Annotated in this window: 42 protein-coding genes (2 of these 42 cut by a window edge); 30 read left to right on the top strand and 12 right to left on the bottom strand. The window is 58.5% G+C overall.

Annotation, left to right across the window (positions count from 1 at the left end):
• The 4 genes from HMPREF9241_RS02365 to HMPREF9241_RS02350 form a co-directional block, all read right to left on the bottom strand.
• On the bottom strand, positions 1-843 hold the beginning of the coding sequence (locus tag HMPREF9241_RS02365) for a dipeptide ABC transporter ATP-binding protein (RefSeq protein ID WP_424133812.1). 1,101 nt of this gene lie to the left of the window's left edge; 843 of the gene's 1,944 nt are visible here — the first part of the coding sequence; it begins with the start codon at positions 841-843; its stop codon lies beyond the left edge, outside the window.
• Positions 840-1,808 carry an ABC transporter permease gene (locus HMPREF9241_RS02360; protein ID WP_006680683.1) on the bottom strand — a complete coding sequence of 323 codons (969 nt, stop codon included), beginning with the start codon at positions 1,806-1,808 and terminating at the stop codon, positions 840-842. Before HMPREF9241_RS02360 ends, HMPREF9241_RS02365 begins: the two co-directional genes overlap by 4 nt.
• Positions 1,801-2,727 carry an ABC transporter permease gene (locus HMPREF9241_RS02355; RefSeq protein ID WP_006680682.1) on the bottom strand — a complete coding sequence of 309 codons (927 nt, stop codon included), beginning with the start codon at positions 2,725-2,727 and terminating at the stop codon, positions 1,801-1,803. The genes HMPREF9241_RS02360 and HMPREF9241_RS02355 overlap by 8 nt, the downstream gene beginning before the upstream one ends.
• 345 nt (positions 2,728-3,072) lie before the next feature.
• A complete protein-coding gene (locus HMPREF9241_RS02350) occupies positions 3,073-4,689 on the bottom strand; it encodes a peptide ABC transporter substrate-binding protein (RefSeq protein ID WP_006680681.1) in 1,617 nt (538 codons plus the stop codon).
• 262 nt (positions 4,690-4,951) lie between these two features.
• Between HMPREF9241_RS02350 and HMPREF9241_RS02345 the strand changes: the two genes are divergently transcribed.
• Together HMPREF9241_RS02345 and betT are read left to right on the top strand one after the other, a co-directional pair.
• A complete protein-coding gene (locus tag HMPREF9241_RS02345) occupies positions 4,952-6,067 on the top strand; it encodes a carbohydrate kinase family protein (protein ID WP_006680680.1) in 1,116 nt (371 codons plus the stop codon).
• Positions 6,068-6,299: 232 nt separating this feature from the next.
• Positions 6,300-8,483, top strand: a complete 2,184-nt coding sequence (gene betT, locus HMPREF9241_RS02340; RefSeq protein ID WP_040318356.1) for a choline BCCT transporter BetT — start codon at positions 6,300-6,302, stop codon at positions 8,481-8,483.
• Between the two features lie 95 nt (positions 8,484-8,578).
• Here betT and HMPREF9241_RS02335 read toward each other — a convergent pair whose 3' ends face one another.
• The 4 genes from HMPREF9241_RS02335 to HMPREF9241_RS02320 form a co-directional block, all read right to left on the bottom strand.
• The gene (locus tag HMPREF9241_RS02335; RefSeq protein ID WP_006680678.1) at positions 8,579-10,120 is read right to left on the bottom strand and encodes an amino acid permease; all 1,542 of its coding nucleotides are present in this window, start codon (positions 10,118-10,120) and stop codon (positions 8,579-8,581) included.
• On the bottom strand, positions 10,117-10,929 hold the full coding sequence (locus HMPREF9241_RS02330; protein WP_006680677.1) for a trimeric intracellular cation channel family protein: 813 nt from the start codon (positions 10,927-10,929) through the stop codon (positions 10,117-10,119). Before HMPREF9241_RS02330 ends, HMPREF9241_RS02335 begins: the two co-directional genes overlap by 4 nt.
• A gap of 159 nt (positions 10,930-11,088) precedes the next feature.
• Positions 11,089-12,225 (bottom strand): VIT1/CCC1 transporter family protein, encoded by a 1,137-nt coding sequence (locus HMPREF9241_RS02325; protein WP_006680676.1) that lies wholly within the window; start codon positions 12,223-12,225, stop codon positions 11,089-11,091.
• 58 nt (positions 12,226-12,283) lie between these two features.
• The gene (locus tag HMPREF9241_RS02320) at positions 12,284-12,598 is read right to left on the bottom strand and encodes a hypothetical protein (protein WP_006680675.1); all 315 of its coding nucleotides are present in this window, start codon (positions 12,596-12,598) and stop codon (positions 12,284-12,286) included.
• A 167-nt stretch (positions 12,599-12,765) separates the two neighbouring features.
• Here HMPREF9241_RS02320 and HMPREF9241_RS02315 point away from each other — a divergent pair, with 167 nt between their 5' ends.
• Positions 12,766-13,539, top strand: a complete 774-nt coding sequence (locus HMPREF9241_RS02315) for an alpha/beta hydrolase (RefSeq protein WP_040318355.1) — start codon at positions 12,766-12,768, stop codon at positions 13,537-13,539.
• 167 nt (positions 13,540-13,706) lie between these two features.
• Here HMPREF9241_RS02315 and HMPREF9241_RS02310 read toward each other — a convergent pair whose 3' ends face one another.
• Entirely contained in the window at positions 13,707-14,753 is a 1,047-nt protein-coding gene (locus HMPREF9241_RS02310) for a PfkB family carbohydrate kinase (protein WP_006680673.1), read from the bottom strand.
• Positions 14,754-14,910: 157 nt separating this feature from the next.
• On the opposite strand from HMPREF9241_RS02310, the gene HMPREF9241_RS02305 reads away from it, so the two are divergent.
• The 6 genes from HMPREF9241_RS02305 to HMPREF9241_RS02280 all read left to right on the top strand — a co-directional run bounded on the left by HMPREF9241_RS02305 (position 14,911) and on the right by HMPREF9241_RS02280 (position 23,994).
• Complete coding sequence (locus HMPREF9241_RS02305; protein ID WP_006680672.1) at positions 14,911-15,156, top strand: hypothetical protein; 246 nt, start codon at positions 14,911-14,913, stop codon at positions 15,154-15,156.
• Positions 15,157-15,194: 38 nt separating this feature from the next.
• Positions 15,195-20,429 (top strand): DUF3418 domain-containing protein, encoded by a 5,235-nt coding sequence (locus HMPREF9241_RS02300; protein ID WP_006680671.1) that lies wholly within the window; start codon positions 15,195-15,197, stop codon positions 20,427-20,429.
• 1 nt (position 20,430) lies between these two features.
• On the top strand, positions 20,431-20,937 hold the full coding sequence (locus tag HMPREF9241_RS02295) for a SprT-like domain-containing protein (protein ID WP_040318354.1): 507 nt from the start codon (positions 20,431-20,433) through the stop codon (positions 20,935-20,937).
• Positions 20,938-21,179: 242 nt separating this feature from the next.
• Positions 21,180-21,737: a phosphoribosyltransferase gene (locus HMPREF9241_RS02290; protein WP_006680669.1), complete on the top strand. Its 558-nt coding sequence runs from the start codon at positions 21,180-21,182 to the stop codon at positions 21,735-21,737.
• Complete coding sequence (locus HMPREF9241_RS02285; protein WP_006680668.1) at positions 21,686-22,552, top strand: nucleoside/nucleotide kinase family protein; 867 nt, start codon at positions 21,686-21,688, stop codon at positions 22,550-22,552. The genes HMPREF9241_RS02290 and HMPREF9241_RS02285 overlap by 52 nt, the downstream gene beginning before the upstream one ends.
• 59 nt (positions 22,553-22,611) lie before the next feature.
• Complete coding sequence (locus HMPREF9241_RS02280; RefSeq protein ID WP_006680667.1) at positions 22,612-23,994, top strand: MFS transporter; 1,383 nt, start codon at positions 22,612-22,614, stop codon at positions 23,992-23,994.
• 8 nt (positions 23,995-24,002) lie between these two features.
• On the opposite strand, the gene HMPREF9241_RS02275 is transcribed toward HMPREF9241_RS02280, so the two are convergent.
• Entirely contained in the window at positions 24,003-24,491 is a 489-nt protein-coding gene (locus HMPREF9241_RS02275) for a low molecular weight protein-tyrosine-phosphatase (protein WP_040318353.1), read from the bottom strand.
• Positions 24,492-24,533: 42 nt separating this feature from the next.
• A complete protein-coding gene (gene mtnN, locus HMPREF9241_RS02270; protein ID WP_006680665.1) occupies positions 24,534-25,286 on the bottom strand; it encodes a 5'-methylthioadenosine/S-adenosylhomocysteine nucleosidase in 753 nt (250 codons plus the stop codon).
• Between the two features lie 53 nt (positions 25,287-25,339).
• On the opposite strand from mtnN, the gene HMPREF9241_RS02265 reads away from it, so the two are divergent.
• From HMPREF9241_RS02265 to HMPREF9241_RS02220, 10 genes are all read left to right on the top strand, one after another.
• The gene (locus tag HMPREF9241_RS02265; RefSeq protein ID WP_006680664.1) at positions 25,340-27,091 is read left to right on the top strand and encodes an L-serine ammonia-lyase, iron-sulfur-dependent, subunit alpha; all 1,752 of its coding nucleotides are present in this window, start codon (positions 25,340-25,342) and stop codon (positions 27,089-27,091) included.
• A 554-nt stretch (positions 27,092-27,645) separates the two neighbouring features.
• The gene (nrdH, locus tag HMPREF9241_RS02260) at positions 27,646-27,909 is read left to right on the top strand and encodes a glutaredoxin-like protein NrdH (RefSeq protein WP_006680663.1); all 264 of its coding nucleotides are present in this window, start codon (positions 27,646-27,648) and stop codon (positions 27,907-27,909) included.
• Positions 27,910-28,103: 194 nt separating this feature from the next.
• On the top strand, positions 28,104-28,520 hold the full coding sequence (nrdI, locus tag HMPREF9241_RS02255) for a class Ib ribonucleoside-diphosphate reductase assembly flavoprotein NrdI (RefSeq protein WP_006680662.1): 417 nt from the start codon (positions 28,104-28,106) through the stop codon (positions 28,518-28,520).
• Positions 28,490-30,646 (top strand): class 1b ribonucleoside-diphosphate reductase subunit alpha, encoded by a 2,157-nt coding sequence (gene nrdE, locus HMPREF9241_RS02250; RefSeq protein ID WP_006680661.1) that lies wholly within the window; start codon positions 28,490-28,492, stop codon positions 30,644-30,646. The genes nrdI and nrdE overlap by 31 nt, the downstream gene beginning before the upstream one ends.
• A gap of 269 nt (positions 30,647-30,915) precedes the next feature.
• Positions 30,916-31,779 (top strand): hypothetical protein, encoded by an 864-nt coding sequence (locus tag HMPREF9241_RS02245; protein ID WP_006680660.1) that lies wholly within the window; start codon positions 30,916-30,918, stop codon positions 31,777-31,779.
• A gap of 282 nt (positions 31,780-32,061) precedes the next feature.
• A complete protein-coding gene (putP, locus tag HMPREF9241_RS02240) occupies positions 32,062-33,558 on the top strand; it encodes a sodium/proline symporter PutP (RefSeq protein ID WP_006680659.1) in 1,497 nt (498 codons plus the stop codon).
• Between the two features lie 200 nt (positions 33,559-33,758).
• A complete protein-coding gene (locus tag HMPREF9241_RS02235) occupies positions 33,759-37,310 on the top strand; it encodes a proline dehydrogenase family protein (RefSeq protein WP_006680658.1) in 3,552 nt (1,183 codons plus the stop codon).
• A 155-nt stretch (positions 37,311-37,465) separates the two neighbouring features.
• On the top strand, positions 37,466-39,229 hold the full coding sequence (locus tag HMPREF9241_RS02230; RefSeq protein ID WP_040318352.1) for an ABC-ATPase domain-containing protein: 1,764 nt from the start codon (positions 37,466-37,468) through the stop codon (positions 39,227-39,229).
• A 108-nt stretch (positions 39,230-39,337) separates the two neighbouring features.
• The gene (locus HMPREF9241_RS02225; protein ID WP_006680656.1) at positions 39,338-40,099 is read left to right on the top strand and encodes an ABC transporter ATP-binding protein; all 762 of its coding nucleotides are present in this window, start codon (positions 39,338-39,340) and stop codon (positions 40,097-40,099) included.
• Positions 40,096-42,651, top strand: a complete 2,556-nt coding sequence (locus HMPREF9241_RS02220) for an FtsX-like permease family protein (RefSeq protein WP_006680655.1) — start codon at positions 40,096-40,098, stop codon at positions 42,649-42,651. The genes HMPREF9241_RS02225 and HMPREF9241_RS02220 overlap by 4 nt, the downstream gene beginning before the upstream one ends.
• A 317-nt stretch (positions 42,652-42,968) precedes the next feature.
• On the opposite strand, the gene HMPREF9241_RS09480 is transcribed toward HMPREF9241_RS02220, so the two are convergent.
• Positions 42,969-43,163 carry a hypothetical protein gene (locus tag HMPREF9241_RS09480; RefSeq protein WP_006680654.1) on the bottom strand — a complete coding sequence of 65 codons (195 nt, stop codon included), beginning with the start codon at positions 43,161-43,163 and terminating at the stop codon, positions 42,969-42,971.
• Between the two features lie 56 nt (positions 43,164-43,219).
• On the opposite strand from HMPREF9241_RS09480, the gene HMPREF9241_RS02210 reads away from it, so the two are divergent.
• The 11 genes from HMPREF9241_RS02210 to pknB all read left to right on the top strand — a co-directional run.
• Positions 43,220-45,598 (top strand): S9 family peptidase, encoded by a 2,379-nt coding sequence (locus HMPREF9241_RS02210; RefSeq protein ID WP_006680653.1) that lies wholly within the window; start codon positions 43,220-43,222, stop codon positions 45,596-45,598.
• Positions 45,595-46,539, top strand: a complete 945-nt coding sequence (locus HMPREF9241_RS02205; protein ID WP_006680652.1) for a ribonuclease H family protein — start codon at positions 45,595-45,597, stop codon at positions 46,537-46,539. The genes HMPREF9241_RS02210 and HMPREF9241_RS02205 overlap by 4 nt, the downstream gene beginning before the upstream one ends.
• Before the next feature lie 182 nt (positions 46,540-46,721).
• On the top strand, positions 46,722-48,080 hold the full coding sequence (locus HMPREF9241_RS02200; protein ID WP_006680651.1) for an alpha/beta fold hydrolase: 1,359 nt from the start codon (positions 46,722-46,724) through the stop codon (positions 48,078-48,080).
• A gap of 219 nt (positions 48,081-48,299) precedes the next feature.
• A complete protein-coding gene (gene nrdF / locus HMPREF9241_RS02195) occupies positions 48,300-49,262 on the top strand; it encodes a class 1b ribonucleoside-diphosphate reductase subunit beta (RefSeq protein WP_006680650.1) in 963 nt (320 codons plus the stop codon).
• A gap of 265 nt (positions 49,263-49,527) precedes the next feature.
• Positions 49,528-50,232: an FhaA domain-containing protein gene (locus HMPREF9241_RS02190; RefSeq protein WP_006680649.1), complete on the top strand. Its 705-nt coding sequence runs from the start codon at positions 49,528-49,530 to the stop codon at positions 50,230-50,232.
• Positions 50,229-50,723 carry an FHA domain-containing protein FhaB/FipA gene (locus HMPREF9241_RS02185; protein ID WP_006680648.1) on the top strand — a complete coding sequence of 165 codons (495 nt, stop codon included), beginning with the start codon at positions 50,229-50,231 and terminating at the stop codon, positions 50,721-50,723. The genes HMPREF9241_RS02190 and HMPREF9241_RS02185 overlap by 4 nt, the downstream gene beginning before the upstream one ends.
• The gene (locus tag HMPREF9241_RS02180; RefSeq protein ID WP_006680647.1) at positions 50,723-52,045 is read left to right on the top strand and encodes a PP2C family protein-serine/threonine phosphatase; all 1,323 of its coding nucleotides are present in this window, start codon (positions 50,723-50,725) and stop codon (positions 52,043-52,045) included. The genes HMPREF9241_RS02185 and HMPREF9241_RS02180 overlap by 1 nt, the downstream gene beginning before the upstream one ends.
• The gene (locus HMPREF9241_RS02175; RefSeq protein WP_006680646.1) at positions 52,045-53,436 is read left to right on the top strand and encodes an FtsW/RodA/SpoVE family cell cycle protein; all 1,392 of its coding nucleotides are present in this window, start codon (positions 52,045-52,047) and stop codon (positions 53,434-53,436) included. The genes HMPREF9241_RS02180 and HMPREF9241_RS02175 overlap by 1 nt, the downstream gene beginning before the upstream one ends.
• Positions 53,433-54,887, top strand: a complete 1,455-nt coding sequence (locus tag HMPREF9241_RS02170; RefSeq protein WP_006680645.1) for a peptidoglycan D,D-transpeptidase FtsI family protein — start codon at positions 53,433-53,435, stop codon at positions 54,885-54,887. Before HMPREF9241_RS02175 ends, HMPREF9241_RS02170 begins: the two co-directional genes overlap by 4 nt.
• Positions 54,884-56,548 (top strand): serine/threonine-protein kinase, encoded by a 1,665-nt coding sequence (locus tag HMPREF9241_RS02165; RefSeq protein ID WP_006680644.1) that lies wholly within the window; start codon positions 54,884-54,886, stop codon positions 56,546-56,548. Before HMPREF9241_RS02170 ends, HMPREF9241_RS02165 begins: the two co-directional genes overlap by 4 nt.
• Positions 56,521-57,671 carry the 5' portion of a Stk1 family PASTA domain-containing Ser/Thr kinase gene (pknB, locus tag HMPREF9241_RS02160; protein WP_006680643.1) on the top strand. Its footprint extends 856 nt past the window's final position, so the window shows 1,151 of its 2,007 coding nt (coding positions 1-1,151); its start codon is at positions 56,521-56,523; the stop codon falls past the right edge of the window. Before HMPREF9241_RS02165 ends, pknB begins: the two co-directional genes overlap by 28 nt.

Here is a 57,671-nt window from a genome sequence, read left to right as displayed (position 1 = left end):
AACGATGCGACCACGGTGCATAACCACCAGCTGTTCGGCACGCTCAGCAGCAAGGCCAAGGTCGTGCGTAATGAACAGAACAGCGGTGCCCAGTTCGCGGGTCAGCGAACCAAGGTGATCGAGGATGCGACGCTGAACGGTCACGTCCAGAGCGGACGTCGGTTCGTCAGCGATCAGCAACTTCGGACGAGCCGCCATTCCAATAGCGATCAGCACGCGCTGACGCATACCGCCGGAGAACTCGTGCGGGTACTGCTTGGCGCGACGCTCTGCGTCCGGCAAGCCGGCCTCTTCAAGAAGCTGAGCCACGCGCTCACCAGTCTGGGACTTCGGAACAACGTTATTGGCGACAAGAGCTTCCTTGACCTGCGTACCAACGCGCAGAACAGGGTTCAGGTTCGACATCGGATCCTGGGGAACCAGGCCGATACCGGAGCCTCGCAAACGAACCCATTCCTTCGTGGTGAGGTTCGTGATCTCTTCACCGTCGAATTCGATGGAACCGCCGGTGACCTTACCGGTGCCCGGGAGCAGGCCGATGACCGCAGCAGCAGTCGTCGACTTACCGGAACCGGACTCGCCCACGATAGCGACCGTCTGGCCGGGGTAGATGGTCAGGTTTGCGCCACGAACAGCCGGAACGATACCGGTCGACGTGGTGAAGGTGACCTCAAGGTCAGTGATCTTCAGAAGCGGGTTGGCGTCCTCAGGGTGAACCTCTTCGGGAGCAGCCGATTCGCTAACGGTCTGAGAAGCATCAGCCTTGCCTTCGCCGAGCACCATCGTGTTGATAGCCTCTTCGATGGCGTCCTCGTTCGGAGTAGTCATATTCTCTTCGCTCACTTGCGTGCCTTCGGGTCGAGGGCGTCACGGACCGCATCACCCATCATGATGAAGCTGAGGACGGTCATCGCGAGAGCCAAAGCCGGGTAGAAAAGAACCATTGGGTTCGTACGCAACGACGCCTGTGCGGCCGAAATATCGGCGCCCCACGAAACGACCGTTGACGGAAGACCGATACCCATGAAGGACAGGGACGCTTCGGAAACGATGAACGTACCCAGAGCAACCGTCGCGTACACAATGATCGGAGCCATCGAGTTCGGGATGATGTGGCTCATGAGAATGCGAGCCTTTGATGCGCCGGTGGCGCGGGCAGCGGTGACAAACTCTTCGTTCTTCGCCGACATCACGGCACCACGAGTAATACGCGCGATCTGAGTCCAGCCGAAAAGGGACAGAACCAAGATAACCATCCAGATGTTTCGGTTTTCCTTGAACATCTGCATGAAGACGATTGCTGCCAGGAGCAACGGGATTGCGAAAAAGATATCGGTAATACGCGAGAGCAGAGCATCGAACCAGCCACCGAAGTAGCCGGCAATCGCGCCGATCACCCCACCGATGATGACGACGAAGATGGTCGTCAGAACACCAACGGAAACGGATGCGCGGGCACCGAAGACGATGCGAGCGTAGATGTCACAACCCTGACGGTTAAAACCGAAGGGGTGGCCGTCGGACGGACCCTTCAGCGAGTTCGAAAGCTCGCAGAAACGCGGGTCCTGGCTGGTGAACACGTTCGGGAATGCTGCGATCGCGATCGCGATCACGATGATGGTCAGAGCCACCCAGAAGAGCGGGCGCTTGCGTAGGGACTTCCATGCCTCGCCCCAGAGCGATGAAGGCGCGCGATCGTCGGCAACGGCGTCAACTGCACCAAGACCGGTTTCGTCGATATCGGAAACGAAGTGGCGTTGACCGGTTCGGGTGCGTTCGATGTTTGCGGAGGGAATGTAATCACTCATAGCGGATCCTCGGGTCGAGCACGGCGTACAGCAAGTCAACAACAAGGTTGGCGAAGATGTACACGAGCACCAGAACGGTAGTCACGGAAACGACGGTGGCGGGTTCGCCCTTGACGATGGCCTGCCAGAGCGTGCCACCAACACCGGAGATATTGAAGATGCCTTCCGTGATGATCGCGCCCCCCATGAGGGCGCCAAGGTCGCCACCAAGGAACGTTGCAACCGGGATCAGCGAGTTGCGCAGGATGTGGCGGGTCATAACCGTGCCACCCTTCAGGCCCTTCGCGCGAGCGGTGCGGACGTAGTCAGCAGACACGTTCTCAGAAACAGACTGGCGAGTCAGGCGAATCACGTATGCCAGCGAGACGCCACCAAGCACGATTGCCGGCATGGTCAACGACTGAAGGCTGACGTGCGCACCGACTGTAGTCGGGAATACTCCTAGTTTCACACCGAGGACGAACTGCAGGACGAAGCCGAGGACGAAGGTCGGGACGGAAATCAGCAGAAGCGAGAAGACAAGAATGGTGGAGTCGAAGATGCCACCGCGGCGAACACCGGCAACGACGCCGGCAAGAATACCGAGGATTGCTTCAATCGCCATGGCGTACAGTGCAAGCTTCACCGTAATCGGGAAGGCACGCGCCATCACTGCGGTTACCGGCTGTCCGGAGAATGTCGTACCGAAATCAAGCGTGAACACGCCCTTGAGGTAAAGCAGGTACTGCATCCAGAACGGCTTATCGAGGTTGTACTTCGCAGCAATTTCAGCGTACGCAGCTTCAGAAAGCCCTCGGTCGCCGCCAAGGGCTGCGACGGGGTCACCAGGCATGAGGTACACCATCGCGAAGATCAGGAACGTGGCTCCGAAGAAAACCGGGATGGTCTGAAGGAGTCGACGTCCGATGTAACGCAACATGGACAGTCCTTTGAGATGTGGTTAGGAACTAGAGTCTTCGCCGCCTTGCTTATGAAAACTAGCAAGCAAGCGGGCACAGCCCACCTGTGGCAAAGACGCACTTACGCCATCATAGGGTAAAAACTCGGCAAACGGGAGTTTGATTAACTCGTCACCCACTAAATGGACAGTAAGAAAAAGAACAGAATTATTATCAATGATTCACCAGGCCCCGCCCAAACTCACGGTAAGAGAGCGCGGTGACGAGGCCTTGCAAACGCAATGGTGGCAGGTAGGAAAGCTCCCACCCGCCACCATTGGCACGTCCTCTAGGCGTAGTCAGTGATGACTAGCGCCTGGCCAGACTCACTCAGCCTTGGTGATCTCGTTGTAGATCGGCACGGACTTCCAGTTGAACACGACCTTGTCGACGTTCTCGGACCAGCCGCCCACGACGTTGGCGTACCACAGCGGGATGACCGGGAGGTCCTTGAAGAGGATCTCCTGCGCCTGGTCGAGGATCTTGTTGGATTCCTCGGTGGAGGTCGCGGAGGAGGCCTTCTTCAGGAGGGCGTCGAAGTCGGCCGAGGAGTACTCGGTGTCGTTCGAGCCGGCGCCGGTGCCGTAGAGCGGTGCAAGGAAGTTGTACTTGCCCGGGTAGTCAGCCTGCCAGCCGGTACGGAAGGCGGAGGTGATGGTGTGGTTGGTGACCTCAGTACGCAGGGACTTGAAGTCCGGGTACGGGGCGCCAACGGCGTCGATTCCGAGCGTGTTCTTGATGGAGTTGGTGACTGCGTCAACCCATGCCTGGTGGCCACCATCAGAGTTGTAAGCGATCGAGAAGGTGCCGGACCACGGGGAAATGGCGTCTGCCTTTGCCCAGAGTTCCTTGGCCTTGTCAGCGTTGTAGGTCAGGACCTCAGAGCCGGGGACCGAGTCGTTGTAGCCATCGACGACCGGGGAGGTGAAGTCCTTGGTCGGGGTACGGGTACCCGAGAAGATGGTGTCGGTGATGGTGTCGCGGTCGATCGCGTAGGAGATTGCCTGGCGACGCAGGTTGCCTTCTTCACCGGAGAAGTGTTCCAGGGCGAACGGAATTGCGAAGGACTGGAAGATTGCTGCCGGCTGATTCACGGCGCGACCGGAGAGGTCTGCTTCGTAGGTGGCGAATGCCGAGTCCGGAAGTGCGTCGAGGACGTCAAGGTTGCCGGAGAGCAGATCCTGGTATGCGGCATCGAGCGAGGAGTAGAAGATAACGTCCACGCCACCGTTCTTGGCAACGTTGTCACCCTTGTACTCAGGATTCGGGATCAGGTGGATCTGAGCGTTGTGCTCCCAGCCGCCTTCGGCGACCATGTAGGGGCCGTTACCAATGGGCTGCTCGCCACCGGTTTCCATGTCTTCCAGGGTCGAGTCCGGAAGCGGGAAGTATGCGGTGTAGCCGAGGCGCTGCGAGAAGTCAGCTGCCGGGGCCTTAAGGGTGATGGTGAAGGTGTAGTCGTCAACGACTTCGAGGCCGGTCAGATCGCCGGCACCTTCATCATCGGAGCCAGCGATCGGCTCGTAGAAGTAGGAGGAGAGCATCGCTTCGGATGCGCCCTTCTTCCATGCATCAACGAAGTTGTGCGCTTTGACCTCGGAGCCGTCGGAGAACTTCTGTCCTTCCTTCAGCTTGACGGTCCACACGGTCGAATCTTCGTTCGGCTCGATGGATTCGGCCATGTCCATATGGGTTGCGCCGGATGCATCGTAGTAAACGAGGCCCGCGAAGATGGCATCGAGGATCTTGCCGCCACCGGTTTCGTTGGTGTTTGCCGGGATCAGCGGGTTCTGCGGCTCGGAGCCGTTGGTCGAAATGATGCCGGTCGACGAGCCCGCAGCTACGCCGGAAGCGCTTGAGTTAGCGTCGCCACCGCCAGAGCAGGCCGCGAGACCGAGGGCAAAAACGGCCGGAACTGCCAGCCATGTCCTCTTGAGGTTCATGAAAGACTCCTCCAAATTGATGGGTTAGACCCGTAACGTCCAGTCGCGGGTTACGGTTGCGAGCCTAACCCGCCACGCCGTGAAAGTCTTTCCCAGACCATAAAGTGGACATTGCTATTTGGTCACAAATGGTCACGTTTTGGTAAAGACTTGTCTATATAGACATTACTTAAGGCTCTATTCACGGCCGAAAATACCGCTTCGGACTAGGATTACATCAGCATTGACCATCGTCTCTACATGCATGCAAGGACCACTCATTATGACGTCACCTTTAAATACTGCGCCACGCGTCTGCGTTGCCGGTCCTCTTGTTTTAGCGCTGGTCATGGGCCCTTTGGAGCACGAACCTCGCCTTGGTGAAGAACAGATCGCGCCGGCATCTTCCTTCTCCCCCGGCGGCTCAGCGAATCGCGCTGTTGCCCTTGCTCGCCTTGGTCTAAACACTCAGTTCTTGTGCTCAATCGGTATCGACGAGGCCGGGGCCATTGTTCGTTCGATGCTCACAACAAGCCGGGTTGATTTGAGCCATGCGCTCCGTGTGCCTCATCAGGCGATCACGGTTTCTCTTGGTTTTGACGGGGATCGCGCACTCACCACATCTGGAGATCTGACGGTTCCATCGCTTTCGACCCTTCGCCAAGCTCCTCACGCGCTTGTGGCAGAGCTCCATGTACTTGGAGCTAACAGTGAGACCGTGGAAAAGTGGCGCTCGAATCCGGTTCCCCCCATCACCATGCTTGAAGCTCCGCCCGCAGCACCGATTCCTCCAACGTGGGTTCTCTCGGAGTGCCGTTGGGATTCAACTGGTCAGTGGAAGAGCTCCGACCTTGACGCTTTGGATAACGTTGATGTCTTCACGCTGAACGAGCGCGAAGCAATGAATTACACGCATAAAGAAAATGCGCGTCAGGCCGCTCGCCAATTGGCATGGCATGTTCCGGGTGTCATCGTGACGCAGGGAGCACAGGGCGCAACAGCCATTATTGAAGGCGAAGAGTTCTCGCTTCCAGCAGCCCCGGCGAAGACGATTGATACGACGTCGGCGGGACACGCGTTCTCCGCGGCTCTTGTGTGGGCGCGAATGCAGGGACTTTCCCCCGAGGCGGCCGTGTCGATGGCTCTACTTGCATCTGCTCGATCAACGGAAACAATGGGGTCCTTCGCGGATGCACCGACGTTGGATGGTTTGAAGAAGTGGACCGAGTCCTGCGATGTGCCAGACGGATACGATCTTGCATTCATGGACTTTGACGACGTCACGCTTGAAGAAGAAACCACTCAGCGACCTGACCCCGCAGAACCTGACACGGATCTTCGTGACGATTCTGGTTTCGAGTTGGCAAAGGGAATCGCGGATATTCTCGCTCAGGAATGATGAATGGCCAAGGTTTGCCCCGTATCACCCCATCGCAACTAAAAGTGTGGGTTATTTAACATGAACAGGTTCCGACGCCCATGATCTAGCGGGAGAACTGCGCATATAAATGAGGGATTTCAGCCAAAAAAGTTGCAGGTATAGGGAATCGTTGAAACGCTGAACAAAAGCGCGCGCCTTTTTACGTGCATTTCACGGGCGCGTGTGTCCCATCGTCGACCGAAAGCACTCTATGAGTTCGCCTGACATATCAGCGAAAACAGAATCATCCTCATGTGACGCAGCGCCAATTGTGCCGCTTGAAACCTCGGATCTGACCGGAGACGTTCAGGGAGTGGAACCTTCGCTGAATGTCACGGTATTCGGCATTTCGGCCGTGGCCATTCTTGCTGTTTCTTTGGCGTCGATTTTTGCCCCCGACACGGTGCAGTCTCTTTTTGACGCGACGGTGACGTGGACCAGTGAGTGGTTCGGCTGGTTCTACATTCTCTTGATCACTGCGGCGATCGTTTTTGTCATCGTTCTTGCCCTCACCCGTTTCGGCAACATCAAGTTGGGTCCGGATAACTCGACGCCAGACTTTTCAACGTTCTCGTGGGCAGCGATGCTGTTCGCCGCGGGTATCGGCACGTCAATCATGTTCTACGCGATCGCCGAACCGGTTGGACAGTACATTGCTCCCCCAACAGGCGAAGGTGAAACGATTGAAGCTGCTCGACAGGCCGTGACGTGGACACTGTTCCACTACGGCATTTCCGGCTGGGCTCTCTATGGTCTTGTTGGCATTGCCCTTGGCTACTTCGCGTACCGCAAGCACGATCGTCTGACCGTTCGATCCACTCTCCGCCCGCTTCTAGGAGATAAGGTCGACGGTATTTTCGGTGACATCATCGATATGTTCGCCCTTGTTGGTGGCGTGTTCGGCATCGCAGCCAGCCTTGGTATTGGTGTTGTCCAGCTGAACGTTGGCCTGACGATCATCTTCGGGATCCCGCAGGGCCTTGTTGCGCAGATCGGCCTCGTTTCCCTTTCTGTCATCATGGCGACAGTCTCCGCTGTCAGCGGAGTCGACAAGGGCGTTCGAATGCTCTCGTCGATCAATGTCTTCCTGGCGATGTTCCTTGCCCTCTGGGTGTTGATCACCGGAAACACGACGCTCCTTCTGGATGCGCTGGTCGCGAACGTGGGTGACTTTGTCACGCAGTTCCCCGTCCTCACTTTGGAGACATTCCCCTACCAGCGCCCCGATGAGTGGATGAACGCGTGGACCCTGTTCTTCTGGGCATGGTGGATTACGTGGGCCGCATTCGTTGGCATGTTCTTGGCCCGCATTTCGCGCGGTCGCACGATCCGTCAGTTCGTTATCGGCACGCTGACCCTGCCCTTCACCTACGTTCTGGTGTGGGTGTCCATCTTCGGCAACAGCGCCATCGACCTGATTCGTTCGGGTAACGTAGCGTTCACGAAGATCGCGTACGCCACCCCCGAAGGTGGTCTCTACGCCCTGTTGGACGCGCTCCCGCTTGGCAAAATCCTGATTGCGATTGCTCTGTTCGTCGGCGTTCTTTTCTATGTGACCAGCTCCGACTCCGGCGCACTGGTCATGGCGAACCTGTCGATGCGGAACCTGCCTGACCGTCAGGATGGCGTCGCCTGGCTTCGAGTCTTCTGGGCGACGTTGACCGGCGCTCTGACGATCACCATGCTTTTGGCGGGTGGTATTTCAATCCTTCAGCAAGCAACGATCGTCATGGCTTTGCCATTCTCCTTCGTTCTTATCCTGATCGCAGCCGCCCTCTGGAAGGCGTTGCGTTCGGAGGCCTCGAAGGCAACTGCGCGCACCCGCACCATCACATCCGGCCTGATTTCGATGAGTGGCACGGCAGCCGGTCGCGTCCGACTGTCATGGCAGGACCGCTTGAGTCGCACGTTCGATGCCGTCAGCCCGACGCGCGCCAAGCGAGCACTCGACAACCGTGTTGTGCCTGCCCTTGAAGCGGTTGGCACGCGCCTGCAGGAAGAAGGGCTTGTTTCTGAAATCGTGATCGAAGGCCCCGAAGCTCACGATCCCGACGACGATCGTCGCTTCCTCGGTCGAGCTTCTCTTGTTGTGAGTGCGACGCCTGAGGTCATGGAACAGCTGATTGCGCGCCTGCTTGATGTCCCGATTTCGGGAGCAACGATCGACGCTGAGTCCTTTAGATACGTGGTGCGCATGGTTGTCATGCCGGTTCCTACGTTTGGTGTCACACTCTCGGATGAGGATGACACGACTGTCCGTCTTGAAGTTCGCCCGCACGGTGGCGGTCAAGGCTACGACATCATGGACTGGACGGCAGATCAGGTGGCTCACGACGTGCTCGACCATTTCGAGCGTTGGGTCGAATATCTGGGTGCCACGTCCACCATCGAGTAATCGGATTGTTGCGAGGTACGAGGCCCCCTCGACATATTGAGGCTCCACCACTTTTCAGTGGAGGAGCCTCAATCTCTCTGACCAGCGTGTATCGACTACTTCGCAGAACGCTGTGCCATAGCTTCACGAATGAAGTAGATCGCGATGATGATCAACGTCAGGACGCTCATTGCGATCAGCTGCTGGCGGGCCTCGGGGTTCCATGCCATCAGGCCGGCAACCAACACCAGCGACGCGATAACGAGGCGAGGTAGCCAGGGCCAGCCCGGTGAACGCAGGGCAATTGATCCTTCAGCTTCAAGCTTGGGGTGTAGGCGAATTTGAGCGACCAAGATGAAAACCCAGATCAGTAGCAGAACCATGCCGACAGAGTTCAGCAGAATTCCAAGGAGCGATGCGGGGAGCAACCAGTTCAACGCCACCGACACCAGGGCGAAGAAGATAGAGACCGAGACAGCTCGACGAGGAGTGCGTCCTTCAGCAATGTCACCGCTCGCCCCTTCGGTGGCTACGCGGTCCTGAAGCGACTCCGCTTCCTCATCGGCCACAAGGGTAGCCGAGGTGGTCGATGAAGCGTGGCCAGCCTCGTTCATCTTCGACGAAGACACACCGCGGCCAAGCAGCCACTTCATGCCCATGCCACGCGCGGACAGCGAGTAGGCGATGCGGCTCGAGGCGTAGAGATTCGCGGAGAAGGCGGACACGAGGGCGACGAAAACGACCGCTTCCATGATCACACCGACCGCGGGAATACCTGCCATGTTCAACACCGCGGCAAACGGGCTGGTCGACATTTCTTTCGAATCCCAGCGCAACAAGCAGATCAACAGGATAACCGAACCGACGTAGAAGATCAGGATTCGGCTGATCACCGAACGAATTGCGGCGGAGATTGCGGCCTTCGCGTTCTCGGCTTCGCCGGCAGCGATCGTCACGATCTCAATACCGCCGAACGACGTGATAATCGCAAGAAGCGCGACCGCGATACCCGCCAGACCCGTCGGCGCAAAACCGCCATGTCCCAGAATCGTCTGACCGATTGGCTCGGTGCGACCGGGAACGATTCCCGTCACCAAACCGATACCGATCAGCAGGAAGACAATGATTGCCAGGACTTTGATGCCGGCAAGCCACGCTTCAACTTCACCGAAGTCGCGCGCGGCCATCAGATTCACGCCACCCAGCACAACAACGATTGCCAGAGCCACAACCCACTGCGGAACCGATGGGAACCAGCTGACGAAAATCGCTGCCGCACCCGTAATTTCGAGACCCAGCACCATCACCAGCATCGCCCAGTACAACCAGCCGGACGTGAAACCTGCCCAGCGGCCGATACCTACCTCGGCATAGGTGGAGAAGGAACCGGTCGACGGCAGGGAGCTTGCCAACTCCGACAGCGCGAACATCACCGACACGGCAATCAATGCCGCAAGAACGTAAGACACCAGGACGGCCGGGCCCGCTTCCGAGACCGCGACGCCGGTGCCGAGGAAAAAACCGGCGCCGATCGCGCTGCCCAACGCCATCATCGACAGGTGGCGCGTTTTGAATGTCTTACGAGGCCCCGATACGGGCATCGTTGCTTCGCCGCCCGTGTTAGGGGCGGTCGTTGCCGGTGAGCTCATGGTTTTCATGCGCCTTTCGTTGAATCAGAGCTGGGAGTGTTCCCTGAAGAATCTGAAGATCCCGTCGACTGTTCGTGAGTTTCATTCGCCTTTTGAGCCTGTTCCTCAAGAACTGCCGTTGCTAGAGCTTTCTTTGCTGCCGGTGACATCAGGCGTCGCAACTGTGACGACGTGACCGTCAGCGTCCAGTCCCCCGCTTGGGGAAGCTGCCACTGACGCCAGTGGGATAAAACAGTGAAGCCCATGCCGACAATCGTTGCGGCGAGCATTCCGATGATCGGCAGATCGTACTTCCAGAAAATCACCGTAATCACAGCGGACGCGAACGCCGGCGTCGCGTACAGGTTGTTCCCGCCAAAAACTTGGGGGACGTTTCCGGCTGAAATATCACGGATTGCACCGCCACCAACTGCGGTGATGATGCCCAGCATGATCGCGGGAAGAACGTCAAACCCCGCGTCGAGAGTCTTCAACGCGCCGGTTGCTGCCCAACATCCAAGCACAGTTCCATCGGCGACCAGCAGGGCAGCACGCCACGGACGTGAGTCCAGCTTCCAGAGCATCGCGATCGCTGCACCCAGCAGTGCCGTCCCCAAATAAAAGGGGTCAGTTAAAGCAACCGGAGGCCCCACCTGGAGCAGAACGTCGCGGAGCATGCCACCCGCGAGCGCCGACATAATCGCGAGGACCGCAAAACCGACGGCATCAAAGCGCTTCATGCGCGCCAGTCGACCACCGATGATGCCATTCAGCAGCACGCCAATCAGGTCGATGGCGCGAAACAGGTCCGGTAACGCATGGTTGAGGGTTTCAAGCACACGGACATTGTGGACTATCTTGGCTTTCCGTGGCGCGCGTGTTCACCAGACGACGCATGCTGAGGCGCATTGTGAGACGCGGACGGATACGGATCTGTTGGTTGGGGGTCCGCTGCGGAAGGCGTCTGGTTTCCTGCGGGGCATCGTCTATTGCGCGTACTAGGCGATCGCGGTGCCGAATGCTAGGCCCAGCAGGTAGGTGATAATCGCAGCACCGTAGCCGATTGCCAGCTGGCGAATCGCGCGAGGGGCGGGCGATTGACCAGAGAGGATACCGACGACTCCGCCGGTGCAGAGCAGGGTGACACCGACGATCGCGGCGGCGATGGCGATTGCTGTCAGACCGGAGAGAGCGAAGAGGTAGGGAATCAGGGGGAAGAAAGCGCCGATCGCGAAGAAGAAGAAGGACGAGGCCGCTGCCTGCCACGGTGTACCAACCTGTTCGGTGGCGCCAGCGTGAGCTGGTAGCCCGCCTTCGAGTGCGGCACGCACCGCGATGACACCGGACTCTGAGCCGGCGGGGCGGGCGACCTGGGTGAATACCTTTATGGCGTGAGCACGCGCTTCTTCGGGACTTTCGCCACGAGCACGGAACACGAGTTCCAGTTCGTTCGCGTCAACGTCGAGGTCCGGGACAGCTTGGTGTGCTTCGGGATCGGGGATCGATGCATCGAGCAGTTCACGTTGGCTGGTGACGGAGACCCATTCACCGGCTGCCATGGAGAGCGCGCCGGCCAGCAGACCAGCAAGGCCGGTCGCGAGGACGAGGTGCGGTTCCATTCCGGTTGCGGCCACACCCAGCACCAGGGCAAGGTTCGAAACCAAGCCGTCGTTTGCTCCGAAGACTGCGGCGCGGAAAGTTCCGGCCAGAGTTTCACGGGAGCGAGCAGTGAGCCCACGGATCACTTCGCCGTGAATGTGCTCGTCAGCGGCCATTTGAGCCGTCGCATCATCGTCGGCGTCGTAAGTGGTGCGCTGTTCGGCACGCTGGGCCATAGCCAGAATAAAAATGGTGCCGAACATGTGCGCAAGCCACGCGCCAAGGCGAGTGCGAAGGCGCGGACGAGGCGCTGGAAGCGCTTTATCTCCTAGCAGGGACAGCCAGTATTCCTCGTGTCTGCGTTCAGCTTCGGCAAGCTTGAGAAGAACCTCGCGTTCAGAGCCGGTACGGCGTTCTGCGAGGGAGCGATAGGTGCGCGCTTCCATGCGTTCGTCAGCAAGGTGGCGACGCCAGCGCTTGATCTGTGCTTTCGAAACGTTCTTCGGAGGCTGCGGGGTGGGATACGCGTTAGTCATTCAATGACTCCGTAACGTTCTTTCACTATTCGTTCAAGAAGGGGAGAACGAATAAGAATCAGCCATTTTCGCGACCGACGACGTGAATTTCGATGTCATCGTCGACGACAGGAGCCGGCTGAGTTTGAGTTGCCGGAGCACCGAAGAGTCGCTCTTTCACAACGTCAGCAACCGTGTCGGTGACGCGCTCCCCCTGCTCGCGGACAATGTCCGACACCTTTTCGCCCGCTGCATCGAGGGGCTTTGCGACGACCGGGAATCGGCGGAGTTTCGATGCGCCACTGCGGATCTTCTCGTACTGTTCGCGACCAGCTTTCGTGCCCAGCACGTAGCCGGCTCCAAGACCAAGAAGCAATCCAAACCTGGTTCCCATGAAAACTCCTGTTTGTCGTGACGCTCGGCGAAAAACCGACGCGATCTGATTACTTCAACCCTACAGGCAGAACAATCCAATCAACGATCACAATTGAGAAGTTCACAAACGTACACCTAGCGGGATTGGGGTCGCTTGATTGCTCCATTCCCACTACGTTGGAGTGCGTGAGTGAGATCCGAATCATGACCCCTCGTGGCGTTTCGCTGGCGGGGACGTTCATTAACCCCGTTGACACTGGTGACGCAGCGGTTCTCTTCTCGCATTCGTTCCTTGCTGATCGTCACTCGGCTGAGCATTTCGATCGTCTTGCTCGTCTCTACCGCGCGGCAGGCTACGCCACGCTCGAGTTCGATTATTCGGGTCACGGTGAGTCCGGCGACGAAATTATTACCCTGGACGCTGAGGTTGAGGACCTGCGTGCAGCGTCCGGTTGGCTTGCCGACCAGGGGTTTGCTCGCCAACTCATTCATGCGCATTCATTCGGCGCGACGGTGGCGCTAGCAGCTCGGCCGGTCAATGTGCTCGCCTACGTTTTGTCCTCACCATCGCTTGGTCCCATGTCGGTCGATTGGACACAGATTTTCTCTGATGACCAGTTGCGTGACTTGGAAGAGATCGGCGCTACCACAATCGCTGACGACTCACCCTCGATTCGCCGACAGTTCACTATCTCGAAGCAGACGCTGATCGACTTGTCGCTGACCGATTCGGACAAGCTTCTGGCCGGCTTGGAACAGCCGACCTTGGTGATCCATGACAGCGTCGACGCCGAGTTCGGTCTGCTTGCCGCCACGCAGGATGTGTTCCACCTGCTACCCGACGGCTCGCGCGTTGAAATCGTCTCTGATGCATCATTTGGCATGGGTGAAAAGGTCGAGGCCCTAGATGCTCCATCGCTCGAATGGGCGACCCGGTGGGTGCCCGTAGTTCGTCGCTAGCGTGACTGCACGGAGCAAGGTCGGCGTGTCTGGACCCCGTTGAGTTAACACCGAAAAATCCGGCATCGACAGTTTAGCGCCCCACCCAAACAACACCGGCCTCAAATGGCGAACTACTGCGGTTTCCATATGGAAATACGTATCAGAGCGCGAGGATTTAGCCACACCTAACGCGAGGATTTGACCACACCTGAGGCAAACGAGCCGAGGAACTCCTCGACCGCGGTCACCACTTCCGGTGCCTCGCACCACGAACGTGTACCAAATTTCGTCGTCGAGAACCCGGCGATACGCGACGCAAAACGAATCAAGTCACTCGGGTCCTTGGGCATTGGCACATCAGCTACGTGCAATCTGCCCACCGCCCACGCGAACGCACCGTGGAAAACGTCGCCCGCACCCAGGGTTGAGATGGCATCCACCTGATCAACCTCGGTTTCACCTTCTCGCCCATCCCAATACCACTGCACCGATTCACATCCTCGCGTGCGGATCGTCCGCGTAATTCCGAAACCGGCGAGGAAGCTGGCAACCTCGGGTCCGGTCGGCTCATTCAGCAACGGAGGACAGAAGTCAGCAGACACCACCGCAATATCAACGAACCCCAGCAACGGGGCGAGCCACGGCTTCCACGACCCACCATCAAGGATCCGTTGGTGCAACGGCTTGGCTTCTAGGTGCGCGAAAGGATCCTCATCAGGATCGGGCTCCCCCAGTGTCCCCACCCGCAACACGCAGTCGGCAATCGCAGGATTGTGGCCGTCAATAAGGACAACGTCCGGAGCTCCGTCCTGGACCAGTACAGAGTCGAGCAGGTGGGTGGCCTCGTGCACGTCGATGTCGATCCGCGCATTGGTGGAAGCAACCATCCTGCCACCCGGGTGCTCAACTATGGAGGAAATCGCGGGCGTCTTCTGCGCTGAATCCACGCTGGTCGCGTCCAGCAGATGCACGCCGGCGCTGGCGAGGTCCGCGCTGATCACGCTGGCAATCATCCCCTCACCGATGGCGCTCAGCAGACTGATCGACGAGGCTGCCCCCCTCGCACACCCCGCGGCTTTCTCAAGGGCGGAAAGGGTAACCGCAGCATTCGTTGCCGGGCCTCCCGCTGCCATCACATGATCCGTGGAGGTTGTTTTGGTGGCAATATTTGGCTCGTGGTCGAGGGCATGGATGACGTCAAGCGTCGTCAGGCCAGCGAAAAGTGCGTGCATAACTCAATCTTGCCCACAACGCTTCACACTCGCATCTTTGCGGGAAGAATGACAGGGTCTTCGATGGCGCATCGACTAAGAATGATGCGTTCACTGCCCCTATATTTCCGACAGGCTGATATACGGGCTCCACAACGGTTGCTTCAACGTGTGTGGCATGCCGGCTCAGATCGCAGAACAAATCGAACAGAACACGGTTCGAACAAACCTGTGCCGCAAGGGAGCAAAACTCGCCGGCTGTTCAATGATCAGCACCATTGACGGATCTCTCATTTCGCTACGGATGGATCCGAACGGCATGACAGTCCTTGCTGTAGGGCGCGAATACGAGGCTACTTATCCACACGTAGCTATGGTCGTGGCACTTATCCACACGCGCACTGTTCTCGCTCCGCACGTGTGAACGTGCCTCGTTAGACTAGGCGGGTGCCAGAAAAACCAGTGCGTTCCAATGAATCGGGGTCGTCTCAACACGGCCGCCGTGGCGGTGGAGCGCGCCCGCAAAATTCTGGCACGTCCAAAAAGGACACTCCGCGCAAGGGGCAGCAGCGTAAAAGCCGCGTCGGGCAGGAGCCTCGTACTCCCATAGGTTCCCGCGAGCGCAACGGGCACTCTGCCACCCAGCCACACCACAAGCCTCGTCGTAGGCGCAGTCCTCAATACGAACACGCACACACGTTTAAGCCGTTCACTCCCGAACAGCTGGCCGCGCGCGCAGCCTCAATCCCCGTCGTGACTTTCCCTGACCTGCCGGTCAGTGCTCGCCGCGACGAAATCGCTCAGGCGATACGTGACCACCAGGTTGTTATCGTTTCTGGTGAAACGGGTTCGGGTAAGACCACGCAGCTCCCGAAAATCTGTATGCAACTGGGTCGTGGCGTCTCCGGAATGATCGGACACACTCAACCCAGGCGTATCGCAGCGCGTTCGGTCGCTGACCGCATCGCTGAGGAACTCGGGCAAAAAGTTGGACGCGAACCTGGCCAGGTTGTCGGCTATCAGGTGCGTTTCACGGACAAGGTCGGGCCCACCACCCTAGTCAAGCTGATGACCGACGGCATTCTGCTGGCGGAAATCCAGTCCGATCCGTTGCTTCGTCGCTACGACACACTGATTATTGACGAGGCCCACGAACGTAGCCTGAACATTGACTTCATCTTGGGCTATCTGGCTCGTCTGCTTCCGGCGCGCCCGGATCTGAAAGTCATCATCACCTCGGCGACGATCGACTCGAAGCGTTTCGCTGAGCACTTCGGTGTGTGGGATGGTCTGCCCGGTCGTGGGACGTTGAAGCAGCCGGCACCTGTTATTGAAGTCTCGGGTCGCACCTTCCCCGTCGAAGTCCGCTATCGCCCCCTCACCGCTGACGTGATAACGCACTACTCATCGTCCACTCCGGGCACTGATCAGGAACCGGGCGACGCCTTGTCAATCGAAGACGATAATCTGCACCTGGGCACAGAACAGCTGGTCTTGGAAGACCCTGACGATGATCTACCGTCGCTTGGGTACGGACTCGGCGAGGACACTGATGTTGAGACCGCGATCTGTCACGCCGTTGACGAACTTGCTGGTGAGGGCGAGGGGGACATCCTTGTTTTCCTGCCGGGCGAACGCGACATCCGCAATACCGAACAGGCATTACTCGACCATCTAGGTCCGCGCGGGGTAAAAGCGGGTGAGACTGCGAAGGCTCGCCCGACGGATATTGAAATCGTTCCGCTGTTCGCGCGCCTGAGTGCAGCCGAGCAGCATCGCGTGTTCGAGGACCACCGACTGCGTCGCGTTGTTCTGGCAACCAATGTTGCGGAAACTTCGCTGACTGTCCCGGGCATTCGCTATGTTATCGACCCTGGTTTTGCGCGTATTTCTCGCTATTCCAACCGGACGAAGGTGCAGCGACTGCCGATCGAAGCGGTGTCGCAGGCCAGTGCTAATCAGAGGGCTGGACGCTGTGGTCGCGTCGCTGACGGCATCGCAATCCGCCTCTTTTCGCAACGCGACTACGAGAATCGTCCTCGCTTCACCGAACCGGAAATCCTGCGCACCTCGCTCGCGTCGGTCATCCTACAGATGGCGGCGCTGGGCCTCGGTTCAATTGCCGACTTCCCCTTCCTTGACCCGCCCGAGCATCGCGCGGTTCGCGATGGCATCGCGACTCTGGTGGAGATTGGCGCTCTCGTAGAAGATGACGAGGCCACGCACATGTCTTCGCCCTCGAGCGCAAAGGACGCGGATTCAAACAGTGCTGGTGGCGCAGGTTCAAGGCGTTCCTTTGGACACCGCTTGACCGCAATTGGTCGGGATTTGGCGCGGTTGCCGATTGACCCCAGGCTGGGGCGAATCCTTCTGGAAGCCGACGCAAACGGCTGTGCTTCCGAAGTCCTTGTCATCGTGGCAGCACTTTCAATTCAGGATGTCCGCGAGCGCCCCGCTGAACATCAGGCGGCTGCCGATGCTGCTCATGCTCGCTTGGCGAATCCGAAGTCTGACTTCGTCACCTACTTGAATTTGTGGCGCTACTTGACAGTCCAGCAGAGGGATCTATCGGGTGCGGCGTTCCGTCGCATGTGTCGGGCCGAGTTCCTGCACTACCTGCGTTTTAACGAGTGGCGTGACGTTGTTGTTCAGTTGCAGCAGATGGCCCGTCCGCTCGGGTTGGATGTGCATCCGATTGATATTCCGTCGTCTAGCGATGTTGTTCATGCGGCGGAAGTGGGCGGTTTGACTGATGCGGCAGCGCGTGCGGTTGTGGCGTTCACGGATGGTTCGCACAGTGTGGATGCCGACCAGATTCACCGATCACTGCTTGTTGGTTTCCTGTCGAACTTGGGTTCGTGGGATCAGGCAAAACGTGATTATCAGGGTGCCCGCGGTACTCACTTCACGATTTGGCCGGGTTCAGGTTTAGCGCGCTCACATCCTGCGTGGGTGATGACCGCTGAATTGGTTGAGACCAGTCGCCTCTTTGCTCGCACTGTTGCGCGGATTGATCCGGCGTGGATTGAGCCGGTGGCTCGCCCACTGTTGAAGCGCGTATATTCCGAGCCCTTCTGGTCGAGCGCCAAGGGTGCGGCAATGGTGAAGGAAAAGGTCCTTCTCTACGGGCTGACTTTAGTTGCCGACCGTCCTGTCTTACTGGGTCGTTTGGGTGACCACGTGATTGACGCGGGTTCGGATTCGCGCTCGTCTCGCGTGGTCACGGCGGGTTCCTTGGCCGGAATCGCTCAGGGCCTGCTGGGTGTACCTACGTCGGATCGTCGTTCTCGTACCGAGATAGGCTCTATTGGTCGTGACTTCCTCGCGATGGCGTTGGCTGGTGCCCTCAATCTGCCGTCGACCAGCTTCGATACATCCAGCGATGGTGACGACTTAGCGAACTTGGCTCCCAGCAATGAAACACCCGAGCAGTCGAATGGGGCATCTTCGTCGGGCACCACCCCGCCGATCGATAAGGTCAAGATCTCGGCCTCGTCGACCATTGACACTGCGCTGACGGCGCGAATACTCGCCCGCGAAATGTTCATCCGCCACGCGCTGGTGAACGGCGAATGGCGCGAACGCCATCGCTTCCAAAAGACGAACGATGAGCTACTGGAGCAGGCGCGCGAAGTCGAACGACGTTCACGCACCCACGGTTTGGTTGCTGACCAGGACGCGCGTTTCGCATTCTTCGACGACCTGCTTCCCGACGATATTGTGTCCGCCGGGCACTTCAATCGCTGGTGGAAACACACGCGCCAAAAGCATCCTGACCTGCTGACATACACTTCTGCCCTGCTTCTTCCGCGAGGGATCGGCCAAGATGCTGACGGTTTCCCCGATACCTGGGAATCAAACGGCCTGAAGCTTGATCTGTCGTATGCGTTCACTCCCGGCAGTGCGCGCGACGGCGTCACGATGACAATCCCGATCGAAGTCCTGCAACGCGTCAATGATGTTGGCACGGACTGGTTGGTTCCCGGCATGCTGATCGAGCTCATTACTGAGTCGATTCGCGCTCTGCCGAAGGCTCAGCGTCGTCTACTTGCCCCCGCGCCCGAGGTCGCCGCTCAGGCCGGAGCATGGATGGAGCGCGCGCTCGCAGGAACCTTGACCGAAGCCGAGTCCGGCGTCGCTTCGCAGCATTCCGGCGCAGCCACGTCGTCCAAGAACGGTGACGAGGCTTCTACGGGGGTCGATCCGATGAGCCTGACGGCAGCGATGGATCGTCTTGCTCGCTGGGGTGCCACGACTGGGAATGCAAAGCAGAAGGATCGTGGAAAAAAGCCTGCGCCGATGCCAGAACCTCAGGCTGAAGAGACACCCGCGACCCCACCACAGTCGACGGTGATTGATTGGTCGAGAGAACGCCCTTCATTCAGCGAGGCTTTCCGCACCGCAGTGAGGATTCTGCGCGGAATCGATCTGAGCGATTCTCACCTTGCACACGCTCACGACAACCTACCCACGCATCTGCGGATGACATTCAGCGTTGTTGATTCGCACGGCGCTGAACTCGGTTCGAGCACCGACCTCACATACCTGCAACGCACGTTGGCATCGTCAGCAGACAATGCGATTCGTGACGCGGTGCGAGGCGCTGTCGCCGAGGCTCTTCTCGACGCCACACAGGATCGCTCCAATCGACGAAGCCACCCCAGTTCGCGCACAGATAGTTCGCGCGCGAGCTTCAGCGAAGCGAAGAACAACGCTGGTCATGCGCATTCAGATTCCGATGGTTCCCCCGAGGTTGCTACACACCTGCACGTTGATGGGCTGACAGATTTCCCAGCTGACCCGCTTCCCCGGTCGATTGACTCTCCCGGTCAAACATCCAGCTCGCAAGGTATCCAGGTGATAACACTGCGCGGCTTCCCCGCGCTTGTCGCTCAAGGTAGCGCCACAGATCCGAGCGCTGGCGTAAGACTCATGGCGAATTCGAGCGACGCTGACCGCCATCACCGCGAGGGCCTTGCACGCCTGTTGGTTCGCCGAGTTCGCTTGCAACAGACTCGAGTGACGACACGTTGGACGGGACGCCAAGCTCTGATGCTCGCCGCATCACCCTACCCGGATACCACTGCACTGATTGCGGACACTCAGTTGGCTTCCGCTCTCTCGCTAGTAGATGAATTGTCAGGCCAGGCCGGTCCCGGATCGATTCGAGACGCAGCCTCATTCGAAGACCTCGCCAATCGCGCACGAAACCTGCACGAGGACAGGGTCTACGAGATTCTCGGCTACGTTGTACGAGCCATGGAAGCCCACGGCGATATTGAGTCCGCGATCCGCTCTCACACGGAAGAATCCATGCGCGAAACAGTTGCTGACGTGCGAGATCACGTTGGTTCTCTGGTGTATCCGGGTTTTGTTCTTGATACGCCCCTATCGGCGATGCCTCACCTGGCGCGCTATCTGAAAGCCGGAGCGATGCGTATTGAACGCGCAGCCTCATCCCCCAGAGCACTCGATCGCGATCTGGAGAATAGGGACCGAATCCACGACATCCTCGACGCTTTGGGCGAAGCCGAAGAGAGTGCTCGCGCGCGCCCTTACAACGCGAAGTCGGCTACAACGATCTCGCACGTGCGGTGGTTGATTGAAGAACTGCGCGTCTCCTTCTTCGCCCAACAGCTGGGCACGCCCAACAAGGTGTCGGTGAAACGCGTCCTCGGCCTGATTGAGACGATCTGAAATGGATCGACGAATCGCACGAAAAGAAGCGCGCATGCTGATGGACGCCGCCGAACTGGGCGACTGGACATTCAAATTCGACACAGCAAAACGCCGCGCAGGATCCTGCGCCTACCGGACGAAGACGATCACTCTGTCCGGACCGCTCACCGATCTCTATGATCAGGACACCGTTCGTGGCGTCATCCTCCACGAAATCGCGCACGCCCTTGTCGGCCCAGACCATCACCACGATGCAACGTGGCGGAAGGTTGCTCGCGGTCTGGGCGCCCCCGATGACGCAAAGCTCCCCTCGCATCTGCCTTCCCCGGACGAACCCTGGGTCGGAACTTGTCCCAAATGCGGAGCACAACGCAAGCTCTACCGGCCACCGCGTCGCGTCACCGCCTGCGGACACTGCGCGCGACGCTTCGACGTCGAACGCATTCTGACCTGGACATATAAAGGACATCCACGTAACCCCGGCACCGCCTACCTCAAAGAACTGCGACGCATCGAACGCGCCTGAGGCCACCCAAAACCGCGCCGGTAGCACGCTGGCAGGCTGAGCAATCGAGCGTGGCCTCGCCCCCCACGCGCACGAAGTTGCGCAACTGAACACGAACAGTGACGAGACCATCACTTCCGCACCCAATTTCGGTATCACCCACCGCGCGCGGAGTACTACTCTTGTCCCTAAGTTCTTTATTTGGTTTATTGAGACGGCCCACCCATAGCCGACCACCATAAAGCCGCTACCCAGGGAGTGACATGACGGATCAGCCGAACACCACCACTGCTCAGTCCACGGACGTTCCCGACGTTGCAGATCGCGAAGTTCTCACGTGGGAAGGTTTCGGCGTTGCAAGCCGTGAACTCACTCAGCAGATCGTTGACTCCGGCTGGATCCCCGAACTGATCGTCGCCATCGCGCGCGGTGGCCTGATCCCTGCGGGCGCCATCTCCTACGCAATGGACGTCAAGGCATGCGGCACCATGAACGTCGAGTTCTACACCGGCGTTGGCGAAACCCTCGAAGCACCGATCCTACTTCCTCCGCTCATGGATATTTCCGCGATGGAAGGCAAGCGAGTCCTGGTCGTTGACGACGTCGCAGACTCCGGCAAGACCCTCAAGATGGTCATGGACATGATCGCCGAAGACGGCCTGTCCCTCGACGGTGAAAACCAAGTGAAGGTTGACGCGCGCAGCGTCTGCATCTACAAGAAATCACGCTCGATCATCACCCCCGACTACATCTGGGCAGAAACCGACAAGTGGATCAACTTCCCCTGGTCGACACTGCCGACGATCACAGCAAACGCCTGATTGTGTCGAGCCGGTTGCGCGCGTCGCAGCCGGCTCTTTCATTTACCGTTTCCGCTCCGCCCCAGAACGACGAGGTTTCGGCCATGAGCACACACACTGACACCGCAGACAATCAACCCGCTGGCTCCATCAGCGGATCCGCACCCTACGCCATCTACTCTGAACGTGCGTCCGCGTCGCTGTCCGTCGCTCAACAGGTCGTTGACCTTGTCCTTCACCGGCTGGCAAACGGAGAAAACATTCGTGTCCTCGGTCTGACCGGCCCTCCCGGAACCGGGAAGACCACCGTTGCAGCCCTCGTCGCAGAAATCCTTGAAACTGCCGATGTTGCGGTGGCTGGCATCGCGCCGATGGATGGCTTTCACATGTCGAATGCCGTGCTGGACGACTTGGAGCGCCACGACCGCAAGGGCGCTCCCGACACGTTTGACGTCTGGGGGTACCAGGCCCTGCTGGCACGCATTCAAGCGAGCGAGCACCCCGTTTTTGCTCCCGACTACAACCGTGGCCTGCACGAACCTGTCGCAGCGTCCATCCTGATTCCAACTGAGGGCATCGTCATCACCGAAGGCAACTACCTGGCATTCGACGAACCGGGGTGGCGCGAGGCTCGCGGGCACATTGACTTCCTCGTCCACATTGATACGCCGACAGACGCTGTCATGCGGCGCCTCGTCACCCGCCACGAAGCATTCGGAAAATGTCGCGCAGATGCCGCCCACTGGGTGCGCACCGTGGACGCCCCCAACATTGAATTGGTCGCCGAATGCGCATCGCGCGCCGATGCGATCATCTCGCCCCAAACAGGAGAGTAACTGTGACATCGTGCGCTCGGCGCACACAATAACCCCTGGTATTGCTAGCGTTTCATCACATGACTGACAGCTTCACCTCACCTCACGCCGATGAGACCCGCCCTTTAGACCAGGAGAACGCGGATCCCGTGGAGGTGGCCTCGTCGATCAACGAAACCCCCAGCTCACCCGCAGAAACCGACCCGCATTGGAAGCGTCGCGTCACCCTATTCCTGATCGCGCAGGCGATTTCCCTGTTCGGCTCCTCGATCGTGCAGTACGCGATCATGTGGTATCTGACGCTGACGCTCAAGACCGGGTGGGTCATCACCCTGTATGCCGTTGTCGCTTTCGTCCCCCAAGCGATTCTGTCTTTGTTTGGTGGCACGCTTGCCGACCGAATGAACCGCCGAACGGTGATCGCCGTTTCCGACTCGATCATTGCGCTGGTCACCCTAGGGTTGGCAGTAGCAATGATTGCGGGCGAAACCTCACTTTGGCTGATCTACGGCGCGGTCTTCATTCGCTCCGTAGGCGCCGGCTTCCAACAACCCGCGGTTGGCGCTCTCTTACCACAGCTGACCCCGACCAGTCAGCTCATGCGCGTAAACGGCATTAATCAGACAATTAACTCGGCGATGGCACTGCTGTCTCCGGTGATCGCGGGCGCGGTCTACGGCTGGGGTGGCCTGGTTCCGACCTTCTGGATCGACGTTGTCACTGCCCTGATCGGCGTCGGTATTGTCCTGACGATCCCCGTTGCGACGGTGCGAAGCGGTGGCGAAGATAGAAAGTCGTTCGCTCACGATCTGATGGACGGGCTGCGCTACGTTGCGGGACACCGCACGATCCTCTGGCTGATGGTCCTCTACACAGTAATCTTCACGCTGATCGTCGCACCGAACTTCATGGTGCCACTGATGATCGCGCGCGACTTCACCGACGCTGTCTGGCCGCTGACGGTCATGGAAACCTCATTCTCAGCGGGCATGGCGCTGGGCGGTCTGGCGATCGCGACCTTTGCCGTGAAGTGGAATCAGAGCCGGATGCTTCTCTATTCGTGCGGGAGCTTCGGCCTGTTGTCCGCCGCCCTTGGCCTGACGCCATTCCTGGGGACGACCGTCGGCCTGTTTGCCCTGTTCGTACTGATGTTCATCATCGCTCTACTGATCCCGTTCTTCTCCGCGCCGGTCATGACACTGGTTCAGACCACGGTCGAACAGACGTACATGGGTCGCGTGTTTTCGCTGATCAACATCGTTGCAGTGCTGGGTATGCCAATTGGCATGATCGCGTTCGGGCCGCTTGCTGACCGATTCTCGATTCAGTGGATCTTCATCATCAGTGGCATCGTCGCGTTCGGATTCACGGTTGTGTCATTCATGGCTGAGCCCGGCCGCGAGGTCCTGAAGATGAGCGGGCAACCCGCAACTCAGCGTGACGATGAACCAGTCACTGCCTAGTCGCTTCGCTACTTCGACAGCTCTTCCACGATGAACGGCGTCGTGCGCTCAATCGTCTCGAGCGTCTCGACGAAGTCCTGATATCCGCCGTACCACGGGTCGGGGACATCATGGTCTGACGGGGTGGCCTGCGGATCAAAATCACGGAACAAACGGATATCAGGCCCAGCGGAGCCTCGTGAATCAGAAGCCGCATCGGCACGAAGCCCGGCGCGATCGCGAAGGCGGTTCAATGCAGACAGGTGATGGCCGGTCATGGCAAGGATCAGGTCCCAGTCCGCCAGTTCACTCATGCGGATCTGGCGCGCACGATGGTTGGGGACCTCGTGGCCGTATTCGCGCAAGACCCGGGCAGCGCGACGGTCGACCGGGTTGCCCTCTTCTTCGTCGGAAACTCCTGCGGAATCCACGACGATGTCAACGCCGGCATCGCGCGCGGCTTCAAGCAGAATCTGGTGAGCCATCGTCGACCGGCAGATGTTGCCGGTGCAGACCATCAGAACTCGTTTCACTGGGATCCTTCCAATTAAAAATGCAGGTCAGAGCGTCAGGAACGTGCGGACCGCGAGCGCGCTAATGCCGGCTGCCTTTTCGGAGTCCATGTGGAAGTCCTGGTCGGCAGCGGGGCCACACAAGTCGGAGACGGCGCGCAGGCTGACCCAGTCAACACCGCTGGACCAGGCGACTTCCGCCATGGCGCAGGTTTCCATGTCGGCGCCAATAGCGTCCGGGAATTTTTCGCGCATGGGCTGGGCGATGGGGGCGGTGATGAACGAGTCGGAGGACAGGACGCGACCGGTCATGACGGTGAGGGTGTCGGACTTGGCAAGCAGGGCGACGCGAGCAACGGTTTCGTCGGAGGATCGGTAGTCTTCGGGCATCTGCGGAACCTGGCCCATGGCGTAGCCGAAGGCGGTGGCGTCGGCTTGGGAGTAGATGGTCGAGGTGCCGGCAGCGATGGTGGAGACGTTGATATCCGCGGCGAGTCCACCGGTGGTGCCCGCTGCGATGATGATGGGACTATCAACCAGCGTGAGGGCGCGCGCGGTCGCGGACGCGGAGTTCGCCAGACCAATTCCGCTTTGCACAAGCAGAACGTCGTGACCGTCAAGAGCACCGAGCGCAAAACGCTGTTGTGCGTGGCCCTCCATTCCGACGACGAGTTCGCTGACCGTGTCACTACCGGCGCAGGGGTGCAACGCGGCGCGCAGGGGTGCCGCTTCCATTTCCATGGCGCATTGGATGATGGCGACGACGGTCGGACGAGCAGGAAATTCGATGCTGGTTGTCATAGCGCCCAGTCTATGGTTCGCTCTTACGGTGATGAAAGCGCACAATAGTTCGCATGACTTTTGACGCCGCCGATTCTCCGACCGCTCTTCCGCTTGCTCAGGTGACGCCAGATCGTTTCGACGCTGGCGAGGCAACGCCCGCTGCCGTGCTTTCCGGTGAGGTTCCCGCTTCTCAGGCTGCGCACCCCCTGTCGGTTTTCGACATGTTCCGCATCGGTATCGGCCCGTCGTCGTCACACACGGTTGGTCCGATGCGCGCCGGTCTTGCGTTTACAGGCGAGTTGGCGTCGTTGCTCGCCAGAGATAAAGGGGACGAGGCCGCCTCCACGTCTCAACGTTCCCCCGAAGAAGGGGCGAAGTCGCAGGCGCCGTGCCGCATTACGATCGACCTGTTTGGTTCGCTTGGCGCGACGGGTCGCGGGCACAACACTGACCGCGCAGTCTTGCTGGGCCTTGCGGGCTACAGCCCGGAGAGCGTTGAGATCGATACGGTTGAGGGTATTTTCCCGGCGATTGCCGCGACCGGTTTCTTGCCGACTCCGTGCGGTCAGGTTCCTTTTGATATTGCGCGCGATATTCGTTTCGTTCCGCGCACGGTGTTGAAGTATCACGTGAACGCTCTGACGATCACGGCGTGGCGCGAAACTGATGGCCACGAGAAAATTCTGGAGCACACCTATTACTCGGTGGGCGGTGGCTTCGTGATGGTGCAGATGAATGATGACGTGGATAATCCGGAGGTCGCATCGCTGGCGACCGGCATGAGCGCCGCGACAATTGATGCTCCTGCGCCGTTCCTCTTTACGACCAGCGCACGCCTGCTCCACGAGTGTAAGCAGTCTGGTTTGCGCATCTCCGAGTTGGTTCGTCGTAATGAAGAAGCGGTGCGAACTGCTCAAGATCTCGATGAGTATTTGGATGCGATCGCGGACACGATGTTTGAGTGCGTGAATGCCGGAACCAGTGCCAGTGGCATTCTTCCGGGTGGTTTGGACGTCCCTCGTCGCGCGAAAGCACTGAGCGCAAAACTGTCCGAACGTGCTCGTACCAGCTGCGAACCGCTTCCCGGCGCTCCCTGGGCCTCGAGTCCCGACGACCCGATGCGCGCGATGGACTGGGTGAACCTGTTCGCGCTGGCGGTCAACGAAGAGAACGCTGCCGGCCACCGCATCGTCACCGCGCCGACGAATGGCGCTGCGGGCGTGATTCCTGCGGTCCTCGGCTACCTGGTCTCCTACTGCCCTGAAGCTGGTGCAACGATTGGTGCCGCATCGGCTCCGGCGCTGTTCGACTCACCTGAGGCTCCTTTTGCTCATGTGCGTTTCGGCTCTTCCGACATTCACGGGGAGGCGTGGGCGCGCAGGCGTAAGGCAGTCCATGATTTCTTGCTTGCAGCAACGGCGATTGGCTCGCTGATTAAGACGAACGCGTCGATTGCTGGTGCTGAAGTTGGCTGTCAGGGCGAGGTTGGTTCAGCGTCCGCGATGGCGGCCGCAGGCTTGGCCGAAGCGTTGGGTGGAACCCCCGAACAAGTTGAGAATGCCGCGGAAATTGCAATGGAGCATTCACTGGGGCTGACCTGCGACCCTATTGCTGGCCTGGTTCAAATCCCCTGCATCGAACGCAATGCGATCGCCGCGGTGAAGGCGATTAACGCGGCACGTATGGCCCTCTGGAGTGATGGTCGGCATACGGTGTCGCTGGATGCCGTCATTGAAACGATGCGCCAAACCGGCAACGACATGCTGTCGAAGTACAAGGAAACGTCGACGGGCGGCCTGGCCGTGAACGTCGTCGAATGCTGAGCTCACATCATTTGCTCCCACTCGATAGGGACATTTACCTCTCGTAGCGGTACCCAACAGGCGCGCCACCAGTAGTAGTGGTTCACCTACCACGACCCCTACATATAGGGAGGGTGTGCGCAATCCACCCCCTACATGTAGGGGTCTGGCATATGCGACACGCCGATGACGCACACGAATTTTAAGGCAGTTTTTTCCATTCGCATCCGAAGTTATCCACAGGTAGGCACATATGTGTTCGCCTCCATGCACATGCGTGTGGACCTGGAACCGAAGAATGACAATCGTGTGATTTCCGCATAATCATGCCCTCTTCGAGGTGCTCTGTAAAACGATTTACCCATGGTTCAACGGACAATTTTTATATGAACAGTAAGCCCATCCACACCGTATTCACAGATCCACCTCCCTCTATCCACAGTCTGAGTCACACAACGTTACGACCACAACATGTTGTGCCTATTCCTTCAAGCACCCACAAGGTGTAGTGTTAAGAGGTCTTCGGGATACCCCCTGAAGATACGCGTTTCCATCTCTTTAATTAGGAGAATCCCATGACGATCACCGTCTACTCGAAGCCCCGTTGCCCCCAGTGCGACGCAACCTGTCGCGCTCTCGACAAGCAGGGTCTTGACTACACGAAGATCGACGTGACGGAAAACCTCAAAGCGCTCGATTACATCAAGGGCCTCGGCTACCAGCAGGCTCCTGTCGTCATGGCTGGCGACACCCACTGGAGTGGCTTCCGCCCGGACCGCATCAAGGCCGTCGCAGTTGCGGCAGCTGCCGCAACGCCCCTCGCAGTCGGCCAGGCCTGATCTTTTCTTCCGTCCCGGTTACCGATAGAGGTGGCCGGGGCGAACTGCGTTCAAGGACAGAGTTTCACGAACGCGATGACGATCCCCGGCAACATTCTCAAACAGTACTGAGATGTCCGGCCTCGTCAATACAATCGAATCGCACCTAGGCGCACGGTGCGCCACACCACAGCAGCACAAACGGCAGGTCCATCATGGTGAACATCGTTTACTTTTCCTCAGCAACCGGGAATACTCGCCGGTTCGTTGAGAAGCTTGGCCTGCCCGCGCAGCGCATCCCGCTGCTGAAAAGAGACGAGTTCCTGCACGTCGACCAGCCCTACGTGCTGATTGTTCCCACATACGGCGGGGGCAACCTCAAGGGCGCGGTTCCCAAGCAGGTCATCGCCTTCCTCAACGACCCGGGTAACAGGTCTCACTGCGTGGGAGTCATCTCATCAGGAAATACGAATTTCGGCACCGCGTACTGCCTCGCAGGCGATATCGTTGCAACGAAGCTGAGTGTCCCCCATATGTATAAGTTCGAGCTACTCGGAACCCCCGAGGACGTCTCACGAGTTCGAGAAGGACTGAAAGAGTTTTGGCAGAAAATCTCACCGACACAGGCGTAGAAGAAATCAGTAACCCAGAGCTCGATTACCACGCTCTGAACGCCCAGCTGAACCTCTACGATGCCAATGGCAAGATCCAGTTCGACGCAGATCGTAAGGCAGCTCGCCAATATTTCTTGCAGCACGTCAACCAGAACACCGTCTTCTTCCACGACCTGGAAGAAAAGATGGAATACCTGGTTGAAGAGGGCTACTACGAGCAGGCTGTTCTGGACCAATACGAGTTCCAGGACATCAAGGACCTGTTCAAGCGCGCCTACGCGCACAAATTCCGCTTCCCCACGTTCCTCGGCGCGTTCAAGTACTACACGTCCTACACGCTGAAGACGTTCGACGGTAAGCGCTACCTGGAGCGTTTCGAAGACCGTGTTGCGATGGTCTCCCTGTACTTGGCTCGCGGAGATGTGAAGCTCGCTCAGCAGTTCGTGGAAGAGATCATGGCCGGTCGTTTCCAGCCTGCAACCCCGACCTTCCTGAACGCTGGCAAGGCTGCGCGTGGCGAACTCGTATCCTGCTTCCTGCTACGTATCGAAGACAATATGGAGTCGATCGCCCGTGGCATTAACTCTGCTCTTCAGCTGTCGAAGCGCGGTGGTGGCGTCGCCCTGTCGCTGACGAACCTGCGTGAAGCCGGCGCTCCGATTAAGAAGATCCAGAACCAGTCCAGTGGCGTTGTCCCGGTCATGAAGCTTCTGGAGGACTCCTTCTCCTACGCGAACCAGCTGGGTGCGCGTCAAGGTGCGGGTGCTGTTTACCTCAGCGCACACCACCCGGACATCATGCAGTTCCTCGACACGAAGCGTGAGAACGCTGACGAAAAGATCCGCATCAAGACCCTGTCGTTGGGCGTTGTGATCCCCGATATTACGTTCGAACTCGCACGTAACAACGAGGACATGTACCTGTTCAGCCCCTACGACGTCGAGCGCGTCTACGGCGTTCCCTTCTCTGAAATCTCCGTTTCTGAAAAGTACCGCGAGATGGTTGACGACGGCCGCATTCACAAGAAGAAGATCAACGCTCGTCGTTTCTTCCAGACCCTCGCTGAAATTCAGTTCGAATCCGGCTACCCGTACATCGTCTTCGAAGATACTGTGAACCGCGCGAACCCGATCAAGGGCCGCATCACGATGTCGAACCTCTGCTCCGAAATTCTGCAGGTGTCCGAGGCCTCGACCTACAACGCTGACCTGACCTACAGCCACGTCGGCAAGGACATTTCCTGCAACCTGGGTTCGTTGAACATCGCCAAGACGATGGATTCTGAGGACTTCTCGACAACGATCGAAACGGCGATCCGCGGTCTGACCGCTGTCTCCGACCTGTCGGATATTCAATCGGTTCCCTCGATTGCTCGAGGCAACGCGATGAGCCACGCGATCGGCCTGGGCCAAATGAACCTGCACGGTTACCTTGCTCGCGAACACGTCATGTACGGCTCTCAAGAGGCTCTGGACTTCACGAACATGTACTTCCTGGCTGTCGCCTACGAAGCAATCAAGGCGTCCTGCCTGATCGCGAAAGAACGCGGCGTCTCCTTCGAAGGCTTCGAGGATTCAAAGTATGCGTCCGGCGAGTACTTCGAGAAGTACATCAATGGCACGTGGGAACCGACCACAGACAAGTGCCGTGAGCTGCTCGCAAAGTCGACGATCCACATTCCGACGGCTGACGATTGGAAGGCTCTAGCCGCCGATGTGAAGCAGTACGGCATGTACAACCAGAACCTGCAGGCGATCCCGCCGACCGGCTCGATTTCGTACATCAACAACTCGACCTCGTCGATCCACCCGATCGTTTCTCAGATTGAGATCCGTAAGGAAGGCAAGATCGGTCGTGTCTACTACCCGGCTCCGTACATGACGAATGAGAACCGCGAGTACTACGTGGACGCCTACGAGATCGGCCCGGAGAAGATCATCGACACCTACGCGGTTGCTACTCAGCACGTGGATCAGGGTCTGTCGCTCACGCTCTTCTACCCGGATACCGTGACGACGCGTGACATTAACAAGTCCTACATTTACGCGTGGAAGAAGGGCATCAAGACCCTGTACTACATGCGTCTTCGTCAGATGGCGCTGGAGGGCACCGAAGTTCAGGGGTGCGTGTCCTGCATGCTCTAAGCATTCAGTCTGCCACCTGCCCCCCCGGCGCGGTGGTAGTTGGCCACTGAGAATCCCGGCCTCGTTGATTTGAATTCACGAGGCCGGGATTTCTTTTCCCACTTTCACAGTGCATTGCCCAAACGACTAGGGAATTGCTTGATTGTTGCACTCTGACGGAAAGGGGACGTTACGGGGGTTGATCGGGGATTAGTCAGGGGAGTCCCCACTATTGAGGTGCACCCGCCTTTCCTAGACTGGTATCAACATCAAGTTGAAGGGACATTCTGATGGATCAGCAGTCGAACCCCGAAGAAGCCGAAAAGCAGGAAGGCACCCCAGCTGAAGAGCAGGTCATTGAAGCGAACGCTGAAGAAGCAGAGGTAGCACCTGCGGATACTGACTCGCCAGAGCCTGTTGCACAGAAGAATTCTCCGCTAGAAGAAGCAACAGAACTGCTCCCGACCGAGGAGACAACCGAGGAGACAACTGAGCTTCCCGTTGGCGATTCCACTGTGGGCGCTGTCGAAGAAACCATGGTGCTTCCCACTAAGGACACCGCTGAGACGACGGAACTTGCCAGTGAACCCGCCCCTGAAGTGAAAGACGTTGAGGCGGACGTAGTCGAGGATTCCACCCCGACTCAGCCAACGTGGGAACAGAATCCGTGGGCATCGCCGGCACGCGAGCAGCCGACAACCGCTAGCCAGGGTGCCTACACCGCACCGCAGTTCGATCAGCAGAATCCTTACGGGCAACCGGGTGTCCAGCCCGAGCACCCATACGGCCAGTACAACGGCGGTCAGTATGGAGCCCAGGCACCGTATGGGGCAAACGGCTTTGCCCAGGCACCGTATGGGATGACGTTCCAGATGACTCCTCTGGCGCAGGAATTGAAGTCGAATTCGACCACCGTCTTGATCCTCGGCATTCTCGGACTGGCGCTCATCGGCCTCTTTGGTTCGATTCCCGCGTGGCTGTGGGGTAATTCGATCCTGCGTCAGGCTCAGGAAAACGGGGTCAGCGCCGACATCGTGTCGAATGCGAAGGTCGGTCGCATTCTCGGCATTGTCGGTGTTGCCTTGTGGGGCGTTGTGCCAGCGTTTTTCGTGTTGATCTTCTTGATCGCCGCGCTCACCGTACTGCTTGTTTAGCGACGCTCTGCTGGTGAGCTCACCACATTCACCGAACTGGCTCTCCCGCTCACTGCGACATTTTTGAGGCATTCTCCGAAATGTCGCAGTGAGCGGTTGTTTTTCGCGCAATATCTCATCCCAAAACCATGTGCGACTAAAGTCCTAGAGGTGTTATGCTCAACACAACCCGATGCAACGGCGCTTCGGGGCATCCCAGCAAGCACGCTGGCTCCCAACTCGCACCACTATCCGAGCCCACCACCTCGGGCCCCGATAACGCGACAACGCTAGGAGCTCCTTATGACTGAGACTACTTTCCAGGCCGTGGCGATGATCATCTACCTATTGGCGATGGTCATGATCGGTCTTTTCGCATACAACCGCACTAAGAGCCTTGACGACTACATGCTCGGTGGCCGAGATCTTGGCCCCGGCGTCGCAGCCCTTTCCGCAGGTGCAGCCGACATGTCCGGCTGGCTCCTCATGGGCCTGCCCGGTGCGCTCTACCTCAACGGCCTCATCGAAGGCTGGATCGCAGTTGGCCTGACCGTCGGCGCATGGCTGAACTGGAAGTTCACCGCCCCCAGGCTTCGCGCATACTCGAAGATCGCATCGAACTCGATCACCGTTCCATCGTTCCTCGGCCAACGCCTACGCGATACCTCCAATATTGTTCGTATCGTTGCCGGCCTTGTCATCACCGTGTTCTTCACGTTCTACGTTTCATCGGGCATGGTCGCCGGTGGCGCGTTCTTCGAATCATCATTCGGTATGGACTACTACCTGGGTATGGTCATCATCGCTGCGACGACAGTGCTGTACACGCTGGTCGGTGGCTTCCTTGCCGTGTCGTGGACCGACGTCGTTCAGGGCATCATGATGCTGATCGCGCTCATCCTGGTGCCGGTTGTGGGCATCATCCACGTTGGTGGCTTCTCCAATCTGATGAGCGAAGTGAACCGCATCGATCCGACGATCCTCTCGCTCACTCACGGTGAAGGCGCCCTGTCCGGCGCAGCAATCCTCGGCATCGTGTCGGCGCTCGCGTGGGGCCTCGGCTACTTCGGTCAGCCGCACATCATCGTCCGCTTCATGGCACTGCGTTCTACCGCGGAGGCCAAGCAGGGTCGTCGCATCGGTATCAGTTGGATGCTCCTGTCCGTTATTGGTGCAGTCATGACAGCACTGGTCGGCATCGCCGTCTACCAGCATGACGAAGGAAAGCTCGCGAACCCCGAAGGCGTCTTCATCAGCCTCGGGCAGTTGCTCTTCCACCCCTTCATCGCAGGCTTCATGCTTGCAGCGATCCTCGCCGCCATCATGTCGACCATTTCATCCCAGCTTCTGGTGACCTCGTCCGCACTGGTCGAAGATATCTACCGCGCCTACACGAAACGCGAACTGAACGGCGCTGACGGTGTTCTTGCTGGCCGTATCGCGGTTGGCGTGATCGCTCTGATCGCAGCGCTTCTGGCGTGGCAAAGATCCGACTCGATTCTGGGTCTGGTGGCGTTCGCGTGGGCCGGCTTCGGCGCATCATTCGGTCCGATCGTGATCCTGTCACTGTACTGGCGCAAACTCACCTCGGCAGGCGCAATCGCCGGCATGGTGACCGGCGCGGTCGTCGTTGGCATCTGGGGCAACATTTCGGGTGGCATCTTCGACCTGTACGAGATCGTCCCCGGCTTCCTTCTGAACCTCATCGTTGCGGCCATCGTGTCGCGTGCAACGTGGAAGCCAAACCCGGAAATTGATGCCGAGTTCGACCAGACGATCGCAGAAACTCAGGGCATCTGACGCCTCAGCTTCGCGCTACTTCGCCACGAACGCAGGTGGCGCGAAGCAGTCAGATTCCTCTATTTCAGAATTGACGAGGCCACCTCGCCCACTGAACCGCCACGGCCTGAAACAGGGTGGGCGGCCTCGTCGACTGAACATCACCGCACTGAATCTTTCCAACTCACTCACACACCACTGAACAAAGTAATCGAGGAAGAATGTCTGAATCAGAAAACCCCACCACGGATTTCGAAACGATCGTTGACCGCGCGCTTGCTACCGCGAGGCGTTGGGCGACATCATCGACACAGTTCCCGACTGACACGGCAGCACAGTTGCTGGCCGGCGTGTTGAAGGACGAAGAGGGCTTGGATTACACCGTTTCATTCGTTGACGGAGTGGTTCGCCCCGAAGACCAGAAGGTGGCCGCACGCCACCTTGCCGAGGTCGGCGCGAAGAACCCGAAGTTCTTGCCGTGGTATCTGCGCACCCCTGCACTGATTGGCGGGAAGGCTGGCACGCTAGTTCCGTCAATCGCTGTTCCCGCTGCCCGCAAGGTGTTTGCACGCCTTGTTGGTGATCTTGTTGTTGATGTGTCCGACGAGAAGCTCGGTCCAGCAATCGAGCGACTTCGTAAAGATGGCGCGCGCCTGAACATGAATCTGCTCGGCGAAGCCGTGCTGGGCGAGAAGGAAGCTCGCAAGCGCCTCGACGACACTCGTCGTCTGCTGGAGCGCCCGGATGTTGACTACGTTTCACTGAAGGTTTCGGCGGTGACCGGCCCGCACAACCCGTGGGGATACGACCAGATCGTTAACCATGCGGTGCGCGAACTGCTTCCGCTCTACCAGTACGCGGTCAGCGCCGGTGGCAAGTTCATCAACTTGGACATGGAGGAATACCACGACCTTCAGCTGACGGTCGACGTGTTCAAGACAATCCTCGACCGTGAAGAATGCCTGGGTCTGCGTGCCGGCATTGTGCTTCAGGCCTATCTGCCCGACACCCTGAACGTCATGAAGGATCTGCAGGAATGGGCAGCAGCACGCAGAGCGCGTGGCGGAGCACCGATCAAGGTGCGTGTCGTGAAGGGCGCAAACCTGGCAATGGAGCGCGTCGATGCCGCGATGCATGGCTGGGATCTGACGACCTGGGATTCGAAGCAGTCGACGGATGCGAACTACGTGCGAGTCCTGGATTGGGCGATGCACCCCGATCGTATTCAGAACGTCAACATCGGCGTCGCGGGACACAACCTGTTCACAGTCGCCTGCGCATGGGAGCTGGCGAAGGAACGCGGTGTTACCGACCACGTTGAATTCGAAATGCTGTCCGGTATGGCGATGCAGCAGGCGGCCGCAGTTCGTCAGGAAGTCGGCAACCTGTTACTGTACGTGCCCGTCGTTCACCCCGACGAATACGACGTTGCCATCGCGTACCTGGTGCGCCGACTGGAAGAAAACTCTGCGGACGATAACTTCATGGCGTCGATCTTCGATATCGGCACCTCGCAAGTGTCATTCGATAAGGAAAAGACTCGCTTCCTTGCCGCAGTTGAGCAGATGAAGCGCGAGGGAATCAGCCGTGTTGGCGCAAATCGTACCCAGGACCGCACGTCGGAAACTGCCGACGACCTGGCTGCACCGTTGAAGGACTCGAACGGTAACTGGATCTTCGCGAACACTGCGGATTCGGATCCGGCTCTTCCGGTCAACCTACAGTGGGCACGTGAAATCGCCGAGCGTATCCCGACCTCAACTCTGGGAACTTCGACCCTTGAAGCGGGGACGATCACTGATCGCGAAACCCTGGACAACCTCGTCGAGGCGACCGCGAACGCCGGCAAGGAATGGGCGACTCGTAGCGCCGCAGAGCGTAGCGATATCCTGCACCGCGCAGGTGTTGAGCTGGCCCGTCGTCGCGCGGATCTGATCGAGGTTGCCGGCTCCGAACTGGGCAAGTCCCTGGAACAGGCTGACGTCGAGGTTTCCGAAGCTACCGACTTTGCCCACTACTACGCACAGCTTGCTCTGGAGCTCGAAAAACTCGATGGCGCCCAGTTCACTCCGGTGGATCTGACCTTGGTTACTCCGCCGTGGAACTTCCCGCTGGCAATTCCTGCCGGTGGCGTTCTGGCCGCTTTGGCTGCAGGATCGGCTGTCATTTTGAAGCCTGCTGATCCGGCTGCTCGCTGTGGCGCCGTTATTGCCGAGTGCCTGTGGGCTGCGGGTGTCCCGAAGGATGTCCTGCAGTTTGTCTCCGTCGGCGAGGACACGCTGGGTAAGGACCTCGTCACGCACCCGCGTGTGGGTCGCGTTGTCCTGACGGGCGCGGCTGGGACGGCTGAACTGTTCCGTTCCTGGGATCCGACGATGAAGATCATGGCAGAAACTTCGGGTAAGAACTCGATCATCATCACTCCGTCGGCCGACCTTGATCTGGCCGTAAAGGATGTTGTGAACTCAGCGTTCGGTCACGCTGGTCAGAAGTGTTCTGCCTGCTCCTATGTGATTCTGGTCGGTTCGGTCGGCTTCTCGAAGCGCGTGCGCAACCAGTTGCTTGACGCGGTTCGTTCCCTGCATGTCGCCTGGTCAGATGACCTGAGCGCTCAGATGGGTCCGCTGGCGACCGAGCCGACCGGAAAGCTACTGCGCGGTCTGACCACGTTGGAGCCAGGTCAGAAGTGGGAAATCACCCCAAAGCCTCTCGATGACACGAACCGACTGTGGAGTCCCGGTGTCCGCTCGGGTGTCCAGGTCGGTAGCGAGTACCACTTGACCGAATACTTCGGCCCGATCCTCGGCATTATCCGCGTCGATACGCTCGATGAGGCGATCGAAGCGCAGAACATGGTCGAGTACGGTCTGACCGCCGGCCTGCACTCGCTGGATCCGGACGAAATCAACTACTGGCTGAACAACGTCGAAGCTGGCAACGTGTACGTTAACCGCGGTATCACGGGCGCGATCGTGCGTCGCCAGCCGTTCGGTGGCTGGAAGCGTTCAGTTGTCGGCGAAGGCACGAAGGCCGGTGGCCCAAACTACCTGCTGGGCTTCGGTTCGCTGGCGTCCGCGCCACTCGATTCCGCTCCGTCGACGCACACGTTGAAGCCTCAGTTGCGTGATCTGCTCGATTCGGCGTCCGAGGTGCTTGACGGCGAAGAGATGGAGCGTTTGGCGAAGGCAATTTCGTCGGATAACGAGGCCGCGTTCACCGAATTCGACGTCTTACATGACCCGAGCGCGGTGCCCGCGGAGCGCAATATTCTACGTTACATTCCGGCACGTGCAACGATTCGCGCCGGAGCGGGCGCTTCGCTGACCGATATTCTGCGCGTCATCTCGGCTGGCGTGGCAACGGGTTCCTTCGCTTCGAATCCACTGGGTGAGGGAATGATTCGCGAGACCACCGGCGGCGGTTGGGGCGATGTTGAGCTGACCGTTTCCACGACCACACCGCTACCCACGTCGATCGCGTCGCTACTGGCGCACATGGGTATCGGGGTTGTTGTCGAAGACTTCGATCAGTTCACTATGCGTCTGACACAGGTGGAATTCAACTACGACGAGCGTATTCGTCTCATTGACGAGGCCGGCGACGACCTGCGTTGCGCCGTGGGTGGCTCGATTGACGTGGCCGTCTGGGATGGCCCCGTCACAAACTCTGGCCGTGTAGAGGTTCTGCCGTTCGTTCACGAGCAGGCAGTGTCGATCACGAACCATCGTTTCGGTAATCGCACTCCCCTGTCGACGCAGGTCTTGCAGGGCTGACTGAGGTGCCCCTGTGCGGGGTACTGCACAGGCTTCCTCAACCGTGTGAGTGAGGAATAGCGCCGGCGGGCATCGGAAAGCGACCACGTTATGTGCGTGGAATGCCCGCCGGCGCGACCTGTGCCCGGGGTGGAGCGACCCGATACGATAGGGGCATGGTCCCTCGCTTTCACACCGACGATAAGTTCCACAAACGCTCTGGCTCTGACACAGAGTTGATTCGTGACCTCGACCGTCTAGATGGTCGCTCCTACGGGTCGTATAAGTCGGTGATCGGCGACTGGGATTACGGCGATTTTTCGCTGAGCATTGATCGGATTCAGTCCGACCCTTACGCTCCTCCGTCGTCGATTCGCGCAACTGCGAAACCTGATCGAATGGGCTTGCCACCTGAAGCATTGGCGAATGGTCAGGCTCGTCTGGCGACGGCTGACTTCCTGGCGCGAGCCTTCGAGGTAGCAATCAGAAACCGCATTCGTGGTGGTGCCATTCGGATCGCTCACCCGGGTCCAGAGATCCTGCAGCGTTCAAGCGCGAAGGTGATGCCCGATCATGTTGAGATCCGTTTCCAGGTTCAGATGCCTGCGCGAGGTCGAACGATCATGGGCCGCGAAGCTGCCCGTATTTTCGACGTGGATATTCCGAACATTGTGATGGACACGTTTGATTTTGTGTCTGACGATGACATCACCATCGCCAAGACTTCTGCCTTGAAAACCCACATTGCAACGTACGAGGATCATTGCGCTCTGATCGATTCTCTGGCGGAAAACAACTGGGTGTCTTTTATCGCCGATGGCTCGTTGCTTGCCCGTAAGTCGGGGATTTCGCAGGTTCCGATGGACGCCGATACCGCGGTAACTTTTGAATCCCCGCAGACCCTGCGTCAGACGGTGAACCTTCCTCACGCGGGCACAGTCAGTGGCATGGCAATTGCTCCCGGTGTCACCGTGATCGTCGGCGGTGGCTACCACGGCAAGTCGACGCTATTATCAGCAATCCAACGAGGCGTGTACGCGCATGTTCCAAGCGACGGTCGCGAGCTCGTAGCAACTCTTCCGGACGCCATGAAGGTACGCGCAGCCGATGGTCGTACCGTGACCGGAGTCGATGTTTCTCCCTTTATTTCACATTTGCCGGCCGGCGCGGACACGACGAACTTCTCGACGTCGAACGCTTCAGGCTCAACCTCTCAGGCTGCGGCGATCATGGAGGCTGTGGAACTCGGCTCTCCTCTTCTGCTGATCGACGAAGACACTTCGGCAACGAACCTCTTGATCCGTGATGAGCGTATGCGCGCCCTCGTCGCCACCGAAAAAGAGCCGATCACTCCCCTCGTTGACCGTATCGGAGCTCTTGCAAAGCAGAATGTTTCAACGATTATGGTCATGGGCGGTTCTGGCGACTATCTGGACGTTGCCGACTGCGTCCTCATGCTTGACACTTACCGTTGCGTGGACGTCACCGCCCGCGCCAAGGATGTAGCTGAACACATGCCGCGGCCTCGTAATGACAAGCAGGAATTCGCGATGCCCGCGCCTCGTATCCCCCATCGCCTGCGCCCCACGTCCGACCGCCCGAAAACAAAGTCCGCGGGCCTGGACGAAATCACGATCGACCGCCAGACAATCACCCTGACGGACGTGGAGCAAATCGTCGATCCGGGTCAGACCGAAGCAATCGCGTGGGCGGTCCGAGGAGTTTTGGAAAACTATGCTGCCGGCAAGATGGCGCTAGCCGAACTGCTTGCTCGTCTTGAACGTCAGTTCGCATCCGAAGGCTTGGACGCGCTGACAAAGTTCGGGGCACGCTCATACCCGGCATTCTTGGCTCGCCCGCGACGCGTCGACATTGGGGCCGCGATCAACCGTTTCCGCGGGCTCAGTATTGTCGCCACCGACTCCGTGGAAAAGGACTGACCCCCCTCTATTCGAGGTTAATCGGGGACATCCCCCACAAGAAAATGGGGGTGGAAATGGGCGCTTCCCTCATAGTGCGCAGCTCGTTGCTCGGCGCACAGTTGAAGCATGAGCATTTCACTTCCACACTCTCAGTCAGTCTCATCCATTTCGTCGTCCGCGCCCGTTGTCGCGCTTGATCACGTATCCAAGATTTACGGTCAGGATGATACGCGCGTCGCAGCGCTCGACGACGTCAGCGTCGACTTTTACGAGCACACCTTCACCGCCATTATGGGTCCGTCGGGCTCAGGTAAGTCGACCATGCTTCACATGCTTGCCGGTCTCGATTTGGCGACCAGTGGCGAGGTTCGGATCGAAGGTAAAACCTTGTCGCAACTGGATGATGACGCGTTGACCCGTCTTCGTCGCGACCGCATCGGTTTCGTATTCCAGAGCTTCAACCTTGTTCCCACTCTTGATGCGCGCGCAAACATTGAGCTTCCCCTTCACTTGGCCGGACAAAAGCCTGACCGCCGTTGGCTCTCCATGATCATCGACGTGCTCGGCATCGGGAATCGCTTGACGCATCGCCCGCAGGAAATGTCTGGTGGCCAGCAGCAACGCGTCGCCGTTGCCCGTGCGCTCGCATCGAAGCCAGCAGTGATCGTCGCCGACGAACCGACCGGCAACCTGGACTCCGCTTCCTCGCGCGAGGTCCTGCAACTTCTTCGCGCCACCGTTGATCAGCTGGGGCAGAGCGTCATCATGGTGACGCACGATCAAAACGCCGCTCTGATTGCCGACCGTGTCCTGGTGATGCGCGACGGAAAGATCCGTGCCGATCTGACCAAGCCGACCGAAGCTCAGCTGAGCGAGGCTGCACGATGAGCTCCATTAAACAACCGGGCGATTTCGCCCCTACATCCGAGCCTCGTACCGACGCTTCCACATCGCGTGGAACCCTTGGCCACTTGCTCCGCGCCAACGTGAAGACGCACGGTCATCGCTACGTGGCGACCGGCCTCGCCGTCGCGATTTCAACCGCGTTCATTATGGTGTTCCTGGCACTCGGCAACGGCATGACCGCATTGTTGACCGCGAGTGCGCGCGATTTCTACCAAGGTGCTGCCGCGGTGGTCGAGGCTACTGACGAGTTCTACAATGCCGGCCACTCGGATCTTTTAGAGGTCACCGATCAGTTGAAGGCAACCGACGGTGTCACGGCAATTGCACCGCAACAGATGGCATTCCTTAATCTGTCGAATGGCGCTAAGCGGACGGCTCGCATGGCAAGTTCTACCCAGCCGGAACCTTTCCACCGCAGTGAAGTAACAGAAGGTGCCCTTCCGAACAGCGACACTGAGATCTTCCTCGACACGACCGCCGCCAACAACCTTGGCGTGAAGGTAGGCGACACGATTCAGGCAAGCGCCGCGTACACGCAGGATGCTTCTGCTCCAAAGACCAACCTGACCGTTTCGGGTCTGGTGAAAACCGGGCCGACGAGCCAAGGTGTTGCGATAATGACACCGGACGGCTTGGTTGCCGCGTCCAATCACTCGCAGCACACGACCAGCATTCTGGTTGCCTCATCGAGCGCCTCCCCGTCGATTGCTGAGCAAGAAAAGTTGGCGAACACGCTGACAACGACACTCAATGACACCGGTCTGACAGTAACGACCGGCCACGCGGCATACGAAAAAGAAATTAAGCAACTGGCCGCCGGGTCAGCAACACTCAGAGCGATATTCCTGATCTTCCCCGTGATTTCGATGATTGTCGCGATTATCGTTGTTGCGACGACCTTCCAGGTGATAATGACTCAGCGGCGTCGCGAGCTCGCCCTGCTACGCGCCATCGGCGCAACGAAGAAGCAGACTCGGTCGTTGGTCATGCGCGAGGCCGCACTGATCGGCCTCATCTCATCGACGGTCGGTACCGTCGTTGGCGCATTGGGTGGGTTTGCGATCCTGAACGGGTTCGAGATTGTCTCGTTCTCTGACGCAGTTGCCTCGGCTGCCTCGCCGATCGCTCTGGCGGGCACGTGGGCAGCTGGCACGCTGATGACCATCGCCGCGAACCTACGCCCCGCACGCTCGATTGCTCACATGTCTCCGATCGAGGCACTGGGTAATCAAGCGGAAACCGCATCCTCGCAGAAGTCGCATCGCGTGTTCTTCATTGTTTCGCTCATCATTGCGACGCTTGCCTTCGCAGGTATGGGTGTTGGCCTGTTTATGCGTGGGTCAACCAGCGGTTTCCTGCTCGCATTCCTTTCCGGAATGGTCGCGCTGGTCGCCATGATGTGCGCATCGATCGTTTTCATTCCGGCCTTGGCACGTCTGTGGGGCAGTCTTGGACGAGGAACCACGTCGAAACTGGCACGCGAAAATACTCTTCGCAATCCTGGTCGCACCGCAGCAACAGGTGTTGCTATCGCCATTGGCGTCACCCTAATCACCATGATGAGCGTGGGCGCAGCATCAATGCGTCAGACACTCACTTCCGAGGTTGATTCTGCTCGTCCTTACGATCTGACCGTGCAGTCTGCCAGCGGTGAGCTACCCGCATCCGCTCTGTCGGAGGTCACTGGGACACAAGGTGTTGCTGCGGCGGTTGAGATTCACGGGACCAGCGGAACGATGACAGCGGGGACTGATTCGCTCGACGTCTTCATCGAGGGCGTACCCGACTTGAATCCGGTCGCACACTCCACGATTGACGTATTGGATGATACGACCGCAAAGTTTTCGAGCAGCACAGTGAAGACCGGAGACACGGTTCAGGTGTGTACCTCGAACGGAAAGTGTGCGGACTTCACCGCTCTCATCGATGAACACTCCCAGGCTGACTACGTTTCAATCTCTGCGAACGCCCTCGGCAAACTGGATTCATCAGCCGGTGTGAGTGCGATTCAAGTGAAGCTGGACGACCAAGCGAGTGCTACCAAAGTACAGTCCGCTCTGCTGTCGCTCAACGACCAGTACTCGGTGAACGGTACCGCTCTTGAACGCGAAACCTACAACCGGATGATCGATCAAGTCCTACTGGTCGTGATCGGAATGCTCGGTATTTCAGTTCTGATTGCACTGGTCGGTGTGACGAATACGCTCAGCCTGTCGGTTGCCGAGCGCACCCGCGAGAACGGTCTGTTGCGCGCTCTTGGTATGACCCGCCGGAATATTAAGACGATGCTGAGTGTCGAAGCTGTCTGTATCGCGTTGGCTGGGTCAACCATCGGTGTGATTCTGGGGATTATCTTTGGAATCGCGGGAACATACGCCATGCCTTTGGAGGACGTGACCATTGCAATCGCCATGCCGTGGGGAACGCTGATTGCGGTTGTTGCTGTGTCCGTGTTGGCCGCTTTGATCGCCTCGTGGTTGCCCGGACGCAAGGCTGCAAAGGTCTCTCCCGTGGAGGCACTGACGACTGAGTAACACGGCTCCGTGTCGGGGCTCGGGGTGCATCCATTCGGATGCACCCCGAGTTTCGTTCAAGCCCGAACCTCGTCGGTTTTTCGCGTGTTGCGTGGGACTACACGAACTGCACCTAGCGCGACGGATCTGGGGTTTTCAGGGCAAAAGTGTCGCGTCAGATGCAGTTCGGGGCACAAAACCCGCCTCCTCACCGCACCACCTACACCCCACGCGACACAACCACGCCCTCAGACACTAAACCGTCGCGTCAGGTGCAGCCCGTGCACACAAACCGGTCAGTCTCTCAAAAACCAGCCAGTGAAAGCCCAACCACTCCCCTACTTTCGAGCGCGCACCGATGCCGTAAGAACGGTGAACAGGGAGTTCAAACGCTCATTGGCTGGCAGGTCGGCCAAGGTCATCATGTCTTCTTTGCCGAACCAGCGCATTTGACCACGGGAAGCATTAAACGCGCCGACGCGTGCGGTTGCCGGATTGACGGTGAAGGTGTCGATGCTGAGGCGCAGGCTCATTTACCCGTACGGGGCCATGTAAAACAATTGTGCATGGTGCGGGTTAAAGTCTGTGCATGAGCACATTCACCCTTCCACCTGTGGCCGAACGTCGATTTGGCTACCGCATCCGCGATATTCACGGCGATCATTTTGATGATGGCTGGGATTGGTTGCGCGATGAGTCGAATGCTGATGTGGTCGCGCACCTGGATGCAGAGAATCACTGGGCGGATCAAGTGTGTAAGCCAACTGAGTCATTGGCTGCAGCGATTACAGCCGAGGTGAAGGGGCATACGGCTCTGGATGATGTCTCGGTTCCCGTTTTGGACGGTGATTATTGGTATTTCCGCAAGTGGCATAAGGGCGATTCGTATGCGACGCATCATCGTGTGCCGGCCGATCGCAAGGGCATTGTTGATGCGTCTGCTCTTCCGCCTCAGCCCAGTGTTGATGATGTTCTTCCTGGCGAGACGCTGATTCTGGACGAGAATGCTCTGGCAAAGGGACAGGAGTTCTTTAAGGTCGCCGATATTCAGCCAAGCCCCGATGGTCGCTTAATCGCGTGGGCGCGGGACACTGCTGGGGATGAGCGCTTCACGTGGGTTGTTCAGGTTGCCGATACTGGCGAAATCGTTGATGAAGCCGTGGTTGACGCTGGTTATGGGCTGGCCTGGGCGGCGGATTCCGCTTCGTTTATTTACATCGGTGTGGATGATGCGTGGCGCGCGTGCGAAGTTTGGTGGCACCAGCTTGGCACCGGTCGTGATCAGGATCGTTTGCTTCTGGTTGATCCTGACGAGCGTTTTGAAGTGGGGATTTCCGATGGTGGGGACCCGTTCCATGTTCTCATTCATTCAATGTCGTCGACCGCTGGTCAGGCATGGGTGTGGTTGCCGGATCGTCCGTCAACGCGCCCACTTCCAGTAACTGGTCTGACAAAGCGTGTGATGGTGACGGTGGATTCTGCTGGCGATCACCTGCTTCTGGTGCACACTGCTCTGTCACAAGAGGGCACGCTTGCCGTTGCCACTTATCCGTCGGATCTTATTTCGCTGGCAACTCCCGTTGATGCTGACTATTCACGTAGCTCTCTTGGCGATCGCGCAACTGGATCAGCGATTGAGATTGACGAAACCGCGCCTTTTGCTCCCCCATCTGCGTGGGTCACTGTGCGCGAAGCGGGCACAGGCGAACGCCTGCTCGAAGTGGAAGCTAGGGCATCGTTCTGCGTGCTTTCTATGCGTTCGAATGCTCTGACACAAGTGGAGTACCGGGTACGAAACACGGCTCTTGACGTCAGTGGAGATGCCCGGCCTCGTCCCCTTTCGGGCGACGAACTGGGCGAACTCTGGGGCTGCGGACACTTCGTCGACGCCGAGGCTCCGGTGCGCACGATCGATTCCGTCGATGGGCCGCGCTTTGATGACCATTTCTTCCGCGTGCGCGTTCAGTCGCAGATTCAACCGGAAACAACGATCCAAGTTGATCCGTTCAGCGGTGGAACGACATTACTGAAGGTCGCGGAGGCTCCCGGCTGGGATCCGTCCACGATGGTGGAAGAGCGTGTGTGGGTAACGGCTCGCGATGGGAAGACTCAGATCCCGGTTACGTTGATTCACGGGGTTGATGTGCGACCTGACGGCACACATCCCGGGTGGGAATTGGGATATGGGTCGTACGAGGTCTCCTATGACCCCGAGTTTGAGACGCTCCGCCTGCCAATCTTTGAGCGCGGTGTGGTGTTTGCGATCGCGCATATCCGCGGTGGTGGCGAACTGGGGCGCGCGTGGTACGACGATGGGAAGGAAGCCGTGAAGGTGAATACTTTCACCGACTTCATTGACGTTGGGCGTTGGATGGTCGAATCAGGGTGGGTTGCTCCCGGACGCCTCATTGCTGAGGGACGAAGTGCCGGTGGTCTGTTGATGGGTGCCGTGTTGAATATGGCTCCCGACCTGTACCGAACGGTGATCGCTGGTGTTCCTTTCGTCGACGCTCTGACGACAATCTTGGATCCGAGTCTTCCTTTGACGGTCGGTGAATGGGAAGAGTGGGGTAACCCCATTGAAAGCCCGGAGATCTTCCGGATTATGAAGGGCTACACGCCGTACGAGAACGTGCCAGAAAACGTCACTCTGCCAGCAGTTATGGCAACAACGTCAGTGAATGACACACGCGTTGAATTTGTTGAGCCGACCAAGTGGGTCCAACGCCTACGAGAAGCGTCAGGGCAGAACGCAGATGCTGACCTTGCCGCCTCGCGTCCGATTGTTCTGCGTACTCAGATGGTTGCAGGTCATGCTGGGCCGTCTGGCCGTGAAGGGCGCTGGAAGGCTCGCGCCGAAGAGTTCGCTTTCGCGCTCGGGCAGGTCGGAGTTCGCGAGCCCGCAGCATCGGAACTAGGTACGTCTGAAGCATCCGAAGCAATGGACAAGGCTGGTGATCAGCGATGACGCCTGCAGGTAACCGTATCGTTGCTGCCGTTGACGGTTCTTCACTTGGGAATCCTGGGCCCGCCGGCTGGGCGTGGGTCGTTGACGCCACTTGCTGGGATGCCGGTGGCTGGGAATCGGGGACGAACAATCTGGGTGAACTCACCGCTGTTCTTGAGCTATTGAAGGCCACGGAAGCTGCTGGGTTTGCTGACTGTGAGCTCCATATCTTGGCCGATTCGCAGTACGCGATCAACGTGATCTCTCAGTGGATGCACGGGTGGAAGAAGCGCGGTTGGGTGAAAGCCGATAAGAAGCCGATCAAGAACCTTGAACTGATTCAAGAAATTGACCGCGTCATCGCTGGGCGGAAGGTGACCTTTGAATGGGTGAAAGGGCACGCTGGACACACCCTGAACGAGCTCGCCGACGACTTCGCGCGCGGATGCGCCGAAGAGTACCAAGCAGGTCGCATTCCGACGCCTGGCCCCGGTTTTGCTGATACCGGGATAGAAACTCCTGCTTCGCAGTCCAACGAGACGGGTGATTCCGCCGAGGATGCAGTGAGCGCATTCGCCTCGCAACCGGTTTCTTCTTCTGACTCTTCTTTCATGGAGATGCGTGATGGTTCCGGATCGGATAACAGGTCGCGTCTGATTGAGAATGAAAAGGTGTTCCTCACCGCCTGGCTTGCAGGAGAATCAACGGTTTTAAAGCAGATTGCATCCCCGAACTGCACGCGTGTTTGGCCGAACGGGAACGTGACCACGACCTTGGAGGGTCCTGTCCCCCTTGATGCGAAGATCAGTCGTATGACGGTGACTCCCGCGGGGAGCGCTTGGCTTGTTCACTACGAGATGCGATGGGAGACCGGTGCCAGCGTTGAACTGTCGATCTGGGAGCCAAGTGAGAATCCGCGTGGGCTGAGCCTGGTTCATCATCAGACAACCCTGAAAGGTTAAGAGGCAGGCCACACTGACGTCCACAGTGCGACCCTCGAACGAGCAGTAGAAACCCACGCGCAAGAATTGCTGAGTGATGTCCAGCCTGCAAACGCACCCCCGTAAAGAGCCAGCTTGCTCTCGGTGCACTGACATCGTTGCGGGTATGCGAATTGGATTGCCCACCGCGATACAGTGGGTTCATGCTCGTGAACTCGTATATTCAGCACTCTTGCACCGTCAATGAACACCGTTTCGTCGTCCCGTTGGATCACCGGAAGACGCTGAACGCACCCGCGTCGACTCCGCAGACGCTGGAAACGATCGAGATTTTCGCGCGCGAGGTGATCCGCCCCGGTGGCGAAAACCTCCCCTACTTGGTGTATTTGCAGGGGGGTCCCGGTTTTGGCGCGCCTCGTTCGGGTGACTTCCGCGATGGCTGGCTTGGGCGTCTGCTCGACGACCACCGCTTGGTTTTGTTAGATCAACGAGGTACGGGCCAGTCGGGGCGCCTTGATGCGCGCAGTTTGGTGGAGTCTGGTCGCTTTGATAACCCGGATGGGTCCATCAACGACCAGGCGTTGGCTGATTACCTGATGCTTTTCCGCCAGGATCAGATTGTCTGGGATGCCGAGTATGTTCGCCGTGAGCTGGCTGGCGACGCACAGTGGTCGACTCTGGGCCAGAGCTTCGGCGGATTCATCACGACCGCTTATCTGTCGCTCGCCCCAGAGGGCCTCAAAAAGTCACTACTTACGGGTGGTTTGCCGGGCCTTACACACGTTGACGAAATCTATCGCCGAACATACGCCGCCACGGCGAAGCGTAACCAGACCTACTTCTCGCGCTACGCATCCGACGAGCGCACGATCCGCGAAATCGCCGCTCACCTGCGCGACACCGAAGAACTACTGCCAACAGGAGAACGCCTCAGCCCCGCACGATTCCGCATGATCGGCATGGGCCTGGGAACAACAACGCGCACAGACATGTTGCACTACCTGCTCGAAGGCCCGTGGACGACGGTGCGTGGGCAGCGTCGCCTGTCACACCAGTTCCTCGAAGGCATCGCGGCGGAAATTGCAGGTACACCCATGTACGCGGTCCTGCACGAAACAATTTATGCGGGTGCGACCCCCGACCTGGCGGGCACGACAACGAACTGGTCCGCCGACCGTCTAGCCGAAGAAATCCCCGGTTTCGCTAAGGATGCCGATCCACTCGACGAATCTGAGCCCTACTACCTGACCGGCGAGCACATGATGCGCCGTTTCTTCGACGAGGATCCGTTCCTCCGCCCGTTCGCCAAAGCCTGCGACATTCTGGCGACACGCACGGATTGGCCGGCCGTCTACATTCCCGAGGTTCTGACTCACAACACCGTCCCGGTCGCAGCAGCCGTCTACTACGACGACATGTTTGTGCCTCGTGAACTGTCCCTCGATACCGCGACGACAATCCGTGGCGCACGCACGTGGATCACGAACGAGTACCAGCACGACGGCCTGCGCGCGTCCGGAACGAACGTTATCGACCACCTTTTCGAGTTGGTACGCGACTGAGCACCGACTCCCTGGCTCCGCCTGCGATAAGAGCAGAGCCAAGATCGGCAGGCGGCCTCGTCGATTGGTGCACACTCGATGTGTGCGCAACTGGCCGATCTCACAAGATCGGCCGCCCGCCCACCTCACCTACCCACCCACATCGCGGGTAGGCTATGTCCATACCCCCAAAACGCCCGCGCTTGGATACGAAGCACACCCCGGATTGAAAGAAGACCAGTGAGCACTCAGCCTGTTTTTGAAGCGATCAACTGGAACCGCATTGAGGACGAGAAGGACCTCGAGGTCTGGGATCGCCTCACCGGCAACTTCTGGTTGCCTGAAAAAGTGCCGTTGTCGAACGACATTCAGTCCTGGAAAACCCTGCACCCGGACGAGCAGCTGATGACGAACCGCGTGTTTACCGGCCTGACTCTGCTGGACACCCTGCAGGGCACCGTCGGCGCAATCTCCCTTATCCCCGACGCGCGCACCCCGCACGAGGAGGCCGTCTACACGAACATCGCGTTCATGGAGTCCGTGCACGCGAAGTCCTACTCGTCGATCTTCTCGACCCTCCTGTCCACCGAGGAGATCAACGAGTCCTTCCGCTGGTCGGAAGAGAACGAGGCCCTCCAGAAGAAGGCCGAGATCGTGAAGTCCTACTACGAGGGCGACGATCCGGCCAAGCGCAAGGTCGCCTCGACGATGCTCGAGTCCTTCCTCTTCTACTCCGGCTTCTACGCGCCGATGTACTGGTCGGCGCACGCGAAGCTGACGAACACCGCTGACCTCATCCGCCTGATCATCCGCGACGAGGCCGTTCACGGCTACTACATCGGCTACAAGTACCAGCTCGCCGTCGCCGAGTCCTCTCCCGAGCGCCGCGACGAGCTCAAGGATTACACCTACTCCCTCCTCTACGAGCTCTACGAGAACGAGGAGCAGTACACGGAGGACCTCTACGATCCGCTCGGCCTCACCGAGGACGTGAAGAAGTTCCTGCGCTACAACGCGAACAAGGCGCTGATGAACCTCGGCTACGAGGCCCTGTTCCCGGCCGACGAGACGAACGTGAACCCGGCAATTCTGGCGGCTCTGTCGCCGAACGCTGACGAGAACCACGACTTCTTCTCGGGCTCAGGTTCCTCCTACGTCATCGGCGAGATCGTCGACACCGAGGACGAGGACTGGGACTTCTAAGGCCCCTCCTTCAAGACAACTGACAAGGGCCCTGGCAACCAGCACGGTTGTCGGGGCCCTTTCGTTTCACCCCTGGATTTATCCTAGAAATCGCGGAGAAGCGTCCGCAAAAAACCCTCGCTTTCGCGTTGACGGTTAAACTGTCTTTGTTACGTGTGTGCATTTACGCTCACGCGAAGCGTTTTTCCGTTGGAAGAGAGTCGATATTTCGGCGATCAACCGCCAGAAAAGCGTCCAATACCGCCTGTCCCTAGGAGTACCGAGCATGAGCATCTTTGATCGCTTTGAGAACGCAGTTGAGCGTGGTGTCAACGATGCCTTTTCGAAGGTTTTTCGTTCCGGCATTAAAGCGGTTGATGTGAACTCGGCAATTCGTCGCGCGATGGACGATTCGGCGCAGGAGCTGTCAACGGAGCGCACGATCGCGGCGAATCATTTCACGGTGTTTGCTACGCCGGCTGATTTGGATTCGTTGGAAGCTGACTTGAATGTTCTTGCGGACGAATTCGCAGCGCAGGCGACCGAGCATGCTGCAGACAACGGGTACGCCCTGCTTGGCCCGGTAAGCGTTGAGTTCCGCGAGGATGACAAGGAGCAGGCGGGCAAGTTGCGCGTCGAGGCTTCGAATAAGCGTGGGAGTGTCGCGCCAGCGACTGCCTCGTCTCCTTCGCCTGAGCACCCGATCATTGAGGTGAATGGCGAGCGTTGGCTACTGACGGAGCCCGTGACGGTGATTGGTCGCGGTACCGAAGCCGATATTATCGTCGCCGACACCGGCGTTTCGCGCCGTCACCTTGAACTGCGGATCACGCCGACCGGTGTGATTGCTACTGATCTTGGTTCCACGAATGGCACGTTTGTTGAGGGCCACAAGATTGATGCTGCGACCCTGCTGGATGGTAACCAGCTGACGATTGGTCGTACTGTCATCGACTTTTGGACTCACCCGGAAACGGGGGGTGATGAATGACCTCGGATCTCGCGTTTACGGTTTTTAGGATCGGGTACCTGGTCCTGCTGTGGTTGCTCGTGTTGGGTGCCGTGAATACGTTGCGTCGCGACGTGTTTGGCACGGTTGTTACCCCGCGTGGTAAGGGCAGAAAGGCCGCTGATCAGCGTCGTAAAGAGAATCGACGAAACCGCCACCAGGCTCGGAACTTAGAGCCCGATGTGCCACGGAACGTGTTGCTGACGGGTGGCCCGCTTGTGGGAACTGTTCTTCCGTTGGGAACGACACCGATTGTGATTGGGCGTTCGCCCGCGTCGACGCTTGTGCTTGAGGATGAGTACGCGTCGGGGCGTCATGCTCGCCTTCAGCCTTCTGAGCAAGGCTGGTGGATCGAGGATTTGAGTAGCCGTAATGGCACCTTCGTTGATGATGAGCGTCTTAGCGAGCCTCGTCTGCTTCATTCGGGCGATGTTGTGCGTATTGGGCAGACCACGTTTGAATTGGTGAGCTGATGGCAGCTGCCCCGATTGAATTCCGTTGCGCGGCCCGTTCTGACGTTGGGTTGGTTCGAAGCAATAACCAGGATTCTGGTTATGCGGGTCCGAACCTGCTTGTTTTAGCCGATGGCATGGGTGGTCCTGCCGGTGGCGATATTGCGTCAAGCGTTGCGATTGCGCACCTTGTTCCTCTGGATTCGGATTCGTATCCTGCGGACAAGATGCTGCCGTTGCTTCGCGAAGCGTTGATGGATGCGCACGATGAACTGTCGGATCGTTCTCGTCGAGACAAGGATCTTGAGGGTCTGGGGACGACGTGTATTGCTGTGATGCGTTCGGGCAATAAGTTGGCGATGGTTCATATCGGCGATTCGCGCGCCTATGTTTTGCGTGGAGAGGCTCTCACGCAGGTAACAACGGACCATTCGTTCGTTCAGTATCTGGTGGAGTCCGGTCAAATCACGCCTGAAGAGGCAGAACATCATCCGAATAAGAATGTTGTTTTGCGTGTTTTGGGCGATTCTCAGGCGGATGTGACTCCGGATGAGACGATCCGCGAAGCGGTTGTCGGCGATCGTTGGTTGCTTTGCTCCGATGGCCTGTCGGGTGTTGTGTCTCCCGAGACGTTGGGTGCTGTTCTTGCCGAAATTGATGATCCCGGTGAGTGCGCTGAAGAGTTGATTCGCCTTGCGCTTCGCGCGGGCGGTCCTGACAACATCACGTGCGTTGTTGCTGACATTGTCGAGCCCGGCTCGTATCCGGTTGGGCCTCCCCAGATTGTGGGCGCGGCGGCGATTGATCGTCATGCTGCTTCTCGCGGTGGCGAGGGTGCGGCTGGGCGCGCGGCGGCTTTGCGGAAGCAACGCCGTTTGGCGATTGACGAAGATAACGGCGAGGATCAGACGAAGCATCGCGCTTGGTTCGCCCCGCTTTTGGGTCTTGTTGTCGCTGTTCTGCTCGGTGTTGGCGGATGGCTTGGTTGGTCGTGGACGCAGAGCCAGTATTACGTGATCGGCCAGGATGGCTACGTCGTTATCTACCAGGGCATTCCGCAGTCGTTGGGACCGTGGAAGTTCTCGCACGCCGTCGAAGTCACGGATCTTTCGTTGGCTGAGTTGACCGATGCGGACCGTCAACGCCTGAAGGATCCTGTTCTGCGTTCGTCGCGCAAGAAGATCGATCAGTACATTGATCAGTTGCGTCTGAACAAGAAGAGCTTTAAGTCTGCACTGAACGCTGATAACTCTCAGTCTGACGATAGCGCTCAATCCGCGTCCTCAAGACAGTCGGGGGCTCAATCAAGTTCGACGAATAACAGTTCGGCGGGTGGTCACTGATGGCTCTTGTGACCGTTGCTCCCGCGAAGCCTCGTCGCGGTCTTGAAATTATTCTTTTGCTGGTTGCTTTGACAGTCGGTATTGGCGGATATGTTCTGACCAGCATTAATCGCACGGGTGAGTTGCCCGGCAATCTTGCAATGCACGCCGGTATTTTGCTGGCGATTGCGATTGTCGCCGAGGTGGGGATGCATTTCCTGGCCCCCTTCGCTGACCCCGTGATTCTGCCGATTGCAGTAGCGCTCACCGGCCTGGGTTTGGCGATGATTTATCGCTTGGATATGTCCTACGATGCGCTTGGTCAGGCGACCGTCGAAATGCGTCAGCTAATGTTTGTGGGCATCGCAATTGCTGTCGCTGCGTTGATTCTGATCGTGTTGAAGGACCATCGTTCGTTGCGTCGTTACACGTACACGTTCGGTGTCCTGTCCTTGATCCTTCTACTGCTCCCGATGATTCCAGGGCTCGGTGTCGAAACGTTCGGGGCACGAGTCTGGATCCGCATCGGTTCGATGTCGTTCCAGCCCGGCGAGCTGGTGAAGATCACGCTGGCACTGTTCTTTGCCGGCTACTTGGTGACGAATCGTGACAATCTTGCGATTGGTGGACGTCAGTTCCTTGGAATGCGATTGCCTCGCGCCCGCGACTTGGGTCCGATTCTGCTTGTCTGGTTGATCGGTATTGCGATTCTTGTTTTGCAGCGCGATCTTGGTACCTCGCTCCTGTTCTTCAGCCTGTTCGTGGCAATGCTGTACGTGGCAACGAATCGAGTGTCGTGGCTGATCATTGGTTTCGTCATGTTCGTGCCCGCTGTTGCGCTGACAGTCAAGGCATTCCCGCACGTCGCGAATCGTTTCTCGGTGTGGTTGAACGCGTTGGATCCCGAGGTTTATGAGCAGACGGGCGGGTCGTTCCAGCTGGTGCAGTCGCTGTTCGGTCAGGCATCGGGCGGTTTGATGGGGACAGGTTGGGGTCGTGGCTACCCACAGTTGGTTCCTCTTGCCAATTCTGACTTCATTCTTTCGTCGCTTGCCGAAGAATTGGGTTTGACCGGTTTGGCCGCAATTCTGGTGCTGTATCTGGTGCTGATTGAACGCGGTTTACGTGCCGCCATTTCCGTTCGTGACGGTTTCGGGAAGCTGCTGGCAACGGGTTTGAGTTTCTCGCTGGCAATTCAGCTGTTCGTTGTGTTGGGCGGTATTACTCGCCTGATCCCGCTAACGGGTCTGACGGCGCCGTTCTTGGCAGCCGGTGGCTCGTCAATGGTGTCGTCGTGGTTGACTGTCGCGCTGTTGATTCGCGTGTCCGATGCGGCTCGTCGTCCCGCCGCTACACCTGCTCCGTGGAACTCAGGTATCCAACCGTCAGTTGCACGTGAGGTGAACGCATGAACCATCAGATTCGTCGCTTGTCCATCGTCATCTTCGCAATGTTTGCTCTGCTTGGTTTGGCTGCAACGAACAATCAGTTCCTTCAGGCTCCGTCTTTAAACGCCGATGGGCGTAATGAACGCACTATTTTGCACGCGGCGGAAACGGATCGCGGTCCGATCATTGTTGCGGGTTCGGCGATTGCGTCGTCAACGAAGATTGAGGGCTCTCATCGTTTCCAGCGTTCCTATTCTCAGGGTCCGCTTTATGCTTCGGTGACCGGGTATTTCTCGTCCGCATTTTCGCAGGCAACCGGGCTTGAGTCGGCCGCTGAATCAACATTGGACGGACAGTCTCAGGCTCTTCTTGGTCAGCGTCTTCACAACCTGTTTACGGGCGCTTCTCGCCAGGGCGGCGGCTTGGTGCTGACGTTGGATCCGACCCTTCAGCAGATTGCCGCTGATCAGTTGGGTAACCGCAAGGGCGCCGTCGTGGCGTTGAATGCAAAGACCGGCGCGATTTTGGCGATGTATTCATCTCCCAGCTATGACCCGAATTCTCTGGCCGCCTTCGATTCCGAGGCGGTGAGTGACGCGTATAAGGCTCTGACGGAAGATCCGAACGAGCCCCTATCAAACCGTGCGATCGCGGGTAATCGCTATGAACCCGGTTCGACGTTCAAGATTTTGACGTCAATCGCTCTGATCGAAAATGGTGTCGCTTCACCATCCACGAATGTGGAATCCCCCGTTTCAACAGTGCTTCCCGGAACTCAGACGACGGTGTCGAACATTGAGTCTTCGACGTGTGGCGATGGGAATCCGACGTTGGCTGAAGCGTTTGCACGATCGTGCAACACGTCGTTCATTCTTGCCGCGCAGTCTCTTTCTCACGATCAGCTTGCCGATGTGGCGTCGCGTTTCGGTTTCGGCGCATCCCAGTCGATTCCGCTTGCTGTGACTCCTTCGGTTTTCCCTGAAACGACGGACGCGGCCCAGCTGGCGATGAGCGCTATCGGCCAGTATTCAGTTCAGGTGACGCCACTTGAAATGGCTGAGATTGCTCAGACGATCGCTAACGGTGGTCAGATGATGACGCCCTACTTGGTGTCGCAGGTTGTGGATGCTGATTTGGCTGTCCAGTCCGAGACCAACCCGACTGTGTTGCGCACCCCGATTAGTGCCGATATTGCGACGCAACTGACCGAGATGATGAAGGGTGTTGTCAATCAGCCGTATGGCACGGGCACATCCATGGCGATCGACGGCATTTCCGTGGCGGCGAAGACCGGCACGGCGGAAACGGGCACTAACGGACACGCGAACGCGTGGGCGGTGGGTTTTGCTCCCGCTGATGATCCGCAGATTGCCTTCGCTGTCCTTGTCGAGGGTGACGATACGGATCCAGCTCCTCACGGTGGAACCGTTGCCGGCCCAATTGCTCGCGCGCTTCTAGAGGCAGGTATCCAATGAGTTCTTCCACAAAGTATTCAGCGGGCAAGAAGCTGGGCGGTCGTTACACGCTACTCACGCCGATTGCTCAAGGTGGCATGGGCGAGGTCTGGAAGGCCCGCGATCAGGTGACCGGTCGCATGGTGGCCGCAAAGGTATTGCGCCCGGAGTTCTCTGGCGAAGAGTTGTCCCTGTCGCGTCTGCGTATCGAAGCGAATAATGCGATGCGTATCCAGCACCCGAATATTGCGAACGTGCAGGATTCTGGCGAGCAGGATGGTCGCGGCTGGATCGTCATGGAGCTGGTTGAAGGCAAGCCCCTCAATCACTACTTGAAAGACGGTCATCGCATTGCCACGCAGGACCTCGTCCCCGTGCTGATGCAGGTCGCGATGGCGCTCGGCGCAGCGTCGGAAGCCGGGGTTGTCCACCGTGATATTAAGCCCGCGAATATTCTGGTGCGCCCCGACGGCATCGTGAAGCTGACCGATTTTGGTATTTCGCGCTCGAATAATCAGGCGGCTCTGACCGCCGCGGGAATGGTGATGGGCACGGCTCAGTACCTTCCGCCCGAGCAGGCAATGGGGGAAATCGCGACATCGTTGGGTGATTTATACGCCTTGGGTGTGATTGCGTACGAGGCTGCTGCCGGGCAGCGACCCTTTACTGGCAAGACGCAAGTTGATATTGCGTTCTCGCACGTGAATGATCCTGTTCCTCCCCTGCCTTCTGACGTGCCGCGTCCGCTTGCTGACATCATTTGTCACCTCTTGGAAAAGAAGCCGGAGAAGCGCCCCGACTCTGGTGTGGCGCTGGTCCGCGAGCTGTCGAAGGCGGCAAAGCAGATGGGTATTTCTGTAGCAACTCATCCGCTTCCCGACCCATTCCCAGAGGCGAAGATGGAGCCGACGCAGGTTCACCCGTCTCCCGTGGCAGCGCCGGTTCATCACACGAAGCGTCGCAGTCTTCCCGAGGAACTGCTGGAACGCCCAGCGGGCCTTGATACTCCAACGGATCCGCAGAACCTTACGCAACAGTCAGATTCGCAGGATCCTCAAAACGTAAACTCCCAGACAGAACACTCACAGTCGCTCTCAGGAGATGCCATGCCATCGAACAAGGGGGATGTGGACTTAGATCCAACCGCGGTGCGTCGTCGTCAGCTCAGTGAACGACTGAAGGAACGTGCTCGTGTCCGCGAAGAGGCTGACACGGCTCACGCTTCGGTGTCGCCGACACTTCCACCACCACCGGCTCTCACCGACAAACGTTCGGCCATCGATTCAGCCAAGCGCTCAGGAACGCAGGCCCTGACCTCGTCCCCCCAGACGAAGATGCGCCAGCAGAAACTGTCGTCGCCACCACCCAAGCGGGTCAGACCGAAGCCGTCGAGCCAGGCGAGCAGGCAGGTCTGGTACTCCGTGTCGAAGCGGAATGCGCCACCGGTGAGCACCGTGCCCCCGACTCCGACTCAGTACAACAGGTCGGTGGTTGCGCCACCTGTTTCAAAGGGTCGACGCATCATCCAAGCAATCATCATTGCCCTGATAATCATCGCGATTCTCGCGGGCGCATATTTCATTCTTCAGCACATGTTCGGGTCACTCACGTCGCTTCTCAGTGACGGGCTCCCCACCACGAAGGAGGTTCAGACATGGCAGACTCCATGGGCCGCCGTCTAGCCGGCAGGTACGAGGTTCGCTCACTGATCGGGCGCGGCGGGATGGCGGAAGTCCACCTGGGCTTCGATACGCGCCTATCACGCGTTGTCGCAATCAAGATGCTGCGCTCTGACCTAGCACGAGACTCCGTGTTCCAGGCGCGTTTCAGGCGTGAAGCGCAGTCGGCTGCTTCTTTGAACCACGCGAATATTGTGGCCGTGTACGACACGGGCGAGGAAATGCTGACCGGCCCTGACGGTCGCGCTATCTCCGTGCCGTACATCGTGATGGAGTACGTCGAGGGGCACACGGTCAAGGAACTGCTCGCTGACGGTACTCCGGTGCCGATCAACGAGGCTGTTGCCATCGTGTCCGGCGTGTTGGGCGCGCTTGAATACTCCCATTCGCAGCATTTGGTGCACCGGGATATCAAGCCGGGCAACATCATGTTGACGAATGATGGCAAGGTGAAGGTCATGGACTTCGGTATCGCGCGTGCGATCACCGATTCGCAGGCGACGATGACGCAGACGAACGCTGTCGTTGGCACTGCCCAGTACCTGTCGCCCGAGCAGGCTCGCGGTGAGCAGGTGGACGCGCGTTCCGACTTGTACTCCACCGGCGTTGTCCTGTTTGAGTTGCTGACCGGTCGTCCGCCGTTTACCGGCGATTCGGCTGTTGCCGTTGCCTACCAGCATGTTCAGCAGTTGCCTCCCACACCGTCGTCGATCACCCCGGATGTTCCCGAGGCACTTGATCGCGTCGTCATGAAGGCTCTGGCAAAGGATCGCACAGACCGCTACACGTCAGCTGCCTCTATGCTGGCTGATTTGATGCGAGCGTCGCACGGTGGCCACGTGAATGCTCCAGCCGTTGCGGTGTGGGCGGACACGGTTCCGATGGCTGCGGCAAACGTAGCTAATTCGCAGCCGACTCAAACGTTGCCTCCGGCAGTTGCTTCCCCGTCAAATGCGACAACGACCTTTGCGCCCGTTGCGACGCAGGAGTTTGAGGAAGAACCGAAAAAGAAGTCGAAGAAGGGCATTATTGTCGCGCTTGTCATTGTGGCTCTGCTACTGATGGGCGGTATTTGGTACGCACTGTCGCATGCTTCTTCGGATAAAGAGATGGTCGCTGTCCCCGA

This window comes from Schaalia turicensis ACS-279-V-Col4, assembly GCF_000296505.1.
GTDB lineage: Bacteria > Actinomycetota > Actinomycetes > Actinomycetales > Actinomycetaceae > Pauljensenia > Pauljensenia turicensis_A.
Note: the sequence above shows the minus strand (reverse complement) of the source record. Positions and strands in the feature narration are given on the sequence as shown.

Excerpts from the sequence above, each read along its gene's own strand:
- HMPREF9241_RS02170 (WP_006680645.1), top strand. The coding sequence starts at position 53,433 with ATGAACCATCAGATTCGTCGCTTGTCCATCGTCATCTTCGCAATGTTT.
- HMPREF9241_RS09480 (WP_006680654.1), bottom strand. The coding sequence starts at position 43,163 with ATGAGCCTGCGCCTCAGCATCGACACCTTCACCGTCAATCCGGCAACC.
- HMPREF9241_RS02225 (WP_006680656.1), top strand. The coding sequence starts at position 39,338 with ATGAGCATTTCACTTCCACACTCTCAGTCAGTCTCATCCATTTCGTCG.
- mtnN (WP_006680665.1), bottom strand. The coding sequence starts at position 25,286 with ATGACAACCAGCATCGAATTTCCTGCTCGTCCGACCGTCGTCGCCATC.
- HMPREF9241_RS02350 (WP_006680681.1), bottom strand. The coding sequence starts at position 4,689 with ATGAACCTCAAGAGGACATGGCTGGCAGTTCCGGCCGTTTTTGCCCTC.
- nrdI (WP_006680662.1), top strand. The coding sequence starts at position 28,104 with ATGGTGAACATCGTTTACTTTTCCTCAGCAACCGGGAATACTCGCCGG.
- HMPREF9241_RS02290 (WP_006680669.1), top strand. The coding sequence starts at position 21,180 with ATGACGGATCAGCCGAACACCACCACTGCTCAGTCCACGGACGTTCCC.
- HMPREF9241_RS02305 (WP_006680672.1), top strand. The coding sequence starts at position 14,911 with ATGCCGGCTCAGATCGCAGAACAAATCGAACAGAACACGGTTCGAACA.
- putP (WP_006680659.1), top strand. The coding sequence starts at position 32,062 with ATGACTGAGACTACTTTCCAGGCCGTGGCGATGATCATCTACCTATTG.
- HMPREF9241_RS02280 (WP_006680667.1), top strand. The coding sequence starts at position 22,612 with ATGACTGACAGCTTCACCTCACCTCACGCCGATGAGACCCGCCCTTTA.
- HMPREF9241_RS02320 (WP_006680675.1), bottom strand. The coding sequence starts at position 12,598 with ATGGGAACCAGGTTTGGATTGCTTCTTGGTCTTGGAGCCGGCTACGTG.
- HMPREF9241_RS02275 (WP_040318353.1), bottom strand. The coding sequence starts at position 24,491 with ATGGTCTGCACCGGCAACATCTGCCGGTCGACGATGGCTCACCAGATT.
- HMPREF9241_RS02355 (WP_006680682.1), bottom strand. The coding sequence starts at position 2,727 with ATGTTGCGTTACATCGGACGTCGACTCCTTCAGACCATCCCGGTTTTC.
- HMPREF9241_RS02235 (WP_006680658.1), top strand. The coding sequence starts at position 33,759 with ATGTCTGAATCAGAAAACCCCACCACGGATTTCGAAACGATCGTTGAC.
- HMPREF9241_RS02345 (WP_006680680.1), top strand. The coding sequence starts at position 4,952 with ATGACGTCACCTTTAAATACTGCGCCACGCGTCTGCGTTGCCGGTCCT.
- HMPREF9241_RS02205 (WP_006680652.1), top strand. The coding sequence starts at position 45,595 with ATGACGCCTGCAGGTAACCGTATCGTTGCTGCCGTTGACGGTTCTTCA.
- nrdH (WP_006680663.1), top strand. The coding sequence starts at position 27,646 with ATGACGATCACCGTCTACTCGAAGCCCCGTTGCCCCCAGTGCGACGCA.
- HMPREF9241_RS02360 (WP_006680683.1), bottom strand. The coding sequence starts at position 1,808 with ATGAGTGATTACATTCCCTCCGCAAACATCGAACGCACCCGAACCGGT.
- HMPREF9241_RS02180 (WP_006680647.1), top strand. The coding sequence starts at position 50,723 with ATGGCAGCTGCCCCGATTGAATTCCGTTGCGCGGCCCGTTCTGACGTT.
- HMPREF9241_RS02165 (WP_006680644.1), top strand. The coding sequence starts at position 54,884 with ATGAGTTCTTCCACAAAGTATTCAGCGGGCAAGAAGCTGGGCGGTCGT.
- HMPREF9241_RS02200 (WP_006680651.1), top strand. The coding sequence starts at position 46,722 with ATGCTCGTGAACTCGTATATTCAGCACTCTTGCACCGTCAATGAACAC.
- HMPREF9241_RS02245 (WP_006680660.1), top strand. The coding sequence starts at position 30,916 with ATGGATCAGCAGTCGAACCCCGAAGAAGCCGAAAAGCAGGAAGGCACC.
- HMPREF9241_RS02295 (WP_040318354.1), top strand. The coding sequence starts at position 20,431 with ATGGATCGACGAATCGCACGAAAAGAAGCGCGCATGCTGATGGACGCC.
- HMPREF9241_RS02325 (WP_006680676.1), bottom strand. The coding sequence starts at position 12,225 with ATGACTAACGCGTATCCCACCCCGCAGCCTCCGAAGAACGTTTCGAAA.
- HMPREF9241_RS02220 (WP_006680655.1), top strand. The coding sequence starts at position 40,096 with ATGAGCTCCATTAAACAACCGGGCGATTTCGCCCCTACATCCGAGCCT.
- HMPREF9241_RS02190 (WP_006680649.1), top strand. The coding sequence starts at position 49,528 with ATGAGCATCTTTGATCGCTTTGAGAACGCAGTTGAGCGTGGTGTCAAC.
- HMPREF9241_RS02335 (WP_006680678.1), bottom strand. The coding sequence starts at position 10,120 with ATGAAAACCATGAGCTCACCGGCAACGACCGCCCCTAACACGGGCGGC.
- HMPREF9241_RS02185 (WP_006680648.1), top strand. The coding sequence starts at position 50,229 with ATGACCTCGGATCTCGCGTTTACGGTTTTTAGGATCGGGTACCTGGTC.
- betT (WP_040318356.1), top strand. The coding sequence starts at position 6,300 with ATGAGTTCGCCTGACATATCAGCGAAAACAGAATCATCCTCATGTGAC.
- HMPREF9241_RS02175 (WP_006680646.1), top strand. The coding sequence starts at position 52,045 with ATGGCTCTTGTGACCGTTGCTCCCGCGAAGCCTCGTCGCGGTCTTGAA.
- HMPREF9241_RS02265 (WP_006680664.1), top strand. The coding sequence starts at position 25,340 with ATGACTTTTGACGCCGCCGATTCTCCGACCGCTCTTCCGCTTGCTCAG.
- HMPREF9241_RS02310 (WP_006680673.1), bottom strand. The coding sequence starts at position 14,753 with ATGCACGCACTTTTCGCTGGCCTGACGACGCTTGACGTCATCCATGCC.
- HMPREF9241_RS02230 (WP_040318352.1), top strand. The coding sequence starts at position 37,466 with ATGGTCCCTCGCTTTCACACCGACGATAAGTTCCACAAACGCTCTGGC.
- HMPREF9241_RS02210 (WP_006680653.1), top strand. The coding sequence starts at position 43,220 with ATGAGCACATTCACCCTTCCACCTGTGGCCGAACGTCGATTTGGCTAC.